Below are 56,210 nucleotides of genomic sequence, written 5' to 3'. Positions count from 1 at the left end.
CGCGGCCGAGACGGTCACGGAGACGAACGCGACAGGGCGCGCGCGGCGAAGCACTGCGGGCAAGGAGGCCTCCAGATCAGGTGGACCAACCAGCCTATGAGCGTCCCGACGCCGGCCGTGTCCGACGGCCGTCCCCAGTCAGGGGGTCTTCCGGCCGGTTCGCAGTCGTCGCTCGGCGAAGATCCGGGTTCAGGCTGCGGCGACGGCCGTGCGCGGCGCGCGCAGGCGCTGGCAGCGGGGGCAGCGGTGCGAGCCGCGGTTCATGAACTGCTCGCGCACGATGGGCGTGCCGCAACGGCGGCATTCGCGGCCCTGACGGCCGTACGCCTCCAGTGAGTGGGCGAAGTAGCCGGCTTGCCCGTTGACGTTGACGTACTGGGCGTCGAAGCTCGTGCCGCCCTCGGCGAGCGCCTTGCGCAGCACGAGTTCGATCGCATGCAGCAGTTCGTCGACCTTGCGTCGCGAGAGCGAGGACGCGGGCTGCTCCGGGTGGATGCGCGCGCCCCACAGCGACTCGTCGGCGTAGATGTTGCCGATGCCGCTCACGACGCCCTGGTCGAGCAGCACCCGCTTGATGCCGCTCGACTTGCCGGCGACCAGGTGCCGGAAGCGGGCGGGATCGAAGCGCGGGTCGACCGGGTCGCGCGCGATGTGGGCGACCTGGGTCGGGATGCCCGTGCGCCACGGCGCATCCTGATCGGAGCGCGCCGCCGAGAGCAGACCCGCGTCGCCGCCCGGGCCGCCGTCGAGGGTCGGCACGAGCCGGTCGACGGCCATCCCGCCGAACACACGCTGGTCGACGAAGTGCACGGCCAGCTCGCCGTGCTCGGGATGCTCGATGCCGAGACGGATGCGCAGGTGCCGGTCGGCGGGCGCGCCCGCCTCCCGCAGCAGCAGTTGGCCGCTCATGCCGAGGTGCCCGACGAGCGCCAGGCCGTCGCCGACGGGCAGCCAGAGGAACTTCCCGCGGCGGACCGCTGCCTCGATCGTGCGACCCGTCAGGAGCCCTTCGAAGTCGCCGGCGGCGCGGTCGTGCCGTCGCAGCGAACGCTCGTCGACGACCTCGACGCCGCTGATCCGGGCACCGGTCACCGCGGGCGCGAGTCCGGCCCGCACGACCTCGACTTCGGGGAGTTCGGGCATCCTCAGGCGTGCTGCAGCATCGTCCAGGCTTCGAGCGCCGCGGCCATCTCGGCCTGCTTCTTGCTCGTGCCCTGGCCCTCGGCGCTCGCGAGCTCGCCGACGAGCACCGTCGCCGTGAACTGCTTGGAGTGGTCGGGGCCGGATTCGGCGACCGTGTAGGCGGGTGCCGGCGCGCCGAGCTTCGCCGCGAGCTCCTGCAGGCTCGTCTTCGGGTCCATCGCGGCGCCGAAGCGGGCGGGGTCGGCGGCGAGCGGCCCGATGAGCCGCAGCACGAGCGCCGTGGCGGCGTCGCCGCCGGCGCCCAGGTACGTCGCCCCGATGATGGCCTCGACCGTGTCGGCGAGGATCGACGCCTTCTCGCGGCCGCCCGTCATCGTCTCGCCGCGGCCGAGCCGGATGAACGGGCCGAGCCCGATCGTGCGGCCGACCTCCGCGAGCGCCACCGAGGAGACGAGGCTCGCTCGCCGTTTGGCGAGATCGCCCTCGTCGAGGTCCGGATGCTCGCGGTAGAGCTTCACGGTCACGGCCTGCCCGAGGATCGAGTCGCCGAGGAATTCGAGACGCTCGTTGTGCGGGATGCCGCCGTGCTCATATGCGAACGACCGGTGCGTGAGCGCCAGCCGGAGGAGTTCCTCGTCGATCTCGATCTGCAGCTTCTGCTGCAGCGCGGAAAGATCGGGGAGCTGTTCCTCGGGGCGCGTCACGACCGGTCGTTCGTGGTTCGACTGATGAGTCTCGGGAGACTCAGACGTCGGCGACCTTGCGGCCCTTGTACTCGAGGAAGAGCGGGGTGCCCGCCGAGTCCTCGACGACCTTCGCGCGGTGCGGCAGGCTGTACGTGACCTTGCCGTTCTCGATGGTCTTCACGAGCGTGGGGACCTGCGCCTTCCACTGCGAGCGGCGGGCGTGGGTGTTGGCGCGAGACATCTTCCGCTTGGGAACAGCCATGTCTAACTCTACTTTCTGTGGTCTGCGTCCGGCTCGTCGCCGGATCCTTCGTCGGTGGAAGCCGTGAACCCCGCGAGCGCGGCCCAGCGAGGGTCGTGCTGCTCAGGCGCAGCGAGCTCCGGGTGATCGGCCAGTCGGAGGCCCGTCTCGGGGTCGAGACCTGGGCAATCCGGCCGGCACACCGGCTGGAAGGGCAGTGACAGCACTACCGCATCTCTGACGAGCGGTTCAAGATCCACGTGGTCGTCTTGAACCCCATACTCGATGGCTTCTCCCACATGATACCCGAACAGTTCCTGGAACTCGACTTCGACGGGCAGGGCGATCTCCCGGAGGCACCGTCCGCACTCGCCGTCGGCGGTCGTGTCGACCTCCGCGGTGACGAGGATGCCCTCGTGGACGGACTCGAGGCGGACGTCCAATCGGACCTCCGTGCCGGCGCGCACGGCGACGAGCCCTTCGCCCAGCGCCTCGGCGGCGGGGACGTCGAGTTCGACCTCGCGATACTCGCCGGGCTTGCCGACGAGATCGCGGACGTTGACGGAGAACGGGGTGCGGGTTGTCACGAGGACCCATCGTACCGGCGCCGGCCCACGCATCGCCCGAAGCCACGATCCGCTCTCGGTCGACACCCGGCCGACGCACAGGAACCGGGCCCTTGGATCGGCTCGCGCCGGTTCGCGCCGCAGCCGTCAGGCGCGGCGCTGCAGCAGCGCCCCCGCGCGGTCGACGACGTAGATCGCGAACGAACGGGGCGCGGCGATCGAGAGGAGCGCCCGCCACCACGGGCGTTCCGCCCGCAGCGCCGCCACCGCGAGGTCCACGTCCGCCGGGGTCGGGGCGTCGACGTCCCCGGGGCGGGCGTACTCGGCGCGCTCGACGGCGACGGTGATCCGTTCCAGGGCGAGCACGGCGGGCTCGGCGTCGCGGGCGCGGAAGCCGGGCGAGTCCGCACGGATGCGCGCGGCGAAGCCGCGGACCGTCGCCGCGTGATCGGGAACCTCGCCGAGGTCGACGGCCGTGTCGCGAACCTCCGACCAGGCCGCTCGGGCGCCGTCGGCACCGCCGTCGAGGATGCGCCCGCGCCGCAAGGCGGTCCGGAGCGCTCGCAGCAGGGCCGGGAGGAGCAGCAGGATCAGGCACGCCAGGACGCCGACGCCGGTCTGCAGGTTCACCGCCTCCGCCTGCGCCTCGGCCTGCTGCTCCGGGTCGATCGTCTCGGCGGGGCGCACCGGGGCGCTCGCCGTCGGCGTCGTCGTCGCGCCGGGCTGCCCCGGTGCGCTCGTCGCGGGGGTCTCGGGGTCGCCGGCTTCAGGCGAGGTGACCCGCGAGTAGTCGGGGACGACCCCTCGGCCGGGCGTCGGCTCGAAGGGCACCCAGCCCACGCCCTCGAAGTAGAGCTCGGGCCACGTGTGCAGGTCGTGCGAGTCGATGTTGCGGCGGGAGCGGCCGTCGATCACGGTGCCGCTCGAATCGCCCGGCATGTAGCCGAGCACGATTCGGGCCGGGATGCCCTCGGCGCGCGCCATGATCGCCATGGTGCTCGCGAAGTGCACGCAGAAGCCCGAACGCACGTCGAGGAACTCCTCGACAACCTCGAGCGAGCCGCCGTCGTAGCCGGCCTCGACGGGGGTGTCGAGCGAGTAGTCGAACGTCGGCCCGCGGAGCCAGGCCTGCAGCGCCGTCGCGGCGTCGTAGGGGGTCGCCGCATCCGCCGTCACTTCCGCGAGGGCGTCCGCGACGCTCGCGGGCAACTCCTCCGGCAGCTCGGTGAAGCGCTCGAAGTCGGCCGGCACCTCAGCGAGGCTCGCGGCCCGCAGCTGCTCGGCCGTCGGTTCGACGACGAGGCGGGAGACGGTGTACTCCTGCGCGTCGGAGGACGCCGCGGCCGAGCGCACCGCGCGCGTCGAGGCATCCCAGTACCAGTCGCCCTCGAGGCCCTCGACGCTCGCGACCGGTGCCGGCACGGGCAGCCACGACGAATCGAGGCGATCGACCCAGACCCGCACATCCTGCTCGTCGACCGCGACGTCCTCGGCGAGGCCGGCCGGCCGGTCGAACCGGGCGACGTCGCGCGAGCGGTCGAGCGCGGACTCCGAGGGCCGCCAGACCGCCCCGTCGATCTCGTCGAGCGTCATGAGCCCGAAGTAGACCCGTTCGTCGTCGCTCGTCGTGTAGTGCAGGACCTGCCGCGCGGCGGGGCGCCGCAGGTCGGCGGCGAGATCGACGAACGGCGTCACGCGGGTGCCGCCGGAGATCGATCCCGAACCGATGCCGCCGCCGGTCATGGGCAGCGAGGAGGCCACGATCGAGGCCAGCAGGAGCCCGGCGCCCGCGAGGGCCACGGCGCTGCCGATCGCGGGCGAGGTCCGTCCCCGCCGATCGGCGTGCGCGCGCGGCAGCCCCGGCGCGGGCGGTTCCGCATCGTTGCGGCGGACGCGCACGTCGACCCAGAGCAGCAGCAGGTAGAGGGCCGCGACGAGCACCACGAGGCCGAGCTCGAGCTCGCCGAGGATGATGATCGGCACCGCGAGCGGCAGCGCGACGGCGAACGCCGCGAACGCCGGGGCGCGCAAGGACATCGCGAGCACGTCGACGACGACCGCCACGACGGCGGCGCCTGCGGCGAGCAGGAAGCGCAGCCCCTCGTCGGCCGACACCGGCGCGGTCTGCTCCCGGATCGTCGCCGCGGCCGCGGCCCCGAGGTCGCCGAACGACTCGAACGTCGCCGCAGTCGGCACGACGCCGAGGACGGCGCCCTCGCCGAAGAGGAGGGTGAGGATGCCGAGCGCGAGGAGGAGTTCGGCCGGCGGGACGAGCGCCGCGGGGACGCGCGCCGCGCGCATGCCGAAGCCGCCCGCGAAGATCGCCAGGGCGACGAGCGCACCCGTCCACCACCACCCCGAGCCCTGCACGAGCGGCACGAGCGCCGCCATCGACGCCAGGACCAGGGCCAGGCCCGCGCCGGCGAGGGCGGCATCCTGTGCGGCGGTGCGTCGCAGTTCAGTCCGCATCGAGCGATCCTCTTCCCGCGTTCGCGTACTCCCACGCGGCGGAGAGCGCGCCGGCCTCCGTGAGCGTCACGACGTTCCAGTCGGCGGATTCGAGCCGGGTGCGCGCGTCGGCGGAGAGCCCGCCGATCGCGATGACCGTCCGCGGCTCGAACCGGGAGGCCAGCACCTCGAGCGCGGCGAGGACCTCGCGGTCCGGGTCGACGAGCACGGCGTAGACGGGTCGGCGCTCAGCGTGGCCGCGTCCTCGCAGCTGCGGCGACGGCCACTCGAGGCCATCCGGCACGGTCGGCTCGTCGAGCCGCGCGAGCTGGTCGAGCAGCCCCGCGACGCCGGACGCTCCGCGGACCTCGACGGAGCGGGCGCCGTGGAGCCCGCCCGGCCGGCCGTCGGCCTCGACCGTGCGCAGGAACTGCACGCGGAAGCCGTCGCGGATGAGGCGCACCCCGACCGCGGCCGCGACCTCGACGCCGAGCTCGAACCCCACCGGTGCGAGCTCGCCGCTCGGCAGCAGCTGCCACCCGGTGCGCCGGAACGCCTCGGCCCCGGTGTCGAGCACGAGGACGGCCTCGGGGTCGCCTGACTGCTCCTCCTGGCGCACCATGAGCTCGCCGAGGCGCGCGGTCGCCCGCCAGTGCACCCGGCGATACGGGTCGCCGCGACGGTACTCGCGGGCGATGAGCTCGTCGGCGTTGGGGATCGTGCGGCGCGCGAGCGAGCGCACGGTGCCGTCGCCGCCGGCGCCGCCGGGGGCGCCCTCCTCGAGGGTCGCGACGCGCGGCGTCACGACGAGTTCGGCCACGGGCCCGTGCGTCGAGTCCCCGCGAGCGAGCCCGAACGGGTCGTGCACGGTCAGGCGCAACGGACCGACGGCGAACACGCCGCGCCGCTCGGGCTCGAGCCGGTAGCTCAGACTGACGCTCTCGCCGGGCCGCCCGGCCGCCGCGGCGGTCGGCAGCACGGCCTCGGGCTGCGGCACGAGGGAGTCGTCGGTCTCGTCGCGCCAGGTGGCGCCGTCGAGCCGGCGGGCCGAGCGGTTCTGCACGACGAGCTGCACGTCGGTGGCGCCGCCCACGGGCAGCATCCGCGCGTCGAAGACGCGCACGACCTGCACGTTCGGGCGCCGCAGCGCCACCCACGCGAGTGCGGCCAGCGGCATCCCGATGCCGATGAGGCCGGGCAGGAGCAGCCCCCGCGTGTGCAGGGCGAAGGCGAGCACGACGAGGAGGACGCCGACGACGATGAGGGCCCAGCCGCGGGCGGTCGGCCTCGGCGCCCGTCGGAGGCGGTTCGCCGTCCGGCCGAGCGCGTCGAGCGCGGACATCGCTACTCCGAACGGGGCGAACCGAGCGGCACCGCGGTCTCGCCGATGATCTGCCGGACGATCGACTCGGTGAGCGAGGCACCGTCGTGGTCGTGCGCGCCGATGGCGCGCCCGGTGGGCACGAGCCGGTGCGCGAGCACGGGGATCGCGAGCGCATCGAGGTCGTCGGGGATGACGAAGTCGCGGCCGTCGATCGCGGCACGCGCCTTCGCGGCGCGGACGAGCTGCAGGGTCGCGCGGGGGCTCGCACCGAGGCGCACGCGGCGGTCGGCGCGCGTGCCGCGGACCAGGGCGACCGCGTACTCCTTGACGGGCTCGGACACGTAGACCCCGCGGGCCGCGCGGATCATCGCGACGAGGGTGGGCTCCGAGACCACGGGGCCGATCGAGTCGATCGGCGAGGACTCCGCACGCGCCCCGAGCATCGCGACCTCGTCGCGGGCGCCCGGGTAGCCCATCGAGATGCGCGCCATGAACCGGTCGCGCTGGGCCTCGGGCAGCGGGTACGTGCCCTCCATCTCGACGGGGTTCTGCGTCGCGATGACGATGAACGGCTCGGCGAGGCGGTGGCTCGTGCCGTCGACCGTGACCTGGCGCTCCTCCATGCACTCGAGGAGGGCGGCCTGCGTCTTCGGGCTCGCGCGATTGATCTCGTCGCCGATGACGAGGTTGGCGAAGACCGGCCCCGGCTTGAACTCGAAGTCGCGCGCGACCGCGTCGAAGACCGCGACGCCCGTGACGTCGCTCGGGAGCAGGTCGGGCGTGAACTGGATGCGGCCGACGGTGCAGTCGACCGAGCGCGCGAGCGCCTTGGCGAGCATGGTCTTGCCGACGCCCGGGACGTCCTCGATGAGGAGGTGGCCTTCGGCGAGCAGGACCGTGAGCGCCGCCTCGACCGACGAGCGCTTGCCGTCGATGACGCGCTCGACGTTCTCGATGATGCGGCGCGCGTGCGCGCCGACCTCACCGATCGGCAGCGCGGCGTCGGCGATCATGGGGTCCTGCAGGCTCAACGGGGGTTCTCCTCGAGGTAGGTCGCGACGACGCTCGGCACGTAGGGCGACACGTCGCCGCCGAGCGCGGAGACCTGGCGCACGAGCGAGCTCGACACGTGGGCGTTGGCCGGGTCGGGCAGGAGGAAGACCGTCTCGACCCCCGCGAGGTGGCGGTTCACGATCGCCATGGGCGTTTCGTACGCCACATCGACCTGCGAGCGGATGCCTTTGACGAGCACGCTCGCGCCGACGTCGGTGCAGTAGTCGACGAGCAGCCCCATGCTCCAGGCGGCGACGATGACGCGGCCGCCGGTGCGCTCGGGGATGCCGGCGTCGGCGATCGACTGCTCGATGAGCGCGACGCGCTGCGCGATCGGCAGGAGCGCGTGCTTGTCGGGATTGTGCACGACCACGACGTGCAGTTCGTCGTAGAGTCCGGCGGCGCGTTCGATCACGTCGAGGTGCCCGAGAGTCACGGGGTCGAATGATCCTGGAACGACGGCGATCCGCTGCATGCTGTGCAGCATAGCGGCGTCGTGGGAAGCCCTTCCGCCGCTTCAGCCCATCCACAGGCGCGCGGCGTCGAAGTCGACGGAACCTCGTTTCCGGGCTCGGGCGGTGCCTCCGCGACGCGCCGCTGCGGCGCACGGACGAAGGCTCACCCCTTGGCGAGGAAGGACGCGGATTCCTCGTCGAGGCGGCGCCGGAGCGCAGCCGCGAGGGCCGGGTGCGACGCGAGCGTCGGGTCGTCGGCGAGGATGCCCGCGGCGGCCGTGCGCGCATCGGCGATGAGCTCGCCGTCGTGCGCGACGCGCAGCAGTTTGAGCGAGGAGCGGCCGCCGGACTGGCGCTCGCCGAGCACGTCGCCCTCGCGTCGCAGTTCGAGGTCGACGCGGGCGAGCTCGAACCCGTCGAGGGTCGCGGCGACCGCCTCGACGCGCTCGAGCGCGACCGAGCCGGGCTCGGCGCCGGTGACGAGGAGGCAGACGCCGGGCACCCCGCCGCGGCCGATCCGGCCGCGCAGCTGGTGGAGCTGGGAGACCCCGAAGCGGTCGGCGTCGAACACGATCATCGTCGAGGCGTTCGGCACGTCGACGCCGACCTCGATGACGGTCGTCGCGACGAGCACGTCGATCGCGCCGCCCGCGAACTCCTGCATCGCGGCATCCTTCTCGTCGGCGCTCATGCGGCCGTGCAGCGCCTCGACGCGCCGCCCCGCGAGCTGCGGGTGGGCGCGGGCCTCGGCGAGCGTGTCGACCACGGTCGCGAGCGGCCGCGCGTCCTCGGCGGCCTCCGCCGCCTCCTCGGGGTCGAGCCCGCCCGCCTCGAGCTGGGCGCCCTCGATGGCGGGGACGACGACGAAGCCTTGACGCCCCTGTTCGAGCTCTTCGGCGAGCCGCGACCAGATCCGCGGCCGCCAGCCCGGGCGCAGCGCGAGCGGCACGACGTGGGACTCGATGCCGGCACGGCCCGCGGGCAGCTGTCGGATCGTCGAGACGTCGAGGTCGCCGAAGACCGTCATGGCGACCGTGCGCGGGATGGGCGTCGCCGTCAGCACGAGGACGTGCGGGGGCGTGCGACCCTTGCGCCGCAGCGCCTCGCGCTGCTCGACGCCGAAGCGGTGCTGCTCGTCGACGACGACGAGGCCGAGGTCGGCGAACTCGACCTTGTCGCCGAGGAGCGCGTGCGTGCCGACGACGATGCGCGACTGGCCGGCCGCGGTGCGCAGCAGCGCCTTGCGGCGCTCGGCCGCCCCGAGCTGGCCCGTGACGAGCGTCGGCAGCAATTCGGCCGAGAGCATCGGCCCGAGCATCCGCGCGATCGAACGGACGTGCTGGGCCGCGAGCACCTCGGTGGGCGCGAGCAGCGCCGCCTGTCCGCCGGAGTCGGCCACCGCGAGCATCGCGCGGAGGGCGACGAGCGTCTTGCCCGAGCCGACCTCGCCCTGCACGAGCCGGTTCATGGGCGCGGTCGCCGCGAGGTCGGTCGAGATCTCCTCGCCGACGGATCGCTGGTCGTCGGTGAGCTCGAACGGGAGCGCGGCGTCGAAGCGCTCGAGCAGGCCGCCCGGCCTCGGCTCGCGGGAGACCGCGACCGCACGGCGGAGCTCGGCGCGTCGCTGCAGCAGCGCCGTCTGCAGGGCGAACGCCTCGTGGAAGCGCAGGGTGCGCCGCGCCAACCGCGTCTGGCCCTCGCTCTCGGGCCGATGCACGCCCTCGAGCGCGGCGCGGTAGCCCTCGAGCGAGCGCTCGCGGCGCAGCTCGGCGGGGACCGGGTCGTCGAGCGGGCCGAGGGCGTCGAGCACGAGCTCGATCGCGGCCGCGATCTGCCAGCTCGCGAGCGTCGAGGTCGCCGGGTAGATGGGCACGGGCGTCTCGGCCCAGCGCCGGGCCTCCTCGGAGCCGACGTCGAGCTCCTGCTCGGCGAAGAGCTCGTAGTCGGGATGGGCCAGCTGCCGCTTGCCCTGGTACGCGCCGACCTTGCCGGCGAAGACGCCGCGCACGCCCGGCTTGAGCTCGCGCGAGCGCCACGCCTGGTTGAAGAAGGTGAGCGTCAGGATGCCCGTGCCGTCGGAGATCGACGCCTCGAGGATCGAGCCCCGCCGGGAGCGCATCGTGCGCTCGCGGACCTCGAGCACCTCGGCGACGATCGTGACGTGCTCGTCGAGCGGGAGTTCGGCGAGGGCCGTGAGCTCGCCGCGCCGCGCGTAGCGACGCGGGTAGTGCTGCAGCAGCTGCCCCGCGGTCTCGATGCCGAACGCCTTGGTCAAGGCTCCGGCCGTGCGGCCTCCGAGCACGCCGGAGAGCTTGGCATCGAGCCCGATGCCGCCCGGCGGTGGCGCGTCCGTCACGGTTCGATCGTAGGCGCGCCCCCCGACACCTCGCCGTCGGCGTCGGCGTCGGTATCGGCCTCGGTTCCTGCGGCGGCCGGGCCATCGGCGTAGCCGGCCTCGGCGTCCGACTCCGGGGCGTCCGACCCCGGGGCGGGCGCAGCGTCGGGGGCGACCTCGGCGTGCGCCGCCCCGGCCGCGGTCTCGGCCGCCGAGTCCGTCGCGCCTTCGGCGACGAGCGCCTCCGCTGCCAGGGCGTCCTCGGCGGCGGTCAGTGCCGGGCCGGCGGACTCGCCCACTGCGGCCGCGAGCACGGCGGCGAGGCCGACGCCCACCGGCTGACCGGCGGCGACGGGCCGCTCGGTCGGCTCGGTGCCGCCCGGCTCGCCCACGGGCCCGCCGGCGAGCGCCTGCTCGAGGAGCGTGATCTCGGTGTGCACCCAGGGGTCGTCCGGTCGGGAGCGCGCGAGCGAGCGCTGGATGCCGAGCGCCTCGTCGTAGCGGCCGAGCGTGCGCAAGCACCGGGCGATCGCCCAGCGAGCGAGCTGGCGCTGCTCGTTCGTGCCGTAGGCGTCGGCCGCAGTGGCGGCGGCGTCGAAGCGCGCGAGTGCGTCCTCCGGACGACCGTCGTCGTGCAGGTGCCAGCCGAGGTTGTTGTTGACGGCGACCGCCCAGCGCTTCGTACGCGGCTCCTGCGCGGTCTCGAGCATCTGGAGCGCCTCGGCCGCCCACTCCTCCTCGTGTCCGACGTCGGCGAGAGCGAGCATGTGCAGCGCGTCGAGCGCGAGGAAGGCGGAACCCGCGGTCGCGGACTCCCGGGCGGCGAGGGTGAAGACCGGGACCGCATCCTCCGGCAGCCCCGCGGAGGCCAGCAGCCGACCGCGTTCGAGGGCGATGCGCGCGCGGAGCGCTGCAGCCTCGGCGCCGGCGATCGCCGCGACGAGCTCGTCGTCGCCGTCGGTGGACGGATGCTCGCGCACGATCGCGCGCGAGCCCGTTCCGGTCGGCTCGGTCTCGACGGCCATGAGCACCGCCTCGCCCTCGTCGAACTTCGACTGGAGGCCGAGCGCGCGTGCGAGCTGGGTGGCGAGCACCGAACGCAGGTGCGACGAGTACGCGTCGTCGTCGGCGGCGTCACGGAAGCGGGCTTCGGCGAGCGTCGGGTCGGCGAAGTTCCAGAGTTCGTCGAGCAGGAGCTGCTCGGCGTCGCGTCGTTCCCGCAGGATCGTCTCGACGCCCGTGCGCGCCTGGTCTTGGTCGAGGTGGTCGGCGTCGGAGGGCGGAGTCGTCGCGTCGGTCACGCTTCTCATCATGGCAGCCCGCAGGGACGCACGGATAAGCTCGGAACCGCCATGACCCGTCTCATTTCCGGCTTCGCCGGCTCGACCCGCCTCGCCGTGCCCAAGCGCGGCACCCGTCCGACGAGCGACCGCGTGCGCGAGGCGATCTTCTCCGCGCTCGACGCCCGCGACGAGCTCGCCGGGGCGCGCGTGCTCGACCTGTACGCCGGTTCCGGCGCCCTCGGGCTCGAGGCGGCGAGCCGCGGCGCCCGTGAGGTCGTGCTCGTCGAGAAGTCCGAGGAGGCGGCGAACGTCTGCCGCAAGAACGCGGAGGCCGTGCGCTCGGCCGCCCGCGGTCGCCGCGCCCCCACGATCACGGTGGCCGGCCAATCGGTGCAGTCCTATCTCGCGACGCGGCGATCGAGCGTCGACGTCGTCTTCATCGATCCGCCGTACGAGCTCGGGGAGACCGAGGTCGCCGCCGACCTCGCGGCGCTCGCCCCGCTCCTCTCGGAGGACGCGACCGTCATCGTCGAGCGCTCCGGGCGCTCCCCCGAACCGATCTGGCCGGCGGGCATCCGGCTCGAGCGCAAGCGCGACTACGGCGACACGATGCTCTGGTGGGCGTACGCCGCCGATCCGGATGCCGCGGACGACGACGAGGACGGCCCCGCGGACGGCGAGAGCGCCGCGGATCAGCCCGCCTGACCGTCCCAGTCGGCGAAGGGGTCCCAGCCGCCCGGGTCGATCGGCCTGCCGTCGAGCGAGACGACGCCCGCGTCGGACGTGACGACGCCGAGACGCTCGAAGCCCTCGGGCAGCGCGGCGTCCGCGGGGAAGGTCGCGAGCATCCCGTGGTCCTCCGCGCCGCCGAGCGCCCAGCGCGGCTCGTCCCCCAGCGCGCCCGAGTCGAAGTCGAGGCCGACCCCGCTCGCGCGGGCGATGCGCGCAGCATCCTTCGCGAGCCCGTCGGAGACGTCGAGCATGGAGGTCGCTCCGGCGACGGCCGCGGCGACCCCGGCGGCGACGGGCGGTTCCGGCGCGAGCTGGGCGCCGACGAGCTCGGGGTGCGCCCGCCGCAGGGCCGCGGCGAGGTCGGCGTCGGGCTCCCCCGAGGCATCCCGGCCCTGCTCGAAGAGCAGCGCGAGCCCGCGTGCCGCCGCGCCGCGTGCGCCCGCGTGCGCGAGCACATCGCCCGCGCGCGCACCTGAGCGCAGCACCGGCTGACGGCCCTCGAGGTCGCCGAATGCCGTGACCGCGATCGTGAGCACCCGGGATGCGGACAGGTCGCCGCCGACGACGCCGGCCCCCGGCGCGAGGGCGTCGAGGCCGGCGCGCAGGCCGTCGGCGATGCCCTCGAGCAGCGGCACGGGCGTCTCGGGCGGCGCGGCGATCGCGACCACGAGGGCGGTCGGGCGGGCCCCCATCGCCGCGACATCGGTGAGGTTGGTCGCCGCGGCCTTCCAGCCGAGGTCGAACGGGCTCGACCAGGCGAGCCGGAAGTCGGGGCCGTGCACCATGAGGTCGGTGGTCACGACGAAGCGCGAGTCGGGCGCGGCCACGACGGCCGCGTCGTCGCCCGGTCCGAGCAGCGCCGACGCCCCCGAACCGAGGCGGGGCAGGATGCGGGCGAGCACGCCGAGTTCCCCGACGACGCCGACGGTGTCGGCGTCGGTGTCGGCCGGATCGCCCGTGGGACTGCTCGAGGAGGCATCCGCATCGGCCGGGCGGGCGGCCCGGGGCTCGGGTTCTTCGAAGGTCGACGGCACCCTGCAACGGTAGCCTGAAGGGGATGAACCGCCGTCTCCCCCGCCTCGCCGGCGTGCTCGTCGGCGCCGGTCTGCTCACCACCGCCCTCGCCGGCTGCGCCGGCACCGTCGCCGTCGACGCGGCCCCCGATGCCGCGAACGCCGCCTGCGCCGACGTCTCCGTCGCCCTGCCCGACACCGTCGCCGGCCAGGAGCGCCGGGAGACGAACGCCCAGGCGACCGCCGCCTGGGGCGACCCGGCCGCGGTCATCCTGCGCTGCGGCGTGCAGCCGCTCGGCCCCACGACGCTGCCGTGCCAGACGGTCGACGGCATCGACTGGGTCATCGACGACAGCGACGCCCCCCGCTACCTGCTCACCACGTACGGGCGCGAGCCCGCCGTCGAGGTCTACCTCGACACCGAGCTCGTGGCCGACTCGACGGTACGCGCCGACCTCGGCGCGGCGATCGAACGGATCCCCGCGACGGGCGGCTGCACCGACGAGACGGTCGGCTAGCGCGCTCCGCGCGCGATGCCGCTGTCGACGAGCTCCGAGATGAGCTCCGGGTAGCTGAGCCCGGAGTTCAGCCAGCACGTCGGGAACATCGAGATCGGAGTGAAGCCCGGCATCGTGTTGACCTCGTTGACGACGAAGCCCTCGCCGGAGAGGAACACGTCGACGCGGGCGAGACCCTCGCCGCCGATCGCCTCGAACGCCTGCTGCGCGATGCGCTCGAGCTCGAACCGCTCGCCCTCGCCGAGCTCGGTCGGGCACACGAGGTCGACGCCGTCGGCGCCGAGATACTTCGCCTCGAAGTCGTAGAAGTCGCGGCCGGTCACGACGACCTCGCCGGCGACGCTCACGCGCGGGGCGCCGCCCGCCGGGTCTTCCAGCACGCCGCACTCGATCTCGCGGCCGACGACGGCCGACTCGACGAGGGCGCGGTCGTCCTCGGCGAACGCGATCTCGAGGGCGCGGTCGAGCTCCGACCAGTCCGAGACCTTCGTTACGCCGACCGACGAGCCCGCGCGAGCGGGCTTGACGAACGCGGGCAGCCCGAGGGCCTTCGCGCGCCGGTGCCACAGGTCGCGGCGCTCGCCGGCCCAGTCGCGCCGGGAGATGGTCACCCACGGCGCGACGGCGATGCCGGCGGCGTCGAGCATCGACTTCGTGACGTGCTTGTCCATGCCGATCGCGGAGGCGAGCACGCCGTTGCCGACGTAGGGCAGCCCGATGAGCTCGAAGAGCCCCTGGATCGTGCCGTCCTCGCCGAAGCGGCCGTGCAGGATCGGGAAGACCACGTCGACGTCGCCGAGGGAGCGCTCGCCCGAGGCATCCTGCACGCGGAGCTCGCGCGTCGCGGCCGATTCGGGCCAGCGCACGCGGGTGCCGTTGTCGACGACCTCCGGCAGGTGCTCGGGATCGAGGGCGAAGCGGGCCGGGTCGTCCTCGACGAGGACGAAGGCGCCGTCGCGGGTGATCCCGACGGGGATCACCTCGAAGCGGTCACGGTCGATCGCCGCGAGCACGCCTCCCGCCGTCGCGCAGCTGATCGAATGCTCGCTGGAACGCCCGCCGAAGAGCAGAACCACCCGGTGCCGGTTCATTCGTGTTCCTTTCGCCCGTCGGGCCGTCGCTGTCGGTGGTCAGATGTGGTGCGATCTTCGAGGGATGCATGGTGCCCGCGAGCACCATCCGCACCTGTTCGACGATGGGCATGTCGACGCCCCGCGACTTCGCGAGCTCGAGGATCGGGCCCACGGAGGCCAGCCCCTCGGTCGTCTGCTGCATGCGGTCGACGACCTCGGGGAGCTTGTAGCCCTGCCCGAGGAGGCGCCCCGCGGTGTTGTTGCGGGACAGCGGCGACTGGCACGTCGCGATGAGGTCGCCGAGGCCGGCGAGTCCCGACAGGGTGTCGGGGTGCGCGCCGAACGCGACGGCGAAATCGGTCATCTCGACGAGACCGCGCGTGATGATCGACGCCTTGGTGTTCTCGCCGTAGCCGACGCCGTCGACGATGCCGATCGCCACCGCGATGAGGTTCTTCAGGACGCCGCCGAACTCGGTGCCGGGCACGTCCTGGTTGACGAAGGTGCGGAAGTACGGCGTCGTCGACGCCCGCGCGACGGCCTCGGCCGTCTCGAGCGAGTCGGAGGCGACGACCGCGGCCGTCGGCTGCTCCTTCGCGATCTCGAGCGCCAGGTTCGGCCCGGAGACGACGGCGATCCGCTCGCCCGGGATCTCCAGCACCTCGGCGATGACCTCGCTCATGCGCAGGCCGCTCGACTTCTCGACGCCCTTCATGAGCGAGGCGACGATCGTGCGCTCTCCGAGATGCGGCTGCACCGCGAGGAGGTTCTCGCGCAGCGACTGGCTCGGCACGGCGAGGTAGACCTGCTCGGCGCCCTCGACGGCGCGGTCGAGCCGGCTCGTCGAGTGCAGGCCGGCAGGCAGGTTCACACCGGGGAGGTAGTCGCTGTTGCGGCCCGCCTCCTCGATCTCGCGGGCGAGCTCGGGACGGCGCGCCCAGATCACGACGTCGTTGCCGGCATCCGCGAGGATCTTGGCGAACGTCGTGCCCCAGCTGCCCGCTCCGAGCACCGCGATGCGACGAGCATGGCCCCGGCGCCGGTGCACGGCCCTATCCATCGAACTTCCCGGTCTCCCGTTGGTCGTGGTTCGCGGGGTTCCAGCGCTCGGCCGGCGGCTCCTCGCCGCGCAGTTCGCCGAGCAGGCGGGCGATCTCGGCCATGACGACGTCGGTCGCCTCGGTGAGGGTCTTCGCATCGAGCGGCTTGCCCTCGAAGGCGGAGAGGTCGACGGGGTCGCCGATGATCACCGTCACCGGCTTGCGGAGCGGCCAGAAGCGCAGCTTGCCGTAGCGCGGCATGACCGCCTGCGCGCCCCAGTGCGCGCACGGCACGATCGGGATGCCCCGCTCCAGCGCGATGCGGACCGCGCCGGACTTGCCGCGCATCGGCCACAGGTCGGGGTCGCGGGTGAGCGAGCCCTCGGGGTACACGACGACCATGCGCCCCTTCTCGACGAGCTCCTCGGCGGCGCGGACGGCGTCGCCAGACTGCCGCCCGGTGCGCTCGACGGGGATCTGCCCGGACGTGCGCAGCAGCCAGCCGACGACCGGCACCTTGAACACGGAGGCCTTGGCGAGGAAGCGCGGCGGGCGGCCGAGGTACCACGAGGCGGCGCCGACCACGACCGGGTCGATCTCGCTCAGGTGGTTCGGCGCGAGCACGAACGCTCCGGCGGCGGGGAACTTGTCGCGGTCGACGAAGCGGAACTTCACCAGCAGCCCCACGAGGGGCAGCAGGATGCCGGCGAGCAGCCAGAAGATCGAGGGTCGTCGCTTCTCCGCTCCGCGGCGTGCGGCGGGCTCGGAGCCCGTCGTCACGCCGCGGTCGGGGGATGGATCACGGGGTGGCACTCCCCCATTATCCTTCGACGACGAAGTCGGCCCCGAGCAGCTCGAGCTTCGAGATGAAGTTCTCGTAGCCGCGCGCGATGATGCCGACGTTCGAAACGGTCGAGCGCCCCTCGGCCGACAGCGCGGCGATGAGGTGGCTGAAGCCGCCGCGGAGGTCGGGGACCTCGACGTCGGCGCCCGTGAGCTTGCGGGGCCCCGAGATCACGGCGGAGTGCTGGAAGTTGCGCTGTCCGAACCGGCACGTGCGCGCGCCGAGGCACTCCTTGTGGACCTCGATCGTGGCGCCCATGTCGACGAGCGCGTCGACGAAGCCGAAACGCTGCTCGTAGACGGTCTCGTGGACGATCGAGACGCCCGTGGCCTTGGTGAGCGCCACGACGAGCGGCTGCTGCCAGTCGGTCATGAAGCCGGGGTGCACGTCGGTCTCGATGATGACGGGCTTGAGCTCGCCGCCCGGGTGGTAGAAGCGGATGCCGTCCTCGTGGATCTCGAACGCGCCGCCGACCTTGCGGAAGACGTTGAGGAAGGTCAGCATCTCGGGCTGCTGCGCGCCGCCGACGTAGATGTCGCCGTCGGTCGCGAGCGCCGCGGCCGCCCAGCTGGCGGCCTCGTTGCGGTCGAAGAGCGCGCGGTGCGTGTAGCCGTCGAGCTTGTCGACGCCCTCGATGCGGATCACCCGGTCGGTCTCGACCGTGATGATGGCGCCCATCTTCTGGAGGATGTTGATGAGATCCATGATCTCGGGCTCGATCGCGGCGCCCGTGAGCTCGGTGATGCCGTCGGCGAGCACCGCCGTGAGCAGCACCTGCTCGGTCGCGCCGACGCTCGGGTAGGGCAGCGACACCTTGGCGCCGTGCAGGCCCGTCGGCGCCGACATCCGGATGCCCGAAGGCAGCTTCTCGACCTTGGCGCCGAAGTTGCGCAGCACCTCGAGGTGGTAGTCGATGGGGCGGTCGCCGATGCGGCAGCCGCCGAGGTCGGGGATGAACGCCTCGCCGAGCTTGTGCAGCAGCGGGCCGCAGAACAGGATCGGGATGCGGCTGGAGCCCGCGTGCGCGTCGATGTCGGCCATGTGCGCGGATTCGACGTTGCGCGGGTCGAGGATGAGCTCGCTCTCGTCGACGCCGTGCGTGACCCGCACCCCGTGCACCTCGAGGAGGCCGCGGACGACGCTCACGTCGGAGATGTTCGGGACGTTCTTCAGGACGGAGGGGGTGTCGCCGAGGATGGCGGCGACCATGGCCTTCGTCACGAGGTTCTTCGCGCCACGCAGTTCGATGCGGCCGGTCAACGGCTTGCCGCCGTTGATCGTCAGTCGGTCGACGTTCATGCCGACCGCCTTTCCGTGCTGCTTGGCGTCTTCCACGAGAGTGTTCACTGGCCCCCTACTTCTGCCGGTTCTCGGACGGGAAGCGTCCTCGGCCGCCACGACTCGCGCCGAGTCTCGAACTCGGTGATCGAGTCTTCGTCGCGGAGGGTCAGGCCGATGTCGTCGAGACCCTCGAGCAGCCGCCACCGAGTGTAGTCGTCGATCCCGAAGGGGACGCTCAGCTCGCCGATGGACACCGTACGGGCAACCAGGTCGACCGTCGCGGTTATTCCCGGCTGCGCCTCGATCGCGGCCCAGAGGCGCTCGACGTCGGTCTCCTCGACCTGGGCGGCCAGGAGGCCCTGCTTGCCGGAGTTGCCGCGGAAGATGTCGCCGAACCGGGGGCTGATCACGACTTTGAAGCCGAAGTCGCGCAGCGCCCACACGGCGTGCTCGCGGCTCGACCCGGTGCCGAAGTCCGGCCCCGTGATGAGGATCTCGGCGCCCTGGAACACGGGCTGGTTGAGCACGAACTCCGGGTCCTGGCGCCAGCCGAAGAACAGCGCGTCGTCGAAGCCGGTCTTCGTGACGCGCTTCAGGAACTGCGCGGGGATGATCTGGTCGGTGTCGACGTTGGAGCGCCGCAGGGGCGCTGCGATCGCCGTGACCGTCTCGAACTTCTCCATCAGGCCATCGCCCCTTCCGTCTCGCTCGCGGACGCCGGGTCGGCGATCTGCTCCAAGTCCCACGGGCTCGAGAGCGTGCCGCGGATGGCGGTCGCGGCCGCGACGAGCGGCGAGACGAGGTGGGTGCGGCCGCCCTTGCCCTGGCGGCCCTCGAAGTTGCGGTTCGAGGTCGAGGCGCAGCGCTCGCCGGGGGCGAGCTGGTCGGGGTTCATGCCGAGGCACATCGAGCAGCCTGCGAAGCGCCACTCGGCGCCGAACTCCTCGAAGACCTTGTCGAGGCCCTCTGCCTCGGCCTCGAGACGCACTCGGGCGGAACCGGGGACGACCATGACGCGCACGCCGTCGGCCTTCTGCTTGCCGCGCACGATCGACGCGAAGGCGCGCAGGTCCTCGATGCGGCTGTTCGTGCAGGAGCCCATGAAGACGGCGTCGACCTTGATGTCCTTGAGCGGGGTGCCCGCCTCGAGGTCCATGTACTCGAGGGCGCGCTCGGCGGCGGCCCGCTCGTGCGGGTCCTCGAAGTCGTCGGGGGCCGGCACCGTGTCGGAGAGCGAGACGCCCTGGCCGGGGTTCGTGCCCCAGGTGACGAAGGGCTCGAGCGCGTCGGCGTCGATGAAGACCTCGGCGTCGAAAGTCGCGCCCTCGTCGGTCGGCAGCGTGCGCCAGTACTCGACGGCGGCGTCCCAGTCCTCGCCCTCGGGCGCGTGGGCGCGGCCGCGCAGGTAGTCGAACGTGGTGTCGTCGGGGGCGACCATGCCCGCTCGGGCGCCGGCCTCGATCGACATGTTGCAGATCGTCATGCGGCCGTCCATCGACAGCGCCCGGATCGCCGAGCCGCGGTACTCGAGCACGTAACCCTGGCCGCCGCCCGTGCCGATCTTCGCGATGACGGCGAGGATGATGTCCTTCGCCGTGACGCCCGGGCGCAGCGTGCCCTCGACGTTGATCGCCATGGTCTTGAACGGCTTCAGCGGCAGCGTCTGGGTGGCGAGCACGTGCTCGACCTCGCTCGTGCCGATGCCGAAGGCCATGGCGCCGAAGGCGCCGTGCGTGGAGGTGTGCGAGTCGCCGCAGACGACGGTGATTCCGGGCTGCGTGAGGCCGAGCTGCGGACCCACGACGTGGACGATGCCCTGCTCCTTGTCGCCGAGCGAGTGGATGCGGATGCCGAACTCGGCGGCGTTCTTGCGCAGCGTCTCGATCTGGATACGGCTCGTGGGGTCGGCGATCGGGCGGTCGATCTGGAGCGTCGGCGTGTTGTGGTCCTCCGTCGCGATCGTCAGATCGGGGCGTCGGACAGGGCGGCCGGCCACGCGGAGGCCGTCGAAGGCCTGCGGGCTCGTCACCTCGTGCACGAGGTGCAGATCGATGTAGATCAGGTCGGGGTTGCCGTTCTCACCCTGCGAGACGACGTGGGCGTCCCACACCTTCTCGGCCAGGGTGCGCGGGGCTTCGGTGCCGGGACGGGCGGATGCTGCGCTGTTCATCAGGATGCGTTCCTCAGACTCGGGGAGGTCAGGCCGACGACGGACTCCGCGACGGGGAAGGCCTGCTAGAACGAGGCCCCGTCGCGGCGACGAAGAAGGAGTCGGCCGACGAGCACGAGCGACAGATTACCACCGCGGGCCGGATGCCTTTCGCCGGTCCGGTAGCGAAGCGTCTCGAGACCCCACCGCCGGTCGAGGAGCGAACCCTCCGTCGATCGAGGAGCGAAACCTCCGTCGGTCGAGTAGCGAAGCGTATCGAGACCTCGCAAGGCGACGTACCGGGGTCTCGATACGGCGCTGGCGCGCCGACTCGACTACCGGAAGCTGCCCCCGGCGCGCCTACTCGACCACCGGAGGCTGCCCCCGGCGCGCCTACTCGACCGCCGGAGGCTGCGAGCCGGTCTCGACCACGACGATGCTGACGTTGTCGCGGGCGCCGTCCTCGAGGGCGGCCGCCATGAGCGCCGGGACCGCCGACGCGGGGCCGTCGGGGGCGTCGGCGAGGAAGCGGGCGATGGCGGCATCGTCGAGTTCGCGCGTGAGCCCGTCGCTGCACACCAGGAACGCGGCCCAGTCCTCGGGGCGCTCGAGCCGGTCGTCGAAGTCGACGACGTCGGCCATGCCGAGCGCGCGGGTGATGACGTTGCGATCGGGATGCGTCGCCGCCTGCTCGGGCTCGATGAGCCCGAGATCGAGGTACTCCTGCACCGCGGAGTGGTCGCGGGTGAGTTGCTCGAGGCTCCGCCCGTCCCAGCCGTAGACGCGGGAGTCGCCGACGTTGACGACGAGCCACCCGGTACGACCGCCGCCGGTCTCGACGAGGACGACCCCGGCGAGCGTCGTGCCGGCTCGGCCGAGCCCCGTGCCGCCGCTCACGCCGCGCACTGCCTCGTTCGCGGCTTGCACGGCGTCGAAGACCTGCTCGGGCGTCGCAGCATGCCGACCCGCGAGCCGCTCGCGCAGCGCGTCGACGGCGGCGCGGCTCGCGAGCTCCCCGCCCGCGTGGCCGCCCATGCCGTCGGCGACGAAGAACGCCGGCGCGGCCTCGAGCACGGCGTCCTCGTTCTCGCGGCGGACACCGCCGACATCCGTCGCCGCCATCGAGACCAGCCCTCGCTCGCCCAGCGACGCGGTCGTCACTTCGTCCTCGGCCCCCACCTGCACCCCTCGCGCAGCCCCGCGCGCCCCCACCGAGCGCGCTCCCACGCTAGCAAACGCGCCGCGTCCGGCGCCGCGACGCGCGACGGGCCCCGGCCGATCCGGCCGGGGCCCGTCGCGGAACGGGGGGTGCGGAGCACGAGGCATCCGTCACCGGGTGGGCTCAGCCGCGCTCGCGCTCGGCGTCCTCCGTGAAGTGCGGGACCTCTTCGGAGAGCGTGTGCCCGCGACGCTTGGCATCCCGGTTCGCCTTGATGAGGCTCGCGATCGTCGCGACGGCCATGGAGGCCACGATGACGATGAGGGAGGTCCACGTGCTGATCTCGGGCGCCCACTCGATGTGGTGGCCGCCGTTGATGAAGGGGAGCTCGTTCTCGTGCATCGCGTGGAAGACGAGCTTCACGCCGATGAAGGCGAGGATGAACGCGATGCCGTACTTGAGGTACTCGAGGCGCTCGAGCAGGCCGCCCAGCATGAAGTAGAGCTGGCGGAGGCCCATGAGCGCGAACACGTTCGCCGTGAACACGATGAAGGCGCTCTGGGTGATCCCGAAGATCGCCGGGATCGAGTCCAGGGCGAAGAGCAGGTCGGTGGTGCCGATCGAGATGAAGACGATGAGGATCGGGGTGAAGACCTTCTTGCCGTCGATGACGGTCTTGAACTTCAGGCCGTCGTAGTCGTCGGTGATGTCGATGCGGCGGCGCAGGAGCTTGATGAGGCCGTTGTCCTCCTGGTCCTCCTCCTTCGCCGTCGCCTGCTGGATGGCCGTCCAGACCAGCCACGCGCCGAAGATGTAGAAGATCCACGAGAAGTTCTCGATGAGCGCGGCGCCCAGCAGGATGAAGATGCCTCGGAAGATCAGCGCGAGGATGATGCCCACCATGAGCACCTCCTGCTGCATCTTCTTCGGCACCGAGAAGCGGGCCATGATGATGACGAACACGAAGAGGTTGTCGATCGAGAGGCTGTACTCCGTCAGCCAGCCGGCGATGAACTGCCCCGCGTGCTCGGCGTCGCCCAGCAGGTACATGAGCAGCGCGAAGACGAGCGCGAGGCCCACGTAGAACGCGACCCAGAGCGAGGATTCCTTCAGCGAGGGAACGTGCGGTCGCTTGATGACGAGCAGCAGGTCGGCGAGCAGGATCAGGGTCAGCGCGACATAGGTGCCGACTTCGAACCAGAGCGGGATTTCCACGCGGGCAGCCTTTCGGAAGTGTGCGATTTCAGGGACGACGGAGTCTCGAACGTCTCTCCCGACCGTCGGACGACGGCCTCGAGGCCCGGGGCGGCTGCGACGGCGCCCGTACTGACGGATCTCGAACGGGGCGCCACGCCCCGGGGGTACTCCCCTTCGCTCGGGCGAGCCTAGCGGAAGTCGGGCACGGCGATCGCACCTCTACTTCCCGTAGAATCTCGACACCCGAACGCGACCAGGAGGCTCGTTGCACACCCCTGCCCCCCGCCCGATCACCCGCACCGCTCCGTGGGGCCGCGCCGTCGGCGGGCTCATCTTCGCCAGCCGCTGGCTCCAGGCGCCGCTCTACGTCGGCCTCATCATCGCCCAGCTCATCTACGTGGTCGTCTTCCTCGTCGAGCTGTGGCACCTCGGCGAATCGGTCTTCCACGACCCGACGCACATCGACGAGGCGACGATCATGCTCGGCGTGCTCGGCCTCATCGACGTCGTCATGATCGCGAACCTGCTCATCATGGTCATCATCGGCGGCTACGAGACCTTCGTCTCCCGCATCGGCGTCGACGGCCACCCCGACCAGCCCGAGTGGCTGAGCCACGTCAACGCGAACGTCCTCAAGGTCAAGCTCGCGATGGCGATCATCGGCATCTCGTCGATCCACCTGCTCAAGACCTTCATCGAGGTCGGCGGGATGACCGACAGCGGCGTCGCCGCGGAAGGCGAGCGCTACACGTCGACCGGCGTGATGTGGCAGGTCGTCATCCACCTCGTGTTCATCGTGTCGGCCCTCGCGCTCGCCGCGATCGACCGGATGAGCTACCACCGCGTGTCGCCGCACGAGGTGCACGACGGCCTGCCGGTGCCCTATCCCGACTTCCCCCAGCCCGGCGAGGCCGCGGCGCCCGCGCCGGCGGTCTCCGACGCGACGGAGCCGGCGCGCCACTAGTCGGCAGACGACGGCGGCCCCGAGGTCCTGGACCTCGGGGCCGCCGTCGTTCATGATCCGAGCACGCACGCCCGGAACGCACGACACCCCCGGTCCGAAGACCGGGGGTGTCGTATTCGGTGACCCCAGCGGGATTTGAACCCGCGCTGCCGCCGTGAGAGGGCGGTGTCCTAGGCCGCTAAACGATGGGGCCGAATGCTGTTCAGTTGTCGTACCGACGAACGCGAGCGTTCGTCAGAGCCATGGAAAAACCCCCGAAAACCGGGGGTTTCTCCGTCGGTACTGCTCTGGTGACCCCAGCGGGATTTGAACCCGCGCTGCCGCCGTGAGAGGGCGGTGTCCTAGGCCGCTAAACGATGGGGCCGTTTTTGCAACGCGGATAAGTATGGCACAGGTTCAGGGCGACTCCAAATCGAGCGCCGGTGCCGTCGCGCACGCCTGCGCCCGGGTCATCCGAACTCCCGGATGCCCGTGCTCCTGACACCGTACCGACCGACCGGCCTTGTCGAAACCCTCTCGCCCTGACCTGGGGCATCGCGCCGCAGGTTGTCGAGTCTCGACTGACTTGCGTCGGAAGCGTTGAGGGAATCTCCTGTCCTGCTACGTTCATGCCGATTCCCGAGCGCCCCCGGGCGGACCGCGATCGACGACGACCGCGCACACCCCCGGAACCGACGGCACCCGCGCGCGCGGATCGCACCACGGCTCGCGACGCCGCCCCGGCACGCGCGCCGCACCCGACCATCCGCGGGACGCCGTCGGCGCGCCCGGACACCAGGAGACCTCAATGACGAGAACCGATCACGCCCTCCCGCATCGGCACGGGCTCGGCGTCCGCATCGCCGCAATCCTGCTCGCCGTCGCCCTCGTGGGGGCCACGGCGTTCTTCCTCCTCGCGACCGGGAAGCTCTCGGCCGGAGCCGCGCAGCTCTCCGACGGGGCGTCCCGGGCAGGCGCCGGAGCCACGGAGCTCTCGGCCGGCGCCGAGACCCTCGCGAACGGCGCGAGCGACCTCGACGCCGGAGCGGTGCTGCTCGCGGACGGTGCCGACTCCGCCGCGTCCGGCGCCGCCCAGCTGAGCGAGGGAGCGACCAAGGCCGCAGCCGGTGCCGACTCGCTCGTGCTCGGGGCGGGCGACCTCGCCGCCGGCGCCCTCAGGGCGTCCACCGGTGCGGGCGACCTCGCCGCGGGCGCCGACCGCGCCTCGAGCGGCGCGAATGCCCTCTCCGACGGCGCCTGGACCGTCGCGACCGGCGCCGGCCGTCTCGTCGCGGAAGGCACCGCGCCCCTCTCGAGCGGTGCTGCGGACGTCGCGGAGGGCACCGCCGCCGTGCACCAGGGCGTCGTGCAGCTCGACGCCAAGGTCGGCGAGCTCGCCGCGGGCGCTTCGGGCTTCCAGTCCGGGCTCTCGACGTTCAACGCCCAGCTCTCCGGCTACGCCGCCCAGCAGCAGGCCTTCAACGCGGGCGTGCTGCCCGCCCTGCAGTCGGCCCTCGCCTCGACGACGGCGGCCCGCGACTCCATCCCCGCCGACGCGACCGGCGACCTCGCCGCCACCCGCGCCCAGCTCACCGCCCAGATCACCGGACTGCAGACGCTCATCTCGTCGGCACCCGCGCTCTCGACGGGCGCCGGGCGACTGGTCGCCGCGAGCGGCACCACGGTGCTCGACCCGAAGCAGCCGCCGCTCGGCTACTACGCCGCCCGGATCGCCGCCGGCGCGAGCGCGCTGCAGGCCGACGGCACCCAGGCGCTCCTGGCTGCGGACAAGCTGCCCAAGCTCGACGCCGGCGCCGCGCAGCTCGCGGCCGGTGCGGCGGAGCTCGACGGCAAGGCGCGCGAGCTCGCGGACGGCACGGCGCTGCTCTCCGTCAAGACCGGCGACCTCGCCGCCGGCGTCTCGACGCTGGCCGGCAAGACCGACGAGCTCTCGGCCGGTGCGCTGAAGGTCTCGAACGGGGCCGCGAACCTCTCGAGCGGCGCGGGCGCGCTCGCCGCGGGAACCGGCACGCTCGAGCAGGGCGGCCTCGACCTCGCGTCCGGCTCGGCCGAGCTCGCCGAGGGCGCCGCGTCGCTCTCCTCGGGCGCGAGCGAACTCGTGGCCGGAGCCGGCACTCTCGCCGACGGCGCCGTGGCGCTCGACGACGGCAACGGGCAGGTCGCCGCCGGTTCCGCCGACCTCGCCGCCGGCGCCGCGGGCGTCGCGCCCGCCGCGCTCCTGCCCTGGATGCTCGTCGCCGCCGGCATCGTGCTCGCGGCGATCGCCGCCTGGGTCGTGCACCGCGTGCGCTTCCGCACCGGGATGGCCGTCGCGGCGGCCTGATCCGTCGTACCGACGCACGGCGACGCGGGGTCCGGGCTTCGGCCCGGGCCCCGCGCTCATGCTCCTCCTCCGCCGCAGCGCTCCCGGCCCATCCATTCGCACCGCGAGTGGGTAGGTATAGCGGGTCGAGGCGTCGCCCGACCCGCCATACCTACCCACTCGCGAATGATGGTGGGGACGGTCGGGGGCGGCAGGCGTCAGCGGAAGACGCGGAGGGACGCGGGGCGCACCTCGACCTCGACCGGCAGGGCGCCGATGCGCTCCCCGTCGGCGTAGGCGACGGCATCCTCCGATTCGAGCCGCACCCGCTTCGCCTGCACGAACTCGACGGCGGGGTGGTCGATGTGGGTGCCGGCGAACACCTTCGGGAAGACCCGCAGCAGCTCGAGCTTGCTGATCGGGTGCACGACGAAGACGTCGAGCAGCCCGTCGTCGAGGGAGGCCTGCGGCACGATCCGCATCCCGCCGCCGATCGACGTGCCGTTCGCGACGGAGATGAGCATCGCGCCGAGCTCGCGGGGTTCGCCGTCGTCGATCGTCAGCCGGTAGCGGCGGGGCCGGAAGGTCGCGAGCTCGCGCACGAGCGCGATCGTGTACCGACTCGCGCCGCGGGGGCGGCGCATCCGGTTCGCCCGCTCGTTGACCCGGGCGTCGAAGCCCGCGGAGAGCACGCAGCCGTACGAGATCTCCTGATCGCCGTGGCGCACGAGGGCCGTGTCGACGGGCACGGCGTCGCGCTCGAGCGCGCCGAGCAGGTGGTCGAGCCCCGCCATCGGATCCTCGAACGGCAGCCCGAGGGCCCGCGCGAAGTCGTTGCCCGTGCCCGCGGCGACGATGCCGAGCGGGATGTCCGTGCCGACGAGCGCGTTGACGCCGAGGGTCGCCATGCCGTCGCCGCCGACCACGACGAGGCCGTCGGTGCCGAGCGAGACCGCGTGGCGGACCTCCCGCTCGAGCAGTTCCCAGTTCGCCTCGCGCGCGATGGAGACGTCGTACCCCTCGGCCGCCAACCGTCGCGCGACCTCGGGGCCGACCGAGAGGTGGCGGCCGAAGGAGGCGGCGGGGTTGATGGCGACGACGAGGCGCCGTTGCGTCGAGGGCATGCGGGCCAGCATAAGCGGCCGTTGGGCGCGTTCCCGCCACGCCGCCGCCCGGGCCGGCCGGCGGGCGATGCCCGGCTTGCGCCGCGCGGGCGGCCGGGTGTCGACTGGATGCCATGCGCATCACCAAGTTCGAACACGCCGAACTCGTCCTCGAAGAGGCCGGCTCGAAGCTCGTCGTCGACCCGGGCAACTTCTCCCGGCTCGTTCCCGGCCCCGAGGGCGTCGCGGCCGTCGTCATCACGCACGAGCATCCCGACCACTGGACGCCCGAGCAGCTCGCGTCGATCCTCGCGGCGAGCCCGGATGCCCGCGTGTTCGGCGCGGCGGGCGTCGCCGCCGCGGTCGGCGAGTACGCACCGGTGGAGGTCGTGCACGCGGGCGACGAGGTCGTCGTCGGTCCGTTCGCACTGCGCTTCTACGGCGGCCGGCACGCGGTCATCCACTCGACGATCCCCGTCGTCGACAACCTCGGCGTGCTCGTGAACGGCGTCTTCGCCTACTCGGGCGACTCCTTCGCGGTGCCGCCGGAGCCCGTCGACGTACTCGCGGCGCCCGCGGGCGCCCCGTGGATGAAGATCGCCGAGACGATGGACTACGTGCTGGAGGTCGCGCCGAAGCGCGTCTTCGCCGTGCACGACGCCGTGCTCTCGGGACCGGGCAAGGCGATGGCCGACGGCCGGCTGACGTGGGCCGTCGAGCAGGGCGGCGGTTCGTTCGTGCCCCTCTCCCCCGGCGAGTCGTTCGAGGTCTGAGCGAAGGCGGGCCGAAGGAGCGCGGGCCGAGCGAGCGCGGTTCGAACGAGCGCGGCCCGAGCGATCAGGACGGTCCGCCGCCGAGGTCGCCGAAGAGGAAGCCGGCGTGCTGCTCGCGCTGACGGCGTTCGACCTCGCTCGGGTCGAGCGAATCGCCGTCGTCCTGCACGACGGCGGGGGCCTCCGAGTCGTCGACGACGGGCAACGGCTCGCCCTCCAGCCGGAGGCGTTCGTCGGCCGCGTGCTCCACGAGCGCCGGGATGTACTCCCGCACCCGCCCGTCGGCGAGGCGCTCGGCCTCTTCCCCGACGACGGCCTCCACCCGCTCGCGCGTCAGCGTGGGGAAGCGTTCGACGAGCCGCTCGATGACGTTCGCGATCGCATTGCGTTCCACTGGGTCGCCCATTCATGCATTGTGCGGCCCCGACCCGACCCGGGCAAGGGAACGGATGACGAACTTTGCTCCGGACCCGGCCCGTGTCACAACCGCGGCCGCTCCCCGGTCTGTCTGAGCGAGCCCGTTCGCGGGCAGTCGCACGAGACGAGGAGCCTCCCATGTCCAGCATCCCCACCCCCGAGACCGCAGCCGCCGACACCGCAGCCGCAGCGACCGACGCCGCCGGGCCGGTCGCCTTCGTCACCGGGGCGTCCTCCGGCATCGGCCACGCCACCGCGCTCGCGCTCTCCCACGCGGGCTACCGCGTCGCCGTCGGCGCGCGTCGCGTCGAGCGGCTCGGCGAGATCGAGGATGCCGCCCCCGGCGTCATCCTGCCGATCGAGCTGGATGTCACCGACGCCGCCTCGGTGGTCGGCGCGGTCGCGCGCACCCTCGAGCGGTTCGGTCGGCTCGACGTGCTCGTCAGCAACGCCGGCCTCATGCTGAACGGCATGATCCTCGGCGCCGACCTCGCCGCGTGGGAGCGGATGGTGCAGACGAATCTGCTCGGCTCGATGTACGCCGTGCACGCGGCGCTGCCCGCCCTCATCGCCGCGCGCGGCCACGTCATCCAGGTGTCCTCGACGTCGGGGCGCATCGCCTCGCTCGGCAGCGGCGTGTACTCGGCGACGAAGTTCGGCGTGAGTGCCTTCACGGAGTCGCTGCGCCAGGAGGTGACCGCGCAGGGCGTTCGCGTGACCGTCGTCGAACCCGGGTTCGTCGCCACCGAGCTGACGAGCCACCTCACCGACCCGGCGATGCGCGCGGCGGCCGCTGAGATCGGCGACTCCATGCGCACGCTGCAGGCCGACGACATCGCCGAAGCGGTGCTCTACGCCCTCCGCCAGCCCGAGCACGTCTCCGTCAACGAACTGCTCATCCGCCCGACCGACCAGGTGCGCTGAGCCCGGCGCGAGCCGGCGATGCTCATCGGCGTGAGCGGAACGGGGAGCGCGCCGTTCCGCTCACGCCGTCGCCGTACGGATGCGGACCTCGCGCTCCATGCGCTGCTCGTGGCGCCGGCGCCCCTTGACGGCCTCCGCCTCGCGGTTGCGGGGCGGCGCGTTCGTCGTGAGCCCGTCGAGGAGGCGGCGGGTCGCCACGGCGATCTCCTCGATCGCGGCGTCGAACGCGGCCGTGTTCGCCTTCGACGGATGCGTCGAGCCCGAGACCTTGCGGACGAACTGCAGCGCGGCCGCCCGGACCTCGTCGTCGGTCGTCGGCGGCTCGAAGTTGTGGAGGACGTGGATGTTGCGGCACATGCGGGCAGGGTAACCGCGGCCGCCGACGGCCGTCCGGATCGCTGCCGCGCCGTCCTCCCCGAGGCGCCGGTCGCCGGGCTCCGGCACGGGGCATCCGTCAGTTGATGATCTCGCCCCGCTCGGCGCGGATGACCGCAAGCCGCTCGTGCCAGGCGGCGAGCGCCTCGGGGGTGAGCCGGGTCCAGTCGTGCACCTCGCCGACGATGCGGAGGGGTTCGCTCGAACGGTAGGAGCGCGTCGGGTTGCCCGGGAACTTCTGGTCGGTGACGTTCGGGTCGTCCTCGAAGGACCCGGTCGGCTCGACCTCGTACACGCGCGGCTCGCCGTCGCCGGCGGCGAGCTCGGCGGCGAGGCCGGCGCCGTCGGGCAGCGCCGTGAAGTAGATGTGGTTCATGACGACCTCGGGCCGGTAGTTCGACCGGAATCCGGCCGTGAGCAGGTCGCCGACCCCGAGGTCGGCCTTCGTGCCGTGGAAGAACGGGCCCGTTTCGGATGCTGCACTCACGAAGGCCAGGGTACCCGGGCCGGTTCGATGACGGCGAGGGCGGCGCACTCCGGCGAGCGCGTGTGGACAACCCCGGCCGCAGCCCGCGGGCCGTCCGCTACGGTCGCCGCATGACCCGCACCCACCGCGCGCGCACCGCGGCCCTCCCGAGTGCGCTCGCCCTCCTGTTGGCGATGAGCGGATGCTCCGCCGCCGACGTACCCGAACCGGTCGCGACGACGAACGCCCCGCTGGAGTTCGCGGATGAGGCGGAGGCTCGGGCTGCGGCGGAGGCGGCATTCGGTCGCTACCACGACGTGCAGCAACGAGCCTGGCAGAGCGGCGGTGTCGATGTTGCAGACTTCGAAAGTGTCGCCGTTGACGACGCGCTCGATGGGGCAATCATCGACGCCAACGGCTTCAAAGATGCGGGGTTGCACACCGTCGGAGAGACATCATTCGAGGTGCGTGAAATCCAGCAGTACTGGCATGACGACGAAACTCTGTTTGTGCAGTTCACCATTTGCGAAGACCTGTCGGGCCTCGACGGGCTGAACGCCGACGGCGAATCCATGGTCAGCCCTGATCGACAGCCGTTCGTGCCCTACACGGCAACCGCAATGGGCTCTGACCCCGACCTCATGAAGATTTCGGAGTACGAATCATGGCGTGGTTCGAACTACTGCTTGTGACCGCGCTTGCGTTGGGTTCGGCCACAGCGAGTGTCGATGACTCGGATTGTCCAAGATGGCAGGAGTCACTCGGGTATTGCGGCAACTCGGCCTCCAACGAGGGCGACCACACTGAACTCGTCGGGCTGGAGACCTCCGGAGGCGAATCCGGAGCGGGCAACGGGGGTTCCTCCGGCACCAGCAACTGGGTCCGCCCGCCCAGCATCACGTGCGACGCTCCTGACGGACAGGTGTGCGCGGGTTCCGGTGTTCCGGGCGATCCGGAGCCGCTCCTCACGCTCGCCGACCTCGCGGCGTTCAAGCCGGTGACGCCGGTCGCCGACTCGCTCCCCCACGGCGGCGGCCTGGAGCACCGCCCGATCGCCTTCACGGCGGTCGGCACCGAGCAGCACGTCGTCGCCGGAACCCTCCTCGATCGCCCGGCCGACGTGCGTTTCACCCCCGCACTCGCCCGCTGGGACTTCGGCGACGGAGCATCCGACTCGCTCGACGGCCCCGCCGCGGAGCACGCCTACGACGAGCGCGGCACCTACACGGTGCAGCTCGCCGTCGACTTCACCGCCGAGTACTCGTTCAACGGCAGCAACTGGATCCCCGTCGCGGGCACGGTCGTCGCGACCGCCGCACCGTACGAGATCCGCGTCTTCGAGGTCAGCACCCGACTCGTCCGCGGCACGTGCGACGAGTACCCCTCCGACCCGGGCTGCTGACGCGCACGACCGGTCAGCCGTCGGCCTCGTCGTCGCGGCGGATCCGCTCGAGCGCGAGTGCGCTCGTGCGGGCGAACACGTCGAGCTGCGCCGGGTTGTAGAGCTCGACGACCGCCTCGACGAGGGTCTGCTGCACCGATCGGGCGTTGCGCGCGGTGTGCTGCGTCGGGTCCCGCAGCCACGGGTAGGTGCGCAGCAGCTCCACCATCGAGGGCACCATCGCCTCGGCGAGGTGCTGACGCGTCTCCTCGTCGGCATCCGCGGGGAGGCCGTCGATCGCGTCGCGGAGCTCGGGTGGGTCCTCCGTGACCATCTGGCGGAGGTCGGTCATCGCCTCGTCGTCGTAGAGCCGTCCGTAGATGTGCAGGATCGACCGGTCGGCCTCGGACATCGTCCCTGCCGACTCGGCGAACCCGGCCGGCGCATCGGCGGGGGCGCGCTCGCGCCGGATGGCGGCGATGTCCTCGCGGACGCGACGCAGCCGTTCGATGGTCGCGGCCAGCTCGGCATCCAGTTCGCGCAGTGCGTCGCCGCCCCGGTCGCCGCCGTCGACGACCTCGGCGATCCGCGCGAGCGGGATGCCGAGGTCGACGAGGCGGCGGATGCGCAGCAGCCGCACGAGGTCGGGCACGCCGTACTGCTTGTAGCCGTTGACCCTGCGCTCGGGCTCGGCCAGCAGCCCGACCTGGTGGTAGTGCCGGACGGTGTTCACGGTCGTGCCCGCCAGCTCGGCGAGCTCCCGCGTGCTCCAGGCCATGGACGCCTCCTCAGGCCCGGACTCTACCGGCGGGCCGCCCGGGCCTCACCAGCCGAGCAGGCTGATGAGCCCGGTGGCCGCGGCGGTGACGAGCCCCGTCCACAGCACGATGGCGACGACCTGCCACAGCATCACCCAGCGACGGTCGACGCCGGAGGCGACGAAGACGCTCGCCGTCAGCATGGTCGGCAGGGCGAGCGGGGCGAGGATGCTCGCGCCGGGCACGCCGAACCGCACGAGCCAGGCGGTCACGCGGCGGCGTCCCTTCTCCTTGCGCGTCGGCGCGGTCGCAGCGCCCGCTGCCGCGTCGCGGTCGGTCGACAGGCCCGTCGACGGATGCCCGTCGGCGTCGGCCGCCCCGACGGCCTCGGTGTCGGTGTCGGCGGAAGCGCCGGACCGGCCGCCGACCGCGACGGCGCGACGAGCCCCCGCTCGTCGGGCGACGACGCGATCGCGGGCGCGCGAGGTCAGCATGACGACGCCGAGCACGGCGAGGCTGTTGCCGACGACGGCGGCGAGCGCGGCGACGATCGGCGGGATGCCGGCGATGATGCCGAGCGCGGCCGCGCCCTCCCCCTCGACGTAGGGGATGGCGGCGAGCACGGCGACGATGAGCGGCTGCAGGAGGTCCGGCAGACCGGTCACGAAGTCTTGGAAGCCCTCATACGGGTTCGACATGGCGATGCACTTCTTTCGGATCGGATTTCGTACGATCCGATCAGAAACCGTGTGGTCGCCACAGGGTCAAGCGGACCCGGCATCCGGCGGGACGATCGGCACTCGCCATCTGCTCGGGGCGTCGCTCGGGCGGACTCCGGGGCGATGCCGGCGCCTATCCGAGCAGCGCGACCCCGAAGCCGCTGACGACGGCCCGCACTTCGGCGAGGTAGCGCTCCGCCTGTTCGGTGAGCGGGATCGCGGCGTGGCCGATCCATCCGATCTCGATCTGTTCGTCGACGTCGAGCGGGATGGCGACGATCGCCGGGTCGAGTTCGTCGCTGATGATGCCCGTCGAGATCGTGTACCCGCCGAGCCCGATCATGAGGTTGAAGATCGTCGCGCGGTCGGCGACCCGGATCTCCTGCTTGCTCGAGCGCGTGGAGAGGATCTCCTCCGCGAAGTAGAAGGAATTGTTCGCCCCCTGGTCGAAGGTGAGCCGGGGCAGATCGGCGAGATCGGCGAGCGTCGCACGCCCCCGGGCGGCGAGCGGGTTCGTGCGGGCGATGAAGATGTGCGGCGAGGCGAGGAAGAGCGGGCGGAAGGCCAGCCCGGAGTCCCGCAGCAGTTTGCCGATGACCTTCCGGTTGAAGTCGTTGCGGTAGAGGATGCCGAGCTCGCTGCGCAACGTGCGCACATCCTCGATGATGTCCCAGGTGCGGGTCTCGCGCAGGGTGAACTCGTACTCGGCCGCGCCGGTCGCCTTGACCATGCGGACGAACGCGTCCACCGCGAACGAGTAGTGCTGCGCGGACACCGCGAGCAGGCGTCGAGCCGGCGGCCGGCCGAGGTAGCGCTGCTCGAGGAGCGCCACCTGCTCGACCACCTGTCTCGCGTACCCGAGGAATTCCGCGCCGTCGTCGGTGAGGGTCACCCCGCGCGCGGAGCGTGTCAGGAGCGAGCGCCCCACCCGGCCCTCGAGGTCCTTCATCGCCGCGGACACGGTCGGCTGTGCGACGTAGAGCGTGTCGGCGGCCGCAGAGATCGATCCCTCGGCGGCGACTTCGATGAAATAGCGGAGCTGTTGGAGCGTCAGCCCGCTCGATCCCTGCACCATAGGCCGACCCTATATGAATGCATAGACGCGTCGAGTTACCCGATATCTTGTGCCGGGCCGCATCCTGGAGGCGACTGCTCTTCGAAGGCCGAGCCCGGCCGATCACCCATCGGATTGACGACATGGCCGACGCGTTCGCATTCAGCATCAGCACCACCCGCTTCGACGAGGACTATTCGCCGTCGGAGGACTCCCGGATCACCACCAACTTCGCGAACCTGGCGCAGGGCGAGCACCGGCGGCAGAACCTCCGCAACGCCCTGATGATGATCGACCGCCGGTTCAACGACCTCGCGGACTGGGACAACCCGGACGGGGACCGCTACACGGTCGAGCTCGACATCGTCTCCGCGCACCTGGACTTCGCCGCGGAGGGCGGGGACCGGACGTTCCCGCTGCTCGAGGTGCTCGACATCCAGATCGTGGACCGGCAGACCGGAACGCGCCGTCACGGGATCGTGGGGAACAACTTCTCGTCCTACGTCCGCGACTACGACTTCAGCGTGCTGCTGCCGGCGGCCGGCGGCGGCGCGGCCGGGCCCGCCGTCCCCGACGGCTTCGGCGACCTGCACGGCAAGCTCTTCCAGCACTTCCTCGACTCCGACGCGTACCGCGAGCGCTTCCCGCAGTCGCCCGTGGTCTGCATCAGCGTGTCGACGAGCCGCACCTACCGTCGGAGCGCCAACCGCCACCCGATCCTCGGGGTCGAGTACCTGCAGGATGGCGCGTCGGCACTGACCGACGAGTACTTCGGGAAGATGGGGCTGCGAGCGCGGTACTTCATGCCGCGCGGCAGCGTGGCGCCGCTCGCGTTCTACTTCCGCGGCGACCTGCTGAACGACTACACCGATCTGCAGCTCATTGGCACGATCAGCACGATGGAGACCTTCCAGAAGATCTACCGCCCGGAGATCTACAACGCCAACTCGGCCGCCCCGGCCGTCTACCGGCCGAGCCTCGGCGAAGAGGACTGCTCGCGCACTGAGATCGCCTACGACCGCGAGGAGCGCAGCCGGCTCGCGAGCACGCAGGGCAAGTACACCGAGGAGCACTTCATCACCCCGCACCGGGACCTGCTCGAGCAGTGGGCCGGCAACGCTCCCGCCCCCGTCGCATGACCACCGGAGGATCCTCGAACATGCACTCGCTCTTGCCGACCACGACCGTGGGCAGCCTGCCGAAGCCGTCGTGGCTCGCCCAGCCGGAAGTCCTCTGGTCGCCCTGGAAACTGGAGGGGGACGCGCTCGTCGAGGGCAAGCAGGATGCCCTGCGCATCGCCGTCCAGGAGCAGACCCGTCGCGGCATCGACATCCTCAGCGACGGGGAGCAAACCCGTCAGCACTTCGTCACGACCTTCATCGAGCACCTCGACGGCGTCGATTTCGAGCAGCGCCAGACCGTGCGCATCCGCGATCGCTACGACGCGAGCGTGCCGACCGTCGTCGGGTCGGTCAGCCGCGAGCGGCCCGTGTTCGTCGAGGATGCCAAGTTCCTCCGCTCGATCACCGATCGCCGGATCAAGTGGGCGCTGCCCGGCCCGATGACGATGGTCGACACGCTCTCCGACGCCCACTACCGCAGCCGCGAGAAGCTGGCGTGGGAGTTCGCGACGATCCTCAACCAGGAGGCGAAGGAGCTCGAGGCGGCGGGCGTCGACGTCATCCAGTTCGACGAGCCCTCGTTCAACGTCTTCTTCGAGGAGGTGCAGGACTGGGGGGTCGCGGCCTTGGAACGCGCGGTGGAGGGGCTCAGCGCCGAGACCGTGGTGCACATCTGCTACGGCTACGGCATCAAGGCGAACACCGACTGGAAGGCGACGCTCGGATCGCAGTGGCGCCAGTACGAGGAGTCGTTCCCGCTCCTGCAGCGCTCCAGCATCGACATCGTCTCGCTCGAGAGCCACCACTCCCATGTTCCGATCGACCTCATCGAACTCATCCGCGGCAAGAAGGTCATGCTCGGGGCCATCGACGTGGCGAGCGAGACGATCGAGACGCCCGAGGAGGTCGCCGACACCCTGCGGAACGCACTCCGCTTCGTCGATGCGGACAAGCTCATCCCGAGCACGAACTGCGGCATGGCGCCGTTCCCTCGGAACGTCGCGCTGGCGAAGCTGAGCGCGCTCAGCGCGGGGGCCGACCTCCTCCGCGATGAGCTCGCCGGCACCGATCGCGAAGCAGCCTGAGCATGTTCCACGCGTACCCGACCGCGGACTGGGGCGAGCGCCCGAAGGCGGGCTTCTCGTCGTCGCTGTCGAGCGACGAGTTCAAGGCCCTCTTCCGCGGACACCCCGGGGGCGTCGCCGTCGTCACGGCGGATGCGGGCGACGGTCCGGTCGCGCTGACGGCGACCTCGGTGGCGTCGGTGAGCGCCGAACCGCCCCTGCTGATCTTCTCCATCTCGGCCCAGTCCTCGGCATCCGACGTGCTCTCGCGAGCCGAGACGGTCGTCGTGCACCTGCTCGACGCGAGCGACCTCGACGTGGCGAAACTCGGAGCGACCAGCGGCATCGATCGCTTCGCCGAGGCCGACCGCTGGTCGCGCCTGGTCACCGGCGAACCGGTCTACCGGGACGTCCGCGCCTGGGTGCGCTGCGCCGTCATCGATCGCATGGATGCCGGTGCCTCCACGGTAATCGCCGCCCACGCGCTGCAGTCCCACATCGAGCGCGGCGTCGCCCCGGACGCTCCCGGCGACGCCCTCGTCTACCACGACCGCACGTGGCACCGCCTGGGCGAGCACTCCCGCATCGAGGGGTGAGCGGGGTGCCGGGGGCTCGGGTGCATGCTCGCGTGCGTTGACGGCGGAGCCGGCTGAGGTCCCGGTCTGCGCGGGCTACCTGAAGCCGGACGTCGTCGAGCGCATCGCGCACGGAGCGGGCCTCACCGACTGGGCGGCGCGTACGCCGAGCAGTACAGCTCCGCCGGCTTGCCCCGCACACCTCGGCGCAGGGTGCCCGTCGGCTCGAGCTGCGGCAGCATCAGGCGCCGGAAGGCGTCCCGTGAAAGCCGTTCGCCGAGCACCGCTTCGTGGAGGCGCCGGAGCTCGAAGATCGTGAACGAGCCGACCGGCTCGTCGTCGCGCCGCTCGGGAACTGCCAGGAGTCCGGCCGGGTCGGGTGAACGCCGGTAGTCGGCCCGTAGCGCCTCGACCGCGGCGCCGACGATCGCGTCGTGGTCGTACCTGAGCCCGGTGACCTCGTCGACGCCGGTGAGCCTGGTGCGCTCGATGAGTGCGATCCGGTGCGTCGGCACGACGTCGGAATGCGCGACGGAGAGCACCCAACCGCGGTCGTCCCGATCGGGCGCATCGAAGACCCGCAGCTGGCGCGGACGAAGGCCGGTGATGCCCGCCTTGGCGCGGAGCGAGCGCAGCACCGCGACATCGAGCGTCTCCCCCGGGTGCACGAACGTGCCGGGCAGTCGCCACTCGTCCGCACCGTCGCGGAGGGCGTCGTTCGTCTGCGTCAGCAGCACCGACAGCGGGCCGCCGTCGGGCACGGTCAGCACCGCGGTGTCGACGGCCACGGACGGGCGCGGATAGTCCTCGAGCGTGCGATCGGAGCTGTCTCGGTAGACCATTCCCCCACTGTAGGGGGAATTAGAAGCGATGCGCGCTAAATGTCGGCGGCGCCGTGCATACTGATCACGTACGAGAAAGACGGAATTTGCGCTAAATAAACCGGAGGCCTCATGCCCACCATCGAATCGGCGAACCACCACGACCCGAGCCTGTACTGCGCCTACTTCGGCGGGCCGCGCGACGGCCTCAAGTCCGGCGACCTGCCGGTGACCCTCTCCGGTAAGCGGCTCACCGGGATGGTGGTGAAGACGCCCCTCGCCGAGCCCGCCGCGTACAGCGTATTCGCCGTCTACGAGTGCGTCGGCGAGACGCAGGTCGACGGTTTCTGGCAGTTCTTCTTCCGCGGCCTCGAGGGCCCGAACGGCGAGGCGCTCGTCGCGCATGCGCCGGCCGAAGAAGCTCCCCGACCCCGACCTGCCCGAACCCCAGGAGCCCCCATGTCCCGTTCCACCTTCACCCTCGACCGCACCATCGGCGCCGTGCTCGCCTCCGCGGCGGGCGACGCCCTTGGCTCCCAGTACGAGTTCGGGCCCGCACTGCCCGACGAGGCATCCATCGCCTTCGGCGTCGGCATCTTCGGGCACGGCTTCGGCGAGTGGACCGACGACACGAGCATGGCCGTGCCGCTGCTGCAGGCGCTCGCGCGCGGCGAGTCGCTCAACGACCCGGCCGTGCTCGGCCGCATCCCCGCGGAGTGGCGCGAGTGGTCGCGCACCGCCCGCGACGTCGGCGCGCAGACCCGCGCCGTGCTCGGCCGGCTTCCGGAGCTCACAACCGAGGATGCTTCGCGCGCCGCCGCCGAGGCGCAGCACCGCCGCTAGGGCCGCTCCGGCGGCAACGGCTCGCTCATGCGCACGAGCCCGGTCGCGCTCGGCTAGCTCGCCGACGGCACGGAGGCGGACCTCGTCGACGCCGCCGCCCGGGTCGCCGAGCTGACCCACTGGGAGCCCGACAACGCGGATGCGACGGCGCTGTGGTGCCTCGCGATCCGGCATGCGATCCGCACGGGCGAGCTCGACGTGGCCGCGGGCCTCGCGCACCTGCCCGCCGAGCGGCGGGACCGCTGGGCCGCATTCATCGACGCGGCGCTCGCGCCCGGCGCGCACCCCCGCGACTTCAGCGCGAGCAACGGCTGGGTGGTGCGCGCGTTCCAGGGCGCCCTCGCGGCTGTCGCCGGCGCCGGTTCGCTGCAGGATGCCCTCGAGCGCGCGGTGCGCGGCGGCAACGACACCGACACCGTCGCGGCGATCGCCGGTTCCCTGGCGGGGGCGCTCTACGGCGGCAGCGCCGTGCCCCTGTCGTGGAAGCGGCGCCTGCACGGCTGGCCGGGGCTCGGCGCCGACGACCTCGTACGCCTTGCGGTGCTCGCCGCCCGCGGCGGGAAGCCCGACAAGATCGGCTGGCCGAGCGCGCCGAGCTCCGCGCGGCCGTGGTTCCAGCACACGCCGGCCCGCCGGCATCCGCATGACGAGGGCGTCTGGCTCGGCTCGCAGTCGGCGCTGGCCGACCTGCCCGCCGAGGTCGACGCGGTCGTCTCGTTGTGCCGCCTCGGCACGTCCGAGGTGCCCGTCGGCGTCGAGGCCGTCGGCGTCTGGCTGATCGACGAGGCTGGCGCCAACCTCGACCCGGATGCCGTCCTCGCCGACACCGTCGACACGATCGCCGCGCTCCGCGCCGAGGGCCGCACGGTGTTCGTGCACTGCGCGGAGGCTCGGAGCCGCACGTCGGCAGTTGCCGCGCTCTACGGCAACCGGCACCGAGGCATCCCGATCGCCCGCGCTTGGCGCGACGTCGAGGCGACCCTGCCCGGCTTCGCACCGCAGCCGTTCCTGCAGGATGCGGTGGCCAGGCTCGCGGTACCCGCCGCTTCCGGCGGATCGGAGGCGGCGTGAGCGCGGGCGACGACGGGTTCGACTTCGAGTTCGACGACGAGTGGCTCGAGCGCCTCCGCGAGCGCGCCGCCGAGCCGCTCGCGAGTACGGCCAGGCTTTGGTCGAGGCGATCCGCCGCGAAGGCGAGGAGAACACCGCGGCCTCCCCCACCGAACCCGGCCTCTACCGCCTGCCGTGCGGGAGTTGCTACGTCGAGTTATGGATCGGCTCGGACGGCGAGGAGCACTGGTCGGTGCCGGGCAACCCGATCGGCTTCACCCGCGAGTCGATCTCCTTGTGCATCCACGGCCCGCGCCCCTGGACCCGCCTCCACACGCTCGCCGAAGCGTCGCAGATCTTCGCGGCGAGGATCGAAGGCGGCGCGACGATCGACGAGCTGGTGCGGGAGTACGAGGAAGCGGAGGCAGCGGATGCCTGAGGGCCAGCCGTTCCCGGGCTTCACCTACTACGAACGGCACGGACGGCTCTTCCGCGCCCGGCGGTACCCCACCGAGCGATGGGACGGCGACGAGTGGGTGGACATCGGCAATGCCCTGCTCGACTGGTATCGCGACCTCGACGTCGACCTCGACGACCTCACCGAGGACGAAGCCCGCGCGACATTCCCGAACGCGTTCGCCACGGCGCCGGCGACGCTGTCGGCCGCGACGAGCGACATCGACCGACCGCCGCTCTCGGACGACGAGCGCGGGCGATGGTATCGGTAGCTGACCCCAAGCGAGGCACCGCGGAGCAGCTCGCCCACGCACGTGCCTGGTGGGGACCGACGAGCGCATCCTGGATGCCTGGGAGATGGGTCCGTAGCAGCAACCCGCCCCAGTTCGGGGGATGGAGTGCCGCTCGACGACTCTCCCCGCGACCCCCGCGAATAGCCTGAAGACCGCACCTGCACCTCCCTACCGAAAGCTGCAACGGATGCCCCGAACTTGGCTCGAACTCTTTCCGTGGCTCGAAGGGGTTCCCCTTCACGAGCGAGCACCGTGGATGACGCTCCCGACCGACGACAACGCGGTCGCGCGACGTTTCCGGATCGGCGATGTCGCCGAGATCGCCATGAACGAGTTCGGCGCTCGCACGATCGGCGATCTCTTCACCGGTATTCCGTCGGAACTGCGTCTCACGGATCTCGAGCTGCCGACTCGAGCGTCGAACGCGTTCGCCCGGCGCTCGATCACAACTGTCGCCGACCTGCAGGACCACCGCATCGGCGAGATTCGCCTTTGGCCCGGAATTGGGGTGGGCACCGTTCGATCGTTCGTCGCCTCACTCGTCGAAGCCGCGATGCACGAGCCCTCTGCGTCCGCCACGAGCACGACTCCCGCGGACGAACTCGGAGCATCCGCCTCGCTCGCCGGAGCGGCCGACGATCTCCGCATCATCGCGACCTGGCACACGGCGCTGGGGCTCACCGACCAGCCGCTCCTGGGTTCGGCGCTGCCGCCCGGGGCACCGGAATACGTCATCGCAGCGCGGAGTCGGCTCGAGGCGCTGGTCGCCGCCGATGTGCTGGTCGCCTGGGAAGCGGAAGCAGACGTGGCGGATCACTTCGATGCTGCCTTCGCCGAGTTCGATCCGCGAATGCAGCGCATTCTCGCCGAGCGGCTCTTCGCCGACAAGCCCAACACCCTGGACGCTCTGGGTCAGAACTTCGACGTCACGCGCGAACGCATCCGACAACTCGAGACGAAAGCACGTTCGCAAGCGACCGCCCTCATGACCGGCGACGGAATCATCCCGTCGGTGGCGGAGGCAGTCCGGCAGCGGATCGGCGCCGCGCTTGCACTCGAGGATCTCCTCGCGTCCATGCCTGCGCTCGCCCACGACGTCACGATCGTCGGGCGGCAGGCATGGCGCGTGCTCGACCGCCTCGACGACGCGTACGAGATCCGAGACGGATGGTGCGCCGCACCGACCGTCGCCGCGGCGATGGATGCATCGCGCGAGACCGTGCTGGCTCTCGTGAACTCGCACGGCGTCGTTCCCGTCGACGACATCACCGGGAAGCTGTCCATCGCGGAAGCGCGGATCGCCGAGTGGTTGACGGCGTGCGGATATCGAGTTCTCGAAGACCATGTGCTGACCCGCTCGAGCAACCTGGCCGACCTGAGCGCGGCGGTGCTCTCGATCGAGGGAGCGCCCATGAGCTCCGTGGAGATCCACGAACGGGTGGGCAGTGCTCGCACGCTGGCTTCCCTGCGGAACCAGCTCGCCGTCCACGATCGTATCCGTCGTATCGACCGGGACTCCTGGGCCCTGGACGAGTGGGAGTTCGAGACGTACGGCGGCATCCGCCCTGCGATCGCAGAGCGTGTGGAACGAGCGGGCGGCGCCATCGCTCTCGACGAGCTCGTCGCCGAGATCACCGAGAAGTACTCGGTCAGCCCGAACAGCGTGATCACATACGCGAACACCTCGCCCTACGAATGCAAGAAAGGCGTCGTGCGCTTCGCAGACCAAGGTCCGAAGGTTCGCAAGTCGCCTTGGATCACCCGCCGCCTCTATCGCCGTGTCGACGCATGGATGCTTCGGGAGACGATCAACGCCGACCACGAGCGCGGCAGCGGCTTCGCGATACCGCACGCGTTCGCCGGCGTGGTCGAGCTGGGCGTCGGCGACGTCCGCAACATCCCGTCGCGGCTCGGACCGCAGGCGCTGACCTGGAACGCCATCCAGCCCGCCTTCGGCAGCATCCGTCGCTTCATCCTCGCCGACGGGCTGAAAGCCGGCGCCGAGGTGCTGCTCATCGTCGGCGACGACGGAACCTTCGACGTGGAGGAGCTGCCGGCGATGACCGGCGACGCACTCCACGACGCCCTCCTGCTCGTCGGCGCCGCACCGACGATCCACCCCACGAGGGCTCGGGCATTGCTCGCTCGCGCGATCGGCAAGTCGGACACGGCGTCGGTGGACGAGCTCGCCGAGGCCTACCGGGCACGAGGCGACCTGGAGATCGCGGACCTCGTGCTCGGCGCGCGTTCTGCGCTGCAGGGCATCGCCTGACCGCCTGCACCAGCGCTCTCCCGATACCGACGACCGCGGAAACGGCTAGCCTGACTGCCGCTCCGAAACATATGGAAGGCCGCGACACGATATGGACGTCCAAGAAACGCAGCTGCAGTCGGTGCTCGCCGGCGTGAAGCAGTACCGGGTGCCGCTCTACCAACGCACCTACTCGTGGTCGAGCAAGCAGCTCGGCCGGCTCTGGGACGACATCGTCGCGCTCGCCGACGAGCAGCGGCAGAACTCTCGCGCGACGCACTTCACCGGATCGCTCGTGCTCTCGCTGGGCCAGGTAGGCGCCGGCGGCACGGAGTTCCTCGTTGTCGACGGCCAGCAGCGCCTCACCACCCTGACGATGCTGCTCTGCGCATTGCGCGACCACTACAAGGAGACCGAGCCCGACCGCCCCGAGAAAGCCGCTCGTGTCGAAGAGACCTATCTCGTCGACCGATTCAAGAGCGGTGATGAGAAGTACAAGCTCCTCCCGACCCAGGCGGACCGCGCCGCATTCCGCGCCATCGTCGGCGGCACACCCGAGCACGCCGGCACCTCCGGTCTCCTCGAGGCGTATCGGTTCTTCCGCGCCGGGCTGCACCGCGCTGACGATCCGGAGGACCCGCACGATATCGATCGGATCGAAGCGGCCGTTCTGAGTGGCCTGGTCTTCGTCTCAATCACGGCACGCGGCGATGACAACGTCTATCGGATCTTCGAATCGCTGAACAACACGGGCCTCAAACTCACGCAGGGCGATCTCATCCGCAACTACCTGTTCATGCGGCTGGGCACGCGCGGCGAAGACGTCTACAACGACATCTGGCTGGACTTGCAGCGCAAGCTCTCGACCAATGACCTCGAGACGCTGTTCTGGCTCGACCTCCAGCGCACTCGGCCCGATTCGAAGCCCGGCGACATCTACACCGCCCAGGTCGAGCGAATGAATGCGCTCCCGGACGAAGCGATCGTCGACGAAGTCCGTCGTTTCTCCGACCTCGCGTCGATGCTGCAGGTCATCCGTTCTCCGCTGCACGAATCGTCGCCCGCGGTTCGCCGGCAGCTCGAGCGGCTATCGCTCTGGGGGCTCGGTGCGACCGATGCACTGGTGCTGCATCTCCTAGATCTCCGCGCCGGCGGCGTCCTGACCGATGACGAGGTCGCACGCGGACTGCAGCTGCTCGAGTCGTTCCTCGTTCGACGTCTCGTCATCGGCGCTCCGGCGAACGCGCTCTCCCGCATCCTGTACCGCGCACCGCTCGAAATCGCGGACGCCTCCGACGCGGTCGATGCGCTGCATCGCTACTTCTCCTCCGGCCGCAAGTACTTCGCAACCGACGCCCAGATCATCGATGCGGTCGGAACCAAGCAGTTCTACTACCAGGGCAAGTACCACCAGCGACGCGCGGTCCTCGGATGGCTCGAGGAAACCACTCCGATGCGTGCCGGTGATCGCGCACTGCCGGGCAAGGAGCACGTGGATCCGTCGACGATGACGATCGAGCACATCATGCCGCAGAGCCCTACCGCCGAGTGGATGGCAGCTGCGTCGCGCAACCTCGGCGAGTTCGCCACCTTCGACGACTTCCACGAGGCAACGGTCCACTCGCTCGCGAACCTCACGCTGACCGCCTACAACAGCGAGCTCAGCAACCACCCCTTCGAGCTGAAGCGGGACTACCTTCGCTCGTCGTCCATGCGCATGAACATGGAGATCGCCGATCGCCCGTCATGGGATCGAACCGCGATTGAGGAACGTGGACGTGCACTTGCCGAGCGCATCATCGCGACGTGGACGGGACCGATCAGCGAACCGGCTCCGGAATCTGGATTTCCCGCCCGTACGGTCTCGGATCTGGTGCAGGCGATCCCGGCAGGCCGGTGGGCGAGCTACGGAGATCTCGCGCAAGTCGCCGGAACCCACCCTGTGCCGCTCGGTCAGTTCATCGCGGGCTCCGGACTTCCCGGCGCTTACCGTGTCCTCGGTCGCCGTGGAACTATCTCGCCCGGATTCTCGTGGCACACGAACAGCCCTTTCCAGGGGCGTGATCCGCTCGACGTACTCGCCGACGAGGGGGTCGAGTTCAACGCCGAGGGTCGGGCAAGCACGGCTCAACGGCTCGGCGTGCCGGAACTCGCTGCCCTGATCGGGCTTTCAATGGGGTCGGATGGTGACGCGCTCGTCGACGAGGACGACGAACGCACGGCATTCCTGGAGTCGCTCGCGAAGCAGCACTCAGCCGCGACCGTGTTCGGCGTCGGCGAGCTGATCGAAGGATGGGAGCGGCTCGGAGGCCACATCTCCTACGGCTCGACGGCGGAACCGAGCTGCTTCCTCGAAGCGGGAACCGGACCAGGGCGCCCGAAGTCGATCTGGCCGTTCACGATCTATCCGTACGGATCGGTCGAGGTCGTGTTCCAACACTTGATGAATCGTCCGCCGTTCGATGAACCCGAGCTGCGCGAGGAGCTGCGCGAGCGCCTCAACCGTGTCGCGGGCATCCGTATCGAATCAGATCGGCTCGAGAAGCGCCCGCCGTTCCAGGTCGATGTCCTCGCAGATCGCGAGGCACGTTCGATGGTGATCGAGACCCTCGAGTGGTTCATGGCAGAGCTCGCGCGGTTCGACGCCGAGCACGCATAGCCGCGCCAGAAGTACCAATGGGCACGACCACGGGAACCCGGACCGCGCCCACGGCACGAAGATCAAGAGAACGGACCGCGCGTGAACGACGAACGCGATGAAGCTTCATTCACATTCAGTTGGCTTGCACTCAAATTGCTTGGACGCGGCCTCTACTCCAATCCATGGAGCGCGCTCTCGGAACGTACCGGACGGGCTTCGGTTTGCGGACAGGGAGCCCGGTGCCCTGATCCAGCGCTTGTAGCAGTGGCATCCGGTAGCGGCCGAGCACTCGGCCCACGGTCGATCGTGGGATCCCCAGATGCCAGGCGATCCGATGCGGCCCCCACCGCCGGGTGAACCGGAGCGCGACGATGCGTCGTTCGGTGCGCCGCGGCAGTCGAGCAGGCGAGGACCGCGGACGTGAGGAGCGGTCCGTCAACGGCAGACCGGCTCCATAGCGGCGCGCCCACCTGGACGCGGTTGCCGGCGAGCACTGGAAACGCTCGGCGGCCCGACGGACAGCCCAACCGTCATCGACGATCAGCGATGCAAGACGACGACGCCCCTCGGGCGTCAACGGCGCGTTAGCGTGAGTCACGAAGACCTCCGTGAAGCGGATGGTACCCACATCGTTCCCGGAGGTCTTCGCTTACCTCACACGTTCACAACGTGTCGGGGAAGAACACCTAGGATTCGAACTAACTGCAAGCGCCCACGTACAGGTTGAACAGGCTATTCAATGTTGGAGCCGGTCGAAGAAGGGAGTGATTGTGGGCAGATTCCTGATCGCGCTGGAGGAGCGCGAACGTGACCTGCTTGCGAAGTCAGTGACTGCGTCGAGTCTGGACTCCGCGGTCGAGATCAGCGGCAAGTTGAGCGACAGCCAAACGGTATTCAGCTTTGAGGCGAAGGGTATCGTTCGGTTCTTGAGGGAGGAGGCTCCGCTTGGGGCCCGGGACGCGCTGCCATACTGGCGAATCGCAGGGGAGTTTGCCGCGTTCTTCGGACTTGACCTTCTGGCAGCGAGTCCTGAAGTCAAGCTGTCGATCGTTGGGCTCCAGGAAAATGAGCGGGAGGATCTTCTCCATTTCCTTGCATCCAACGAACTCCAAGCCTCGGAAGCTGCCCCCGACTCGATCGCGCGCAAAGTCGGGCTCGCAACCCTGATTGACACCGAGGATGCTGCACGCGCTTCAAAAGCTCTTCTCGACAAGGCGAACAGTTGCGGCCCTGGCCTCGAAGAGTTCTATTGGGCCAGGGCCGCGCATTACGTCAGATGGCCTTTTGATTCACGCTACGGAACCGTGAAGCAGCTAGTGGACAGAGTCAAGCAACAGAGTATTGACCTGCTCCTCAATGCCGCGTCTCAAATTGGTGAGGATGGCGGTTCAGATGGACCCTAACTCACTGATACGCGCCAGTAGTGATCGCCAAGTTGCGGGACGAGCAAGTTCGCAGCGCGGACGGTATTTTCGTGGCTCTTCGCATTCAAGCGTGTATGAATCGGCCTGGGTTTCGTTCCGTTCTTGAAGCAAGGATGGAAGACGATGAACAGGAAGTACTCGCCGGAGATGCGTGAGCGGGCGCTCAGGATGCTCGCTGAGGCGCGCCCGGGGCATCCGAACTTGATGAGCGCGGTCCGGCACGTGGCTGGGCTGCTTGGGATGAGCGCGGAAACGCTGCGGTTGTGGCAGCGCCGCTACGAGGTCGACGCGGGCGTGAAGCCGGGCGTGACCTCGGACGCAGCAGCTGAGATCAAGCGGCTGCAGAAGGAAGTCGCCGAGCTGCGCAAGGCGAACGAGATCCTCAGGGCCGCGAGCGTGTTTTTCGCCAAGGAGCTCGACCGCCCCTCGACAAGATGATCCGGTTCATCGACGAGCACCGGGATCGTTTCGCCGGTCGAGCTCATCTGCCGTGTCCTCCGGCCGGCGGTGAAGGGATTCGTGACCTCGCGCGGCTACCGCGCCGCGACGAGCAGGACGCCGTCGGCGCGGAGCCTGCGCGATGACCTGCTGGTGCCCGAGGTCGCCCGCCTGCATGCGGAGAACTACGGCGTCTACGGCCGCCGGAAGATGCACGCGTTGATGCGCCGGCAGGGCTGGGACATCGGCCGCGACCAGACCGAGCGGCTGATGCGCCTGGCCGGCGTGCGCGGCGTGAAGAAGTCCAAGAGGGTCTTCACGACCAAGTCCGACCCGGCCGCCGCGCTGCCGAAGGACCTCGTCCAGCGCCGCTTCACCGCTGACGGGCGCATCGTCGGGTGGAACGTCGCGGCGACGCTGAAAGCGGAGATCCTGCACATGCAGGCGCTCGACATGGCCGCGAGGGACGCCGGCGGTGACCTGAGCGGGCTGACGCATCACTCCGATCACGGGTCGAACTACATGGCGACGGTCTACACCGACCGCATCCTCGAACTCGGCGCCGTGCCATCGACCGGGACCGTCGGCGACTCGTACGACAACGCGATGGCCGAGGCCGTCAACAACCTCGACAAGACCGAACTGATCCGTCAGCGCGGCCCGTGGCGAACCGTCGAGCAGGTCGAGTTGGCGACCCTCGAGTACGTGTGGTGGTGGAACCACCAGCGCCTGCACGGCGAACTCGACATGCGCACCCCGATCGAGGTCGAGACCGCGCACCACGCTGACCTCGAATCAGCCCAGCAGAGCCCGGCCGGACAAAGAAACCGCTAGGAACGAAACCCAGGCCGATCCAGTTTGGAGGATGCCTCAATACCCAAGGCATTTGACTAGGTATCGGCCGCATACGCGAGGTCGATGCGCTGGCAGACCTGGGGCCGGCGATAGCGTAGCCTGTCCCACGTGAATCATGTGTTCGAGTGGTTCGGCTTCGCGGCAGAGGATCAGAGTGATATTGCTGCAAGGACCGCAGAATCCCAGACGTGCCCATTTGTCCCAGGGCCTTGCAGTAAGCGAGCCAGTGGAGGGGCATGTTCCGTATCTATTGCCAATGTCCCGGTTACGATTTGCCCAAAGCGAATGTACTTCGATGACTTCGCCGTCCTCCGGCAGGTCGCCGAGATTGCATTTAAGGATCTTGACGTCCAAGTTGGCGCTGACGACCTCCCACTCCTGGTCCCGGGGGCTCAAGTCAAGGTGCACGCTAGTAACTCTGGGAGAAATCGAGTAGGTGTCTTCGGACAGGGCTGGCAGAACTCCGGTGAAATCAAGCTCCCTCCAGCTATGCCCGAAGGAGGCGAGTACTCGATCGACTATGTACTCGTCGCAGTAGATCCGACTGGCGCGCTTCTTTCTTTTGCCCCGGTCGAGGTACAGACAATCGACATTAGCAATAGCTACCGCGAGAGCATCTCTCAGCTCCAAGAGGACCGAACCATCCGCTCTTCCCAGTTCGGAATGAACTGGGAAAACGTCAACAAGCGGATTCTCCCTCAGCTAATCGTGAAGGGACTCATGCTCCAGGCGGAGCGGCTGTGCAGCTCGGGAATATTCTTCATCACACCTGAGCCGGTATTTGATCGAATCATGACTCGCCTTGGAGGTATTGAAAGGCTCCGAATCATTCCGACTCAACCCGGCTCGATCACATTCATGCGATATCAGCAGCAGGCTTCCGGGTGGATGGCCGGAGCACCCATACCCGTAGGAAGCTTGCATCCGCTGACCATTTCGACAAGTGACATGTCGATAGCCTTCATTTCGCCGCTTCACTTGCCGCCGGCCGGATCCTACGAGAGCCGAATCCAGAATCGTTTGTAGCATGGCGGCAACCGCTAAGACTGGGATGTCCAACATACTCGCGGCTCGTGATCGGCCGCTTGAGAATCGCGGGAACAGACAGTATCCCTCGACATTTGACCCGGTGGAAGCCCGTCCGATCCACGAGTGGCATGTGTTCCTGGTCAACTGAAATCACCCCACGGAACAGCCAAACGAGAGCTTCCTTGTCTTCAGCGGGCAGCCTGGCCCCAGCCTGCGATCATTTCATGTCTGCGACGGGGCCGGCGTCGTGGCCGACTGCCGACCCAGCTGCGGCCGAATCCTCGAATCCCCCACTTCCCGCAGGCCATCCCATCCCGAGCGAGCTCACACTCCTCGGCCGACTGTGGCCCGTTGCCGTCGACCAGTGTTTCGCGTCCGCTAGTGTCGGCAGTCCCGTCTAGGCTCGTCTCATGCGTTACGTTTCCTTGTTCAGCGGCGGTGGCGGGCTCGACCTCGGGTTCGAGCGGGCCGGCTGGGAGCCAGTGGTTTGCGTCGACAACGACCCGATCTCCTGCGAAACCCTGTCCTTCAACCGGCCCAACTGGAACGTTGTGTGTGATGACATTCGCAACTTCGACGCAACCCCGTACGCCGGGGTCGATGCGGTAGTAGGGGGTCCTCCCTGTCAGGGGTTCAGCACTGCGGGCAAGGGGAACCCGAAAGATCCTCGGAACTTCCTCTGGAAGGAGTACATGCGGGTCGTTAGCGAAGTGCGTCCGAGGGCGGTCGTCATCGAGAACGTGAGCGCTCTTACCCACCGTCGCAATGGCGACCACCTGAGCGGCATCATGGATGCGCTCGAGGAACAAGGATACACGTTTGCATATGGCGTGCTCAATGCTGCGGACTATGGCGTGCCCCAGGGTCGCCGTCGACTTATCGTTATCGGTATTCGAGACGCTGAAGCTAGCTTGCCCAATCCCACTACTGCGACTAGTCAGCCGACTGTCGGAGAGGCGATCGGCGATCTGGCCGAGAGAGCCTACGATCCTGCGATCAACCACGTAGCAAACCGCCATGCGACGCATGTTGCTGAGAGGTGGGACAAGCTGGCACCGGGCGAAGTTGACCCGAACTACCGACGTTCCAGACTTGACGCTTCAAAGCCGTCGATGACAATCAGGGCCGGCGGCGGCTACGGCCCGAATGGAGATCATCTAGGCGGTTTCCATCCTCCTATTCACCCGACTCTGCCGCGCCAATTGACTGTGCGCGAGGCGGCCCGCATTCAGACCTTCCCGGACGAGTGGATTCTTCGCGGCCCAAAGACCATTCAGGGGCGGCAGATTGGCAATGCAGTGCCCGTGAACCTAGCTGCGGCCATTGGCACGCACCTCGCCGACCTCCTTGGCAAGTCCGTAAGGCTGGAGGAGGAAGCAGCGTAATTGGGAGAGTGCTTTTGCCCAGGTTGCGCACCGAAACAACAGATTCCGGAATTGCGTCGACTTGCGGCCCGAAGTCCTCTTTGCATGCGATGAGCCGGCAACGTGAAGCAAGTCGAGGTCTTCGGGACGGGAAGGGCGAGAGTGCCCCCGCTCGGAGACCTCGACGCCGTCATTCGCCCGGTCCCACCCCGACCAACGCTCGGCTCAGCACACCCTCAACTGCGAATAGCCACATTACCCGATCGGCGTAAAACAGTTGACACCTGAGCGAAAGTCATGGGCATCTTCAGAAGGCGTGCGCCGTTCAATGAAGGCCAATAGGGGAAGGGACACACAGCCAGAGCTTGCCGTCCGCCGCTTGCTCCATGCCGTCGGGCTGCGGTACAGGGTTAACTTTCGACCGATCCCGCGACTCAACAGAACGGCCGATGTGGTGTTTACTCGACAGAAGGTAGCTGTGTTTATCGATGGGTGCTTCTGGCATGGTTGCCCAGAACACTATCAGCGCCCGGTCTCGAATCGGGAGTACTGGGACCCAAAGGTCGCTCGAAACATTGCCCGGGATCTTGATACCACGCGCCGCCTCGTCTCTGCGAGTTGGATCGTGCTCCGCTATTGGGAGCATGAAGCCCCTGAGGAGGTCGCCAAGTCAATCGCCGCCTGCGTGAAGCAGCGCGTAGGTTGACAGCACTACAGCGTCATGGGCCGGCTGCCTCCCTTTGCTGATTGGGTCGGCGCCGACCAGGTTCCCAGCCGAGTGTCGGTCCTCCATGCCACACTGGTCGCAGGTTCACGAGTTGCAGCTGTCGGTACCTGGCCGGCTGCACGGCAACCCCCTCCGTCGAGCGGGGTGCCCCAGGGGAAGAACCGGCCCGGGCGAGCGTTCCGGGCAAGTCGACGGAGGCGCGAGCCTCCCCGTTCGAGGAGGTCCCCATGCCCGCAGAGGAGTACTTCGAGTTCAGCGACCTCGCCCGCCGTGCGTCCTCCGGCGAGCCACCCGTTGCCATCCCGGCGCAGGCCGCCGATCCGACCGCGGACGCTCCGGGCGAGCACACACCCGTCGCGCGCGACCTGTCGCAGCGCTCCGACCTCTACCCCGTCTACCAGCACGGCGACCGCTGGGCGGGCGTGCCCGAGGAGCTCCGTCTCGATTGGTGCCGCGCGCTGCTCGACTTCCCGCCGTACTTCCCCGGCCCGAGCTTCATGGTCTACACCGCGCAGGCGATCCGCGGCGACCGGGTCGCGACGCCGCTCGTGTGGCCGCTGCACGCGGCATCCTTCCACCGCCTCGGGTTCACCGCCGTCGACTGGTACATGCTGCGGCTCTGCCTCGACCGCCGGCTCGAGGAGCTGCTCGCCCGCGGCGACGAGCGCTTCGTCGTCGACACCACGGGCCCGCACGGCTACCGCACCTGTGCCCTGATCCCCGAGGACTGGACCGACTGGCTCGCCCTCGGACGCGCCGGCCTCACCCCGCTGCGCGCGTTCGACCTCATCGTGGACGGCGACCGCCGCTCCTGGCCCGGCGGCAGCATCATCGACGGCGACGACGGCACCGTGATCGCGAGCGCCTGACACCGGGCGGATGCCGCGCAGTGGCTCCCATCGCGGCACCGGCATCGCCGATGGGAGCCGCCGGCATCGGCGGAGCGCCGTTGAGATGCCGGTCATGATGATCTGTAAGCGTCAGATGATCACGGCCTTCCGGGAGCCGCATCGGCCCACGAACCGAACGCCGAGTCCTGCTAGCGGTAGCAGGTAAATCTCCTGCTCACGGTAGCGTAGAAGAAATGCTCACGGTAGCGTAGACGCATGGTCGATTACCTCCCCCGGATCATCGACGGCGAGCTCGACGAGCTGCTGCCGGGGCTCGCCGCGATCGCGCTCGATGGGCCGCGCGGCGTCGGAAAATCCGAGACTGCGCGGCGGCGGGCCGGTACCTTCTTCGCGGTCGACGAGTCCGACACCGCACAGATCCTCGCCAGCGACTTCGGGCTCATCGACCGGTCGACGACCCCGGTCGTCCTCGACGAGTGGCAGCGACTCCCCGAGCTCTGGGATCGCGTGCGGCGCAGCGTCGACCACGACCCTTACGCCGGCGGCCGGTTCCTGCTGACCGGCAGCGCCGCACCGCCGGCCGACGTCCCGCTGCACTCCGGCGCGGGTCGGATCGTCAGCCTGCGGATGCGTCCGCTCAGCTTCGCGGAGCGCTCGATCGAGACGCCGACCGTGTCGTTGGCGGCACTGCTCGGCGGCGAGGCATCCATCGAGGGTCAGACCGATATCGGAGTGCAAACGTACGTCGACGAGATCCTCGCGTCTGGGTTCCCCGGCATCCGTGGACTCGCACCGCGACTGCAGCGAAACCGTCTCGACGGGTACCTCGCCAACATCGCCGAACGCGAACTCCCCGAACTCGGCACCCGAGTACGCCGGCCGGGCACCCTCTTCGGCTGGCTGCGCGCCTACGCGGCGGCGACCGCGTCCACGGCGAGCTACAACGCGATCCTCGACGCGGCGACGCCCGGTGAAGACCAGAAGCCGGCCAAGACGACGACGATCGCCTACCGCGATGCACTCGCGAAACTCTGGTTGCTCGACCCAGTCGACGCCTGGTCGCCCCTCGCGAACCCGTTCACGCGCCTCGCCGGCGCGCCGAAGCACTTCCTCGCCGACCCTGCGCTCGCCGCACGACTCCTCGACCTCGACGCCGACAGCCTCCTCGGCGCGCGCGGCGTCGCCCCGCTCGGCCCCCAGCCCGGGCCGATGCTCGGACGCCTCTTCGAAGCGCTCGCTGCCCTCAGCATCCAGACGTACGCCCAGGCCGCGGAGGCCCGCGTCGGGCATCTGCGCACCCGCAACGGCGATCGCGAAATCGACTTCATCGTGCACCGCGGCGACCACCGGATCGTCGCGGTCGGGGTCAAGCTCGCCGCCGGCGTCGACGACAAGGACGTCCGGCACCTGAACTGGCTGCACGCCGAGCTCGGCGATCGCGTCACCGAACGGGTCATCCTCACGACCGGCCAGTACGCCTACCGCCGCCCCGACGGCGTCGCGGTGGTGCCGCTCGCGCTGCTCGGGCCGTAGACAGCCGCAGCCTGTGCTGCGAGGCGGGCACGGGCAGAGCGAGCCCGGAATCGAGCCTTCCGCCATCCACCCGATGATGAACGGCCTCTGCGATCGACGCGCGCTTACGGCAAGCGCACCCGATCGAACTCCTGCTGCAGGCGCGGGGGTCGCTGGTTCGCTAGACGCGGCTCCCGACGAACTCCTCGTCGTCGACGGCGTGCTCGGTGCCGATCGCGAGCTTGCGGAGGTGCCGCCAGCGGACCGCTGCGAACCGGTCGTCGCGCGGACGGGTGTGCGGCGGCCGGCACTGCGCTGCCGACGTCGAATCCTTTCAGATCGGCGCGCGTCTGTCAGCGAGCGCCCTCGCCCGGCATCTCCTCGAACAACGCGTCGTGGACGAGGATGCGGGCGGTGTCGCTGAGAGTGCGATCCGAGCGGCGGTCGCCGGCTCGCTCGCCGACATTCCCGACGGCGACCCAGAGGTCGTTCCAGACTCCGAAGACCTCGCCCTGTGCGACCGGGGTGCCGTCGCGGTGCGACCAGCCGAGCGCGGTCAGCGTCTTCGCGACCACAGCCACGTCGAGCTTTCCGCCCGGGGTCGTCGCCGCGTGGACGAGGACGACCACGGCGGCGTCGGCCGCGAAGCCGGCTTCGGCCGGAACGAGCTGGTCGGCGAGGTGCTGCCAGAGCGCGGCGCCGTCGGCGAGCCCCGCGCGGCCGAGGCGGGTGAGCCGAAGCGTTCCCTTGAACTTGCGGAGCAGCCCGATGTCGCGCAGGTGTTCCCGAAAGTCCAGCACGGGATGGGCGTCGATCTCACGGTGGACCGCGAAGATCCAGTCCTGCATGCTCGGCAGCACGGCTGCGAGCGCTTGCACGTCGGCCGGCCTGAGGTACCCGGCTGCGGTGAGCGGGATGCCATCCCCGTCGGCGCGCTCGAGCAGCCAACGGTGGGCGGTCAGCGCAGCCGCCGTGTCGACCGGATCGGCGAACGCCTTCGACGTCGACACCTCGACGGCGCGGTCAGTGAAGGACTGCCTGAGCGGCGAGCCCTCCAGGCGGTTCAGCACGTCGGTGAGCGCCGGATGCAGCCGGGACACCATGCGCCGCGTCAGCGGAGCGTCGCTGTCGCGGCGGCGGTGGAACGCGGAGGTCATGACGCCTGCTTTCGTGACGGGAGTCCGATCGGGTCTCCACCGGATGAGCCCGTGGCGACCGAGGTTACCGGCGCGGACCAGCCGCACGCCGTGCGGTTCGTGTCGTCGTTGATGGTCAATCGCCGCAGCAAGCCGGTCTGAACGTGGTCGGCGACAGCCTGACCTCCAGCGGAACTCGCCAACAGCGTTCAGCATGCACGGCAGCTAATGAACTTAGTGTTGCTAAACTTCATTAACCTCACGCGCTGCTGAAGGATGCCGATGGACGAGAAACCGGAACTGGCCGCGGCGCCCACCGCCGTCTCGTACGAGGAGCTGCCGTGGGTTCCGCGGATCCCGAAGGACTCGGTTTCCGACACCGTCTGGCAACGCATCAGCCGCCCCTACCAGGCATCCATCACGCCGTCGATCTCAGATCTCCAGGTGGAACTGCCCGACGAGCTGATCGGCGAAGTGCAGAACGCGCAACAGCAACTGGTGCGGTTCGACGTCGAGGTCGGGGCGATCACCGCACCGTTCGCCTCGATCCTGCTGCGCAGCGAGTCCGCGTCGAGCTCGCAGATCGAGCACCTGACCAGCAGCGCCCGAGCGATCGCCGAAGCCGAACTCGGAGAACGCACCGACGGCAACGCCCCGCTGATCGTGAGCAACGTCCGAGCAATGGAGGCCGCGCTCGCGGCGTCGAGCCGGCTCGACCATGACACCATCATCGCGATGCACCGCGAACTCCTGGAGCGTTCCGACCCTCGCATCGTCGGGCGCTACCGTACGGAGCAGGTCTGGATCGGCGGCGGCGCACGCACGAACTTCTCGCCGCACGGTGCCGACTTCGTCCCACCGCACCATGACCGCGTCGAAGGCGCACTCGACGATCTGATCGAGTTCTCCCTGCGCCCCTCGGGGGCGCCGCTCGCGAACATCGCGGTCGCGCACGCGCAGTTCGAAACCATCCATCCGTTCCCCGACGGCAATGGCCGAACCGGACGCGCGCTCGTACAGGCCGCCCTGCGGCGTGCCGGGCTCACTCGCTCGGTCACCGTTCCGATCTCTGCGGGCATCCTCCAGCAACAGGAGCGCTACTTCGATGCGCTCACCAGGTACCGCGCCGGCGATCTCGCTCCGATCGTCGGCGTCTTCGCCGACGGAGTCGTGCTCGCCGTCGTCAACGGCCGCCGGCTCGTCGACGACATCCAAGCGACGAAGGATGCCTGGCAGGCGAAGTTGACCGGGGTGCGCTCGGACTCGGCAGCCCGCCGCATCGTCGATCTCGCCATCGAGCATCCCGTGCTGAACTCCCGCCTCGTGCAGGAGCGACTGCCGCAGTCCGCGCGAGCGATCTTCACCGCGCTCGATCTCCTCGTGGCCCGCGGCATCCTCACCCCCGGCAACTCGCGCCGACGGGGCCGCATCTGGGTCGCCCCCGACATCACCGCCGCCCTCGACGCCTTCGCCGACCGCAGTCGGCGCGTCGGGGCGTAGCGGCGCACCGAGCTGGCATTGCTTGCGGCTCACCGTCTATTGCTTGCGGTTCACCGTCTGGGGTTGGTGGCGTCATCGGCCGCACCGCATCAGTGCTGCGGTTTCGCCCGGCGCGCGATCATCAGGTTCGCCCACGCCGTTGAGTGGGGCCTATCGGCCAGAAAGAGTGGATGGGGTCCCGCTCTCGGCCCGTGATCGCGCGGATGTAGCGGGATGGTTATGGTCCGTGATGCTTAATCGTGGACCCGACGCCGAACTCGACGACGTGCGTGGTATGCGGCACCGGCCTGGTCAAGAACGGTCGGCATCCCTCGGGCACGCAACGCTGGCGCTGCCCGGCGTGCGGCGCTTCGAGTGTGCGCCGGCGTCCGGACGTGACGCGATGGGAACAGCTGCGGAAGTTCGTGACCTGGGTCACCGGCAAGCACACGCAAGCCGAACTGGATGGCACCGCGACCGGCCGCTCGTTCCGGCGCCAGATCG

At 70.3% G+C, this 56,210-nt stretch carries 52 protein-coding genes, 2 tRNA genes, 3 pseudogenes and 1 riboswitch (1 of these 58 running past the window's edge); of the genes and pseudogenes, 25 read left to right on the top strand and 32 right to left on the bottom strand.

What is annotated here, in order from left to right; genetic code table 11:
• From GB864_RS03910 to GB864_RS18130, 11 genes are all read right to left on the bottom strand, one after another.
• Positions 1–54 carry the beginning of a sunset domain-containing protein gene (locus GB864_RS03910; protein ID WP_473808259.1) on the bottom strand. It extends 2,694 nt beyond the left edge of the window, so 54 of the gene's 2,748 nt are visible here — the first part of the coding sequence; the start codon lies at positions 52–54; the stop codon falls past the left edge of the window.
• 135 nt (positions 55–189) lie between these two features.
• Positions 190–1,143 (bottom strand): bifunctional DNA-formamidopyrimidine glycosylase/DNA-(apurinic or apyrimidinic site) lyase, encoded by a 954-nt coding sequence (gene mutM / locus GB864_RS03905; RefSeq protein ID WP_160423035.1) that lies wholly within the window; start codon positions 1,141–1,143, stop codon positions 190–192.
• 2 nt (positions 1,144–1,145) lie between these two features.
• On the bottom strand, positions 1,146–1,808 hold the full coding sequence (gene rnc, locus GB864_RS03900; RefSeq protein ID WP_202106966.1) for a ribonuclease III: 663 nt from the start codon (positions 1,806–1,808) through the stop codon (positions 1,146–1,148).
• Positions 1,809–1,887: 79 nt separating this feature from the next.
• On the bottom strand, positions 1,888–2,091 hold the full coding sequence (gene rpmF, locus GB864_RS03895; RefSeq protein WP_160423033.1) for a 50S ribosomal protein L32: 204 nt from the start codon (positions 2,089–2,091) through the stop codon (positions 1,888–1,890).
• 8 nt (positions 2,092–2,099) lie between these two features.
• Positions 2,100–2,690 (bottom strand): YceD family protein, encoded by a 591-nt coding sequence (locus GB864_RS03890; protein WP_160423046.1) that lies wholly within the window; start codon positions 2,688–2,690, stop codon positions 2,100–2,102.
• Positions 2,691–2,783: 93 nt separating this feature from the next.
• Positions 2,784–5,105, bottom strand: coding sequence for a transglutaminase TgpA family protein (locus GB864_RS03885; protein ID WP_160423032.1), 2,322 nt, complete (start codon positions 5,103–5,105; stop codon positions 2,784–2,786).
• Positions 5,095–6,426, bottom strand: a complete 1,332-nt coding sequence (locus GB864_RS03880) for a DUF58 domain-containing protein (protein WP_160423031.1) — start codon at positions 6,424–6,426, stop codon at positions 5,095–5,097. Before GB864_RS03880 ends, GB864_RS03885 begins: the two co-directional genes overlap by 11 nt.
• Before the next feature lie 2 nt (positions 6,427–6,428).
• Positions 6,429–7,421: an AAA family ATPase gene (locus GB864_RS03875; protein ID WP_160423045.1), complete on the bottom strand. Its 993-nt coding sequence runs from the start codon at positions 7,419–7,421 to the stop codon at positions 6,429–6,431.
• A gap of 14 nt (positions 7,422–7,435) precedes the next feature.
• Positions 7,436–7,936: a pantetheine-phosphate adenylyltransferase gene (gene coaD, locus GB864_RS03870; protein WP_160423030.1), complete on the bottom strand. Its 501-nt coding sequence runs from the start codon at positions 7,934–7,936 to the stop codon at positions 7,436–7,438.
• A gap of 143 nt (positions 7,937–8,079) precedes the next feature.
• Complete coding sequence (locus GB864_RS03865; protein ID WP_160423029.1) at positions 8,080–10,272, bottom strand: DEAD/DEAH box helicase; 2,193 nt, start codon at positions 10,270–10,272, stop codon at positions 8,080–8,082.
• Positions 10,269–11,552, bottom strand: coding sequence for a tetratricopeptide repeat protein (locus GB864_RS18130; RefSeq protein ID WP_202106959.1), 1,284 nt, complete (start codon positions 11,550–11,552; stop codon positions 10,269–10,271). The genes GB864_RS03865 and GB864_RS18130 overlap by 4 nt, the downstream gene beginning before the upstream one ends.
• A 51-nt stretch (positions 11,553–11,603) precedes the next feature.
• On the opposite strand from GB864_RS18130, the gene rsmD reads away from it, so the two are divergent.
• Positions 11,604–12,239, top strand: a complete 636-nt coding sequence (rsmD, locus tag GB864_RS03855) for a 16S rRNA (guanine(966)-N(2))-methyltransferase RsmD (protein ID WP_160423028.1) — start codon at positions 11,604–11,606, stop codon at positions 12,237–12,239.
• Here the strand turns inward: rsmD and thiL are convergent.
• Positions 12,227–13,168, bottom strand: a complete 942-nt coding sequence (gene thiL / locus GB864_RS03850) for a thiamine-phosphate kinase (protein ID WP_160423044.1) — start codon at positions 13,166–13,168, stop codon at positions 12,227–12,229. The two genes, rsmD and thiL, sit on opposite strands and share 13 nt — an antisense overlap.
• A 155-nt stretch (positions 13,169–13,323) precedes the next feature.
• On the opposite strand from thiL, the gene GB864_RS03845 reads away from it, so the two are divergent.
• Positions 13,324–13,797 carry a DUF3515 family protein gene (locus GB864_RS03845; protein WP_160423027.1) on the top strand — a complete coding sequence of 158 codons (474 nt, stop codon included), beginning with the start codon at positions 13,324–13,326 and terminating at the stop codon, positions 13,795–13,797.
• Here the strand turns inward: GB864_RS03845 and GB864_RS03840 are convergent.
• From GB864_RS03840 to GB864_RS03805, 8 genes are all read right to left on the bottom strand, one after another.
• Positions 13,794–14,888 carry a D-alanine--D-alanine ligase family protein gene (locus tag GB864_RS03840; RefSeq protein WP_160423026.1) on the bottom strand — a complete coding sequence of 365 codons (1,095 nt, stop codon included), beginning with the start codon at positions 14,886–14,888 and terminating at the stop codon, positions 13,794–13,796. The two genes, GB864_RS03845 and GB864_RS03840, sit on opposite strands and share 4 nt — an antisense overlap.
• Positions 14,788–15,930, bottom strand: coding sequence for an NAD(P)H-dependent glycerol-3-phosphate dehydrogenase (locus tag GB864_RS03835; RefSeq protein ID WP_160423025.1), 1,143 nt, complete (start codon positions 15,928–15,930; stop codon positions 14,788–14,790). The genes GB864_RS03840 and GB864_RS03835 overlap by 101 nt, the downstream gene beginning before the upstream one ends.
• Positions 15,923–16,723 carry a lysophospholipid acyltransferase family protein gene (locus tag GB864_RS03830; protein ID WP_419672765.1) on the bottom strand — a complete coding sequence of 267 codons (801 nt, stop codon included), beginning with the start codon at positions 16,721–16,723 and terminating at the stop codon, positions 15,923–15,925. Before GB864_RS03830 ends, GB864_RS03835 begins: the two co-directional genes overlap by 8 nt.
• Positions 16,724–16,730: 7 nt before the next feature.
• A complete protein-coding gene (gene murA / locus GB864_RS03825; protein WP_419672764.1) occupies positions 16,731–18,101 on the bottom strand; it encodes a UDP-N-acetylglucosamine 1-carboxyvinyltransferase in 1,371 nt (456 codons plus the stop codon).
• Complete coding sequence (gene leuD, locus GB864_RS03820; protein WP_160423024.1) at positions 18,098–18,718, bottom strand: 3-isopropylmalate dehydratase small subunit; 621 nt, start codon at positions 18,716–18,718, stop codon at positions 18,098–18,100. The genes murA and leuD overlap by 4 nt, the downstream gene beginning before the upstream one ends.
• Positions 18,718–20,205, bottom strand: coding sequence for a 3-isopropylmalate dehydratase large subunit (leuC, locus tag GB864_RS03815; RefSeq protein WP_160423023.1), 1,488 nt, complete (start codon positions 20,203–20,205; stop codon positions 18,718–18,720). Before leuC ends, leuD begins: the two co-directional genes overlap by 1 nt.
• 372 nt (positions 20,206–20,577) lie before the next feature.
• The gene (locus GB864_RS03810; RefSeq protein ID WP_336603867.1) at positions 20,578–21,363 is read right to left on the bottom strand and encodes a PP2C family protein-serine/threonine phosphatase; all 786 of its coding nucleotides are present in this window, start codon (positions 21,361–21,363) and stop codon (positions 20,578–20,580) included.
• A gap of 163 nt (positions 21,364–21,526) precedes the next feature.
• Positions 21,527–22,558 (bottom strand): TerC/Alx family metal homeostasis membrane protein, encoded by a 1,032-nt coding sequence (locus GB864_RS03805; RefSeq protein ID WP_160423022.1) that lies wholly within the window; start codon positions 22,556–22,558, stop codon positions 21,527–21,529.
• Positions 22,559–22,805: 247 nt separating this feature from the next.
• On the opposite strand from GB864_RS03805, the gene GB864_RS03800 reads away from it, so the two are divergent.
• On the top strand, positions 22,806–23,504 hold the full coding sequence (locus GB864_RS03800) for a TIGR00645 family protein (protein ID WP_202106958.1): 699 nt from the start codon (positions 22,806–22,808) through the stop codon (positions 23,502–23,504).
• A gap of 120 nt (positions 23,505–23,624) precedes the next feature.
• Here GB864_RS03800 and GB864_RS03795 read toward each other — a convergent pair.
• Together GB864_RS03795 and GB864_RS03790 are read right to left on the bottom strand one after the other, a co-directional pair.
• A tRNA-Glu gene (locus GB864_RS03795) sits at positions 23,625–23,697 on the bottom strand.
• A gap of 95 nt (positions 23,698–23,792) precedes the next feature.
• Positions 23,793–23,868 (bottom strand) — tRNA-Glu (locus GB864_RS03790).
• A gap of 423 nt (positions 23,869–24,291) precedes the next feature.
• Between GB864_RS03790 and GB864_RS03785 the strand changes: the two genes are divergently transcribed.
• Positions 24,292–25,827, top strand: coding sequence for a hypothetical protein (locus GB864_RS03785; RefSeq protein ID WP_160423021.1), 1,536 nt, complete (start codon positions 24,292–24,294; stop codon positions 25,825–25,827).
• A 197-nt stretch (positions 25,828–26,024) separates the two neighbouring features.
• Here the strand turns inward: GB864_RS03785 and GB864_RS03780 are convergent, their stop codons facing one another.
• Complete coding sequence (locus GB864_RS03780; RefSeq protein WP_160423020.1) at positions 26,025–26,930, bottom strand: diacylglycerol/lipid kinase family protein; 906 nt, start codon at positions 26,928–26,930, stop codon at positions 26,025–26,027.
• 113 nt (positions 26,931–27,043) lie between these two features.
• Between GB864_RS03780 and GB864_RS03775 the strand changes: the two genes are divergently transcribed.
• The gene (locus tag GB864_RS03775; protein ID WP_160423019.1) at positions 27,044–27,682 is read left to right on the top strand and encodes an MBL fold metallo-hydrolase; all 639 of its coding nucleotides are present in this window, start codon (positions 27,044–27,046) and stop codon (positions 27,680–27,682) included.
• Positions 27,683–27,746: 64 nt separating this feature from the next.
• Here GB864_RS03775 and GB864_RS18125 read toward each other — a convergent pair whose 3' ends face one another.
• Positions 27,747–28,088, bottom strand: a complete 342-nt coding sequence (locus GB864_RS18125) for a three-helix bundle dimerization domain-containing protein (RefSeq protein WP_202106957.1) — start codon at positions 28,086–28,088, stop codon at positions 27,747–27,749.
• 149 nt (positions 28,089–28,237) lie between these two features.
• On the opposite strand from GB864_RS18125, the gene GB864_RS03765 reads away from it, so the two are divergent.
• Complete coding sequence (locus tag GB864_RS03765; RefSeq protein WP_160423018.1) at positions 28,238–29,023, top strand: SDR family NAD(P)-dependent oxidoreductase; 786 nt, start codon at positions 28,238–28,240, stop codon at positions 29,021–29,023.
• Between the two features lie 60 nt (positions 29,024–29,083).
• On the opposite strand, the gene GB864_RS03760 is transcribed toward GB864_RS03765, so the two are convergent.
• Positions 29,084–29,380: a DUF2277 domain-containing protein gene (locus tag GB864_RS03760; RefSeq protein WP_160423017.1), complete on the bottom strand. Its 297-nt coding sequence runs from the start codon at positions 29,378–29,380 to the stop codon at positions 29,084–29,086.
• 97 nt (positions 29,381–29,477) lie between these two features.
• Entirely contained in the window at positions 29,478–29,885 is a 408-nt protein-coding gene (gene arr, locus GB864_RS03755) for an NAD(+)--rifampin ADP-ribosyltransferase (RefSeq protein WP_160423016.1), read from the bottom strand.
• A 110-nt stretch (positions 29,886–29,995) separates the two neighbouring features.
• On the opposite strand from arr, the gene GB864_RS03750 reads away from it, so the two are divergent.
• Both GB864_RS03750 and GB864_RS03745 read left to right on the top strand, forming a co-directional pair.
• Positions 29,996–30,556, top strand: a complete 561-nt coding sequence (locus tag GB864_RS03750) for a hypothetical protein (protein ID WP_160423015.1) — start codon at positions 29,996–29,998, stop codon at positions 30,554–30,556.
• Positions 30,557–30,786: 230 nt separating this feature from the next.
• Entirely contained in the window at positions 30,787–31,266 is a 480-nt protein-coding gene (locus GB864_RS03745; protein WP_160423014.1) for a PKD domain-containing protein, read from the top strand.
• Between the two features lie 13 nt (positions 31,267–31,279).
• Here GB864_RS03745 and GB864_RS03740 read toward each other — a convergent pair whose 3' ends face one another.
• The 3 genes from GB864_RS03740 to GB864_RS03730 form a co-directional block, all read right to left on the bottom strand.
• Complete coding sequence (locus tag GB864_RS03740) at positions 31,280–32,023, bottom strand: MerR family transcriptional regulator (protein ID WP_160423013.1); 744 nt, start codon at positions 32,021–32,023, stop codon at positions 31,280–31,282.
• 45 nt (positions 32,024–32,068) lie between these two features.
• Entirely contained in the window at positions 32,069–32,701 is a 633-nt protein-coding gene (locus tag GB864_RS03735) for a small multidrug efflux protein (protein ID WP_160423012.1), read from the bottom strand.
• 154 nt (positions 32,702–32,855) lie between these two features.
• Complete coding sequence (locus tag GB864_RS03730) at positions 32,856–33,797, bottom strand: LysR family transcriptional regulator (RefSeq protein ID WP_160423011.1); 942 nt, start codon at positions 33,795–33,797, stop codon at positions 32,856–32,858.
• 122 nt (positions 33,798–33,919) lie between these two features.
• Between GB864_RS03730 and GB864_RS03725 the strand changes: the two genes are divergently transcribed.
• The 3 genes from GB864_RS03725 to GB864_RS03715 are packed head-to-tail and all read left to right on the top strand — an operon-like array spanning position 33,920 to position 36,557.
• Positions 33,920–34,915 (top strand): putative oxygenase MesX, encoded by a 996-nt coding sequence (locus GB864_RS03725; protein WP_160423010.1) that lies wholly within the window; start codon positions 33,920–33,922, stop codon positions 34,913–34,915.
• Between the two features lie 20 nt (positions 34,916–34,935).
• On the top strand, positions 34,936–35,982 hold the full coding sequence (locus GB864_RS03720) for a methionine synthase (RefSeq protein ID WP_160423009.1): 1,047 nt from the start codon (positions 34,936–34,938) through the stop codon (positions 35,980–35,982).
• A 2-nt stretch (positions 35,983–35,984) separates the two neighbouring features.
• Positions 35,985–36,557 carry a flavin reductase family protein gene (locus GB864_RS03715; protein WP_160423008.1) on the top strand — a complete coding sequence of 191 codons (573 nt, stop codon included), beginning with the start codon at positions 35,985–35,987 and terminating at the stop codon, positions 36,555–36,557.
• Between the two features lie 122 nt (positions 36,558–36,679).
• Here GB864_RS03715 and GB864_RS03710 read toward each other — a convergent pair whose 3' ends face one another.
• Entirely contained in the window at positions 36,680–37,378 is a 699-nt protein-coding gene (locus GB864_RS03710) for an NUDIX hydrolase (protein ID WP_160423007.1), read from the bottom strand.
• A gap of 111 nt (positions 37,379–37,489) precedes the next feature.
• Here GB864_RS03710 and GB864_RS03705 point away from each other — a divergent pair.
• The 5 genes and pseudogenes from GB864_RS03705 (at position 37,490) to GB864_RS03685 (ending at position 44,909) form a co-directional block, all read left to right on the top strand.
• A pseudogene (locus GB864_RS03705) lies at positions 37,490–39,271 on the top strand (ADP-ribosylglycohydrolase family protein).
• A 97-nt stretch (positions 39,272–39,368) separates the two neighbouring features.
• Positions 39,369–39,689, top strand: a complete 321-nt coding sequence (locus GB864_RS03700; protein WP_160423006.1) for a hypothetical protein — start codon at positions 39,369–39,371, stop codon at positions 39,687–39,689.
• Positions 39,682–39,978 carry a hypothetical protein gene (locus GB864_RS03695; RefSeq protein ID WP_160423005.1) on the top strand — a complete coding sequence of 99 codons (297 nt, stop codon included), beginning with the start codon at positions 39,682–39,684 and terminating at the stop codon, positions 39,976–39,978. The genes GB864_RS03700 and GB864_RS03695 overlap by 8 nt, the downstream gene beginning before the upstream one ends.
• A gap of 277 nt (positions 39,979–40,255) precedes the next feature.
• Positions 40,256–42,271, top strand: coding sequence for a sigma factor-like helix-turn-helix DNA-binding protein (locus tag GB864_RS03690; RefSeq protein ID WP_160423004.1), 2,016 nt, complete (start codon positions 40,256–40,258; stop codon positions 42,269–42,271).
• A gap of 91 nt (positions 42,272–42,362) precedes the next feature.
• Positions 42,363–44,909, top strand: coding sequence for a GmrSD restriction endonuclease domain-containing protein (locus GB864_RS03685; RefSeq protein ID WP_160423003.1), 2,547 nt, complete (start codon positions 42,363–42,365; stop codon positions 44,907–44,909).
• A 184-nt stretch (positions 44,910–45,093) separates the two neighbouring features.
• On the opposite strand, the pseudogene GB864_RS03680 reads toward GB864_RS03685, so the two are convergent.
• A pseudogene (locus GB864_RS03680) lies at positions 45,094–45,489 on the bottom strand (helix-turn-helix domain-containing protein); the annotation flags it as partial.
• A gap of 172 nt (positions 45,490–45,661) precedes the next feature.
• Between GB864_RS03680 and GB864_RS03675 the strand changes: the two are divergent.
• From GB864_RS03675 to GB864_RS03640, 7 genes and pseudogenes are all read left to right on the top strand, one after another.
• A complete protein-coding gene (locus tag GB864_RS03675; protein WP_160423002.1) occupies positions 45,662–46,294 on the top strand; it encodes a hypothetical protein in 633 nt (210 codons plus the stop codon).
• Positions 46,295–46,438: 144 nt separating this feature from the next.
• Positions 46,439–47,587, top strand: a pseudogene (locus GB864_RS03665) (IS3 family transposase).
• Between the two features lie 306 nt (positions 47,588–47,893).
• The gene (locus GB864_RS03660) at positions 47,894–48,634 is read left to right on the top strand and encodes a hypothetical protein (protein WP_336603866.1); all 741 of its coding nucleotides are present in this window, start codon (positions 47,894–47,896) and stop codon (positions 48,632–48,634) included.
• A gap of 413 nt (positions 48,635–49,047) precedes the next feature.
• Complete coding sequence (locus GB864_RS03655) at positions 49,048–50,022, top strand: DNA cytosine methyltransferase (protein ID WP_160422998.1); 975 nt, start codon at positions 49,048–49,050, stop codon at positions 50,020–50,022.
• A 295-nt stretch (positions 50,023–50,317) separates the two neighbouring features.
• Positions 50,318–50,707: a very short patch repair endonuclease gene (locus GB864_RS03650; RefSeq protein WP_336603865.1), complete on the top strand. Its 390-nt coding sequence runs from the start codon at positions 50,318–50,320 to the stop codon at positions 50,705–50,707.
• A gap of 103 nt (positions 50,708–50,810) precedes the next feature.
• Positions 50,811–50,924, top strand: a riboswitch (SAM riboswitch).
• A 31-nt stretch (positions 50,925–50,955) separates the two neighbouring features.
• Complete coding sequence (locus GB864_RS03645) at positions 50,956–51,597, top strand: hypothetical protein (RefSeq protein ID WP_160422996.1); 642 nt, start codon at positions 50,956–50,958, stop codon at positions 51,595–51,597.
• 237 nt (positions 51,598–51,834) lie between these two features.
• Positions 51,835–53,112: an ATP-binding protein gene (locus GB864_RS03640; protein ID WP_160422995.1), complete on the top strand. Its 1,278-nt coding sequence runs from the start codon at positions 51,835–51,837 to the stop codon at positions 53,110–53,112.
• 332 nt (positions 53,113–53,444) lie between these two features.
• Here the strand turns inward: GB864_RS03640 and GB864_RS03635 are convergent, their stop codons facing one another.
• Positions 53,445–54,248 carry a hypothetical protein gene (locus GB864_RS03635; RefSeq protein WP_160422994.1) on the bottom strand — a complete coding sequence of 268 codons (804 nt, stop codon included), beginning with the start codon at positions 54,246–54,248 and terminating at the stop codon, positions 53,445–53,447.
• Positions 54,249–54,509: 261 nt separating this feature from the next.
• Between GB864_RS03635 and GB864_RS18350 the strand changes: the two genes are divergently transcribed.
• A complete protein-coding gene (locus GB864_RS18350; RefSeq protein ID WP_336603864.1) occupies positions 54,510–55,727 on the top strand; it encodes a Fic family protein in 1,218 nt (405 codons plus the stop codon).
• Between the two features lie 239 nt (positions 55,728–55,966).
• On the top strand, positions 55,967–56,210 hold a 244-nt coding region (locus GB864_RS19055), incomplete at its 3' end, for a transposase-like zinc-binding domain-containing protein (protein ID WP_419672763.1).

The organism is Agromyces seonyuensis (assembly GCF_009789225.1).
GTDB lineage: Bacteria > Actinomycetota > Actinomycetes > Actinomycetales > Microbacteriaceae > Agromyces > Agromyces seonyuensis.
Note: the sequence above shows the minus strand (reverse complement) of the source record. Positions and strands in the feature narration are given on the sequence as shown.

What these genes read in the sequence shown, in the direction of transcription:
- GB864_RS03885 (WP_160423032.1), bottom strand. Translation starts at nt 5,105, where the DNA reads ATGCGGACTGAACTGCGACGCACCGCCGCACAGGATGCCGCCCTCGCC.
- GB864_RS03775 (WP_160423019.1), top strand. Translation starts at nt 27,044, where the DNA reads ATGCGCATCACCAAGTTCGAACACGCCGAACTCGTCCTCGAAGAGGCC.
- rpmF (WP_160423033.1), bottom strand. Translation starts at nt 2,091, where the DNA reads ATGGCTGTTCCCAAGCGGAAGATGTCTCGCGCCAACACCCACGCCCGC.
- GB864_RS03695 (WP_160423005.1), top strand. Translation starts at nt 39,682, where the DNA reads ATGCCTGAGGGCCAGCCGTTCCCGGGCTTCACCTACTACGAACGGCAC.
- GB864_RS03640 (WP_160422995.1), top strand. Translation starts at nt 51,835, where the DNA reads ATGGTCGATTACCTCCCCCGGATCATCGACGGCGAGCTCGACGAGCTG.
- GB864_RS03730 (WP_160423011.1), bottom strand. Translation starts at nt 33,797, where the DNA reads ATGGTGCAGGGATCGAGCGGGCTGACGCTCCAACAGCTCCGCTATTTC.
- GB864_RS03645 (WP_160422996.1), top strand. Translation starts at nt 50,956, where the DNA reads ATGCCCGCAGAGGAGTACTTCGAGTTCAGCGACCTCGCCCGCCGTGCG.
- GB864_RS03840 (WP_160423026.1), bottom strand. Translation starts at nt 14,888, where the DNA reads ATGAACCGGCACCGGGTGGTTCTGCTCTTCGGCGGGCGTTCCAGCGAG.
- GB864_RS03750 (WP_160423015.1), top strand. Translation starts at nt 29,996, where the DNA reads ATGACCCGCACCCACCGCGCGCGCACCGCGGCCCTCCCGAGTGCGCTC.
- GB864_RS03655 (WP_160422998.1), top strand. Translation starts at nt 49,048, where the DNA reads ATGCGTTACGTTTCCTTGTTCAGCGGCGGTGGCGGGCTCGACCTCGGG.
- GB864_RS03735 (WP_160423012.1), bottom strand. Translation starts at nt 32,701, where the DNA reads ATGTCGAACCCGTATGAGGGCTTCCAAGACTTCGTGACCGGTCTGCCG.
- GB864_RS03660 (WP_336603866.1), top strand. Translation starts at nt 47,894, where the DNA reads ATGTACTTCGATGACTTCGCCGTCCTCCGGCAGGTCGCCGAGATTGCA.
- GB864_RS03635 (WP_160422994.1), bottom strand. Translation starts at nt 54,248, where the DNA reads ATGACCTCCGCGTTCCACCGCCGCCGCGACAGCGACGCTCCGCTGACG.
- mutM (WP_160423035.1), bottom strand. Translation starts at nt 1,143, where the DNA reads ATGCCCGAACTCCCCGAAGTCGAGGTCGTGCGGGCCGGACTCGCGCCC.
- leuD (WP_160423024.1), bottom strand. Translation starts at nt 18,718, where the DNA reads ATGGAGAAGTTCGAGACGGTCACGGCGATCGCAGCGCCCCTGCGGCGC.
- GB864_RS03875 (WP_160423045.1), bottom strand. Translation starts at nt 7,421, where the DNA reads ATGATCGCCGACGCCGCGCTGCCGATCGGTGAGGTCGGCGCGCACGCG.
- GB864_RS03685 (WP_160423003.1), top strand. Translation starts at nt 42,363, where the DNA reads ATGGACGTCCAAGAAACGCAGCTGCAGTCGGTGCTCGCCGGCGTGAAG.
- GB864_RS03835 (WP_160423025.1), bottom strand. Translation starts at nt 15,930, where the DNA reads ATGGATAGGGCCGTGCACCGGCGCCGGGGCCATGCTCGTCGCATCGCG.
- GB864_RS03715 (WP_160423008.1), top strand. Translation starts at nt 35,985, where the DNA reads ATGTTCCACGCGTACCCGACCGCGGACTGGGGCGAGCGCCCGAAGGCG.
- GB864_RS03725 (WP_160423010.1), top strand. Translation starts at nt 33,920, where the DNA reads ATGGCCGACGCGTTCGCATTCAGCATCAGCACCACCCGCTTCGACGAG.
- GB864_RS03845 (WP_160423027.1), top strand. Translation starts at nt 13,324, where the DNA reads ATGAACCGCCGTCTCCCCCGCCTCGCCGGCGTGCTCGTCGGCGCCGGT.
- GB864_RS03720 (WP_160423009.1), top strand. Translation starts at nt 34,936, where the DNA reads ATGCACTCGCTCTTGCCGACCACGACCGTGGGCAGCCTGCCGAAGCCG.
- GB864_RS03785 (WP_160423021.1), top strand. Translation starts at nt 24,292, where the DNA reads ATGACGAGAACCGATCACGCCCTCCCGCATCGGCACGGGCTCGGCGTC.
- GB864_RS03760 (WP_160423017.1), bottom strand. Translation starts at nt 29,380, where the DNA reads ATGTGCCGCAACATCCACGTCCTCCACAACTTCGAGCCGCCGACGACC.
- GB864_RS03765 (WP_160423018.1), top strand. Translation starts at nt 28,238, where the DNA reads ATGTCCAGCATCCCCACCCCCGAGACCGCAGCCGCCGACACCGCAGCC.
- GB864_RS03780 (WP_160423020.1), bottom strand. Translation starts at nt 26,930, where the DNA reads ATGCCCTCGACGCAACGGCGCCTCGTCGTCGCCATCAACCCCGCCGCC.
- GB864_RS03740 (WP_160423013.1), bottom strand. Translation starts at nt 32,023, where the DNA reads ATGGCCTGGAGCACGCGGGAGCTCGCCGAGCTGGCGGGCACGACCGTG.
- GB864_RS03880 (WP_160423031.1), bottom strand. Translation starts at nt 6,426, where the DNA reads ATGTCCGCGCTCGACGCGCTCGGCCGGACGGCGAACCGCCTCCGACGG.
- GB864_RS18125 (WP_202106957.1), bottom strand. Translation starts at nt 28,088, where the DNA reads ATGGGCGACCCAGTGGAACGCAATGCGATCGCGAACGTCATCGAGCGG.
- coaD (WP_160423030.1), bottom strand. Translation starts at nt 7,936, where the DNA reads ATGCAGCGGATCGCCGTCGTTCCAGGATCATTCGACCCCGTGACTCTC.
- GB864_RS03890 (WP_160423046.1), bottom strand. Translation starts at nt 2,690, where the DNA reads ATGCGTGGGCCGGCGCCGGTACGATGGGTCCTCGTGACAACCCGCACC.
- GB864_RS18350 (WP_336603864.1), top strand. Translation starts at nt 54,510, where the DNA reads ATGGACGAGAAACCGGAACTGGCCGCGGCGCCCACCGCCGTCTCGTAC.
- rsmD (WP_160423028.1), top strand. Translation starts at nt 11,604, where the DNA reads ATGACCCGTCTCATTTCCGGCTTCGCCGGCTCGACCCGCCTCGCCGTG.
- GB864_RS03690 (WP_160423004.1), top strand. Translation starts at nt 40,256, where the DNA reads ATGACGCTCCCGACCGACGACAACGCGGTCGCGCGACGTTTCCGGATC.
- GB864_RS03710 (WP_160423007.1), bottom strand. Translation starts at nt 37,378, where the DNA reads ATGGTCTACCGAGACAGCTCCGATCGCACGCTCGAGGACTATCCGCGC.
- leuC (WP_160423023.1), bottom strand. Translation starts at nt 20,205, where the DNA reads ATGAACAGCGCAGCATCCGCCCGTCCCGGCACCGAAGCCCCGCGCACC.